Source organism: Blastococcus sp. SYSU D00669, from assembly GCF_054050715.1.
The window spans coordinates 1-56625 of the sequence record NZ_JBJGZV010000001.1; the positions used below are offsets into that span (position 1 = coordinate 1).

The following is a 56625-nucleotide window of genomic DNA, read 5'->3' on the forward strand; positions in this document are numbered from 1 at the left end:
GCAGAACCTCGACATCCCCGCCTACCCCGCCCCCCCCCACGACCACCCCACCCCCCACCACCCCCCCGCGCCCCCCCCCCCCCCCCCCCCCCCCCCCCCCCCCCCCCCCCCCCCGCCGCGGTGACGTCGGACCCTGGGCCCGGCCGCCGGGCCGGAGGAGCGTGGGGCCGAGCCGTTCGACGACCAGGGGAGGCAGCCATGTCGGACGTCGGGACGCGAGCGGTGATGGAGGGCTATCTGAGGGCGCTGGTCGACCGCGGGGACTTCGCGGCGTTCTTCGCCCCCGACGTCACGTGGACCACGATGGAGACCGGGGAGCAGGTCCACGGCCGCGAGCAGGTGCGCGACCTCGTCGTCGCCTTCCACACCCAGCTCTTCGACGCGCGCCCGGAGCTGGTGGGGCTCGTCACCGGGGACGGCGTGGCGGTGCTGGAGGCCCGGTTCGTGGGGACGCACCGGGGCGAGTTCGCCGGCGTCCCGGCGACCGGCCGGCAGGTGGACGTGCCCTACTGCGTGGGCTACGACGTCCGGGACGGCGCGATCACCGCGCTGCGCGCCTACATGCCCGTGGCCGCGATGGTCGCGCAGCTGACGTCGGCCCAGCCGGCGCCCGCCTGACCGGCGGGGTTCACGGCCCGGTCACCGGGTGCGCGGCCGCGGCGGCCGCGGTGGCGGCGCGCAGCACCTCCTTGACCGGGAGCTGCCGCGCGCCGGCGAGCGCGACGACGTCCTCGTACTCGACGCTCACGTTGACCACCCGGCCGTCGAGGCGGGCCACCTTGACGCCCACGGGGGCGCCGAGCACCTCGACCGCGGTCGCCGTCCGCTCCAGGGCCACCTTGCCGACCGGGACGACGCGCAGCCCGATGGTCGACGTCGTCGCGAACACCGCCGCCTGCACGGCGGCGGTCCGGCCGGGCGGGCAGAGCGCCGAGACGGTGTGCGCGGGGCGGCCCTTCTTCATGACGATCGGCGTGAGCCACGCGTCGGAGGCGCCGGCGGCGAGGAGGGCGTCGAGCACGCCGGGCCACAGCCGCGGGTCGAGGTCGTCGACGTTGGCCTCGAGCACGACGGCCGGGCCCGCTGGCGCGGGAGGCTCGCCGAGCACCAGCCGGACGACGTTGGGCAGCTCGACCGGGTCGCGGCCGCCGGCGCCGTAGCCCGTGCGCGCGACCCGCAGCGGCGGCAGCGTCGTCCACTCGTCGACCAGCTCGGCGAGCAGCGCCGCCCCGGTGGGCGTGCACGCCTCGGCCGGCACCGGGCCGGCGAGCACGGGGACGCCGGCGAGCAGCTCCAGCACCGCCGGCGCCGGCACGGGCACGACGCCGTGGGCGCCGCGGGCCGAGCCGCTGCCCAGCGCGACGGGGGAGGCGGTCAGCCGGTCGAGCGCCAGGTGCGCGAAGCCGGCGACGACGCCGACCACGTCGGCGAGGGCGTCGAGCGCGCCCACCTCGTGGAAGTGCACGTCCTCGGGGTCCGTGCGGTGCACCCGGCCCTCGGCGCGCGCCAGCCGCTCGAACACGGCCAGCGCCCGGTCGCGGACGTCGGCGGTCAGGTCGGCGGCGGTGAGGAGCGCGCGGACGTCGGCCCAGGTGCGGTGGTGCGGTGACGGCGGGGCGGAGACGTGCACGCGGGTGGCGCCCAGGCCGTGCCGGGTGACCTGCTCGGGGGTGAGCCCGACCGGCTCGACGGCCAGCGCGGCCACCGCCCGGGCGGGGACCTCGAGCGGCACGCCGGCGTCGAGGAGCGCGCCCAGCAGCATGTCGCCGCTCGCGCCCGCCGCCAGGTCGAGCCACCCGATCGTCACGGGGTGCTCTTGCCGACGGATCAGCGGCGGGCCAGGCGGGCGGCGAAGACGCCGGCGGCCCAGCCGTTGTCGACGGCGCTCACCACGACGCCCGGCGTGCCGGCGCCGAGCACGGTGAGCACCGCGCCGAGCGCCCCGAACCCGCCCGGCTGACCGGTCGAGGTGGGGACGGCGACCACCGGCACGTCGGTCAGCGCGGCCACGGTGCCCGCCAGCCCGGCGTCCTGCCCGGTGACGACGACGAGGCAGTCGGCGCCGGCCAACGGCGAGGGGTCGGCGAGGAACGGGCGCAGGCGGCTGCTGCCGACGTCCTCGATGCGGACGACCTCGGTGCCGGCCACCCGCGCGACGAAGGCGGTCTCGGCCGCGACCGGCGCGTCGGTGCCGGCGCCGCTGAGCACCGCGACCCGGCCGACCGGCTCGGGCAGCGGGCCGACGGCGGCGGCCATCGCGGCGGCGTCCATCGAGGTGCGGGCCTCGTGCTCCGCGGCCAGCGCGACCAGGGTCTCCGGCGCCGCGCGCAGCACCACGACCGGGCGGTCGGGGGAGACGCGGCGGGCCTCGCGGACCAGCGCCAGCACCTGCTCGGTGCTGCGGCCGGTGCCCCAGACGACCTCGGGCTCGGCGGGCGCGGGCAGCGCGACGGCGGCCACCCCGGCCACCGGCGGGGCGGGGGCCAGCGGCGGGTCGACCACGCCCGCGGCGCCCAGCGGGGCGACCGGCCGGGGCTCGGTGAGCAGCGGGGCGAAGCCGTCGTCGAGCAGCGGGGGCACGTCGGCGACCGTATCCGCCGGGGCGTCGGGCCCCGGCACCGGCTCGGGCTCGGCCGCGCTCTCCGGCGGGGTGGCGCCGGCCCGGGTCTGGGTGACGGCGGAGAGCCGGACGACGCGGTCGCGGCCGCTGCGCTTGGCGTCGTAGAGCACGCCGTCGGCGGCGGCGAACAGGGTGCGGCGGTCGTCGCCGCGGGTGGCCGAGGCGATGCCGACGCTGATCGTCACCGGCACCTCGAGGCCGATCTCCGCCCAGTCGTAGGCGCCGATCGCCCGGCGGATCCGCTCCAGCGCCCGCTCGGCCTGCTCGGCGGTGGTGTCGGGCAGCAGGATGACGAACTCGTCGCCGGCCCAGCGGCACACCTCGTCGGTGTCCCGGACGCCGGCGACCAGCAGCTCGGCCACCACCCGCAGCACGGCGTCCCCGCCCGGGTGGCCGACGGCGTCGTTGATCGTCTTGAAGTGGTCGACGTCGACGACGGCGAGCGCCGGGGCGGAGCCGGCCGACAGCAGCCCGTCGAGCCGGGCCTCGGCGTAGCGCCGGTTGGGCAGGTGGGTGAGCGGGTCCTCGTAGGCCTGCCGGCGCAGCTGCCCGGCGGCGCGCTCGGTCTCCAGCAGGCTCTTGCGCCGGCCGAACAGCTCGACCCAGCGGGTGCGCCGCTCGTCGACCCGGTCCAGCTCGTCGCTGATGTAGGCCTGCAGGTAGGGCAGCGCGCGGCCGGCGTCGTCGAGCTCGGAGTGCAGCGTGCACAGCTCGCGCAGCACCGCCCGGCGCACGCGCGGCAGCCCGTGCTCGGTCGACAGCGCCAGGGCCTGGGTCAGGTGCTCGTCGGCGCCGCGGCCGTCGCCCTGCCGGCGCAGCGCGCGGCCGAGCGCGAGCTGGGCGGAGGACAGCAGCGCGCGGTCGGCCCGCGCCGAGGTGATGCGGACGGCGGCGCGCAGCGGCCCGGTCGCGGCCGACTGCTCGCCGAGCCCGACCAGCGCCCACCCGTGCACCACCTGGGCGGCGACGACGCCCGGCTCGTCCGGCGGCAGCAGCTCCAGGGCGCGCTCGGCCATGCCGCGGGCCTCGGCGAAGTGCGGGGCGGCCGACTCGGGGGCGCCGTCGTCGAGCAGGCCCTCGCCCAGCTCGGCGCACAGCTCGCCCAGCCGGGTGGCGTGCGCGGCGACCAGGACGTCGGGGTCGCCGTCCTCGGTGGTCAGCGCCTCGGGGTCGGCGGCCGCGGCGATCGCGGTCTCGTAGGCGCGGCGCTGGTAGTCCAGCGCCAGGGGCATGAGCTCGAGGTCGGCCAGGACGCCGGCCAGCGAGGAGAGCGTGTCGACCAGCAGGCCGCTGGGCGGGAGCGCGGGGTCGAGCAGGCTGGCCGCCTCGACCGCCTCGTCCATGGCGGCGTCGATCCGGCGGGAGAGCAGCTCGATGCGGGCGTGCCGGGCGAGGCCGGCGGCGCGCTGCAGGTCGTCGTCGGTGGCGTCGAAGGCGGCCTTGGCGGAGCGGACCAGCGCGATGGCCAGCGCGGCGCGCGAGGCGGACTCGGCGCGCGGGTCGCCCGCGGCGTCGTCGGCCGGACCCTCGAGGAGCTCGGCGACGCCGGCGTGCAGGTCGAGCGGGGCGGGCGCGGCCTCCGACGGCGGGCCCAGGGGGTCGCCGACCAGCGTGAAACCGGCGACGCGCAGCCGGCGGACGAGCAGCTCGGCGCGCAGCGTGTCGGCCCACGCGCGGCCGAGGTCGGCCGGGGTGTCGGTCTCGGGCGCCTCGAACGGCGAGGGGTCCAGCTCGACGTCGGCGAGCAGTTCCTCGGCGGCGTCGAGCTGCCAGTTCGCGAGGGCAGCGGTCACCCGGTGGTGCAGGGCTCCCGGTGGCACGAGCGCACTGTGCACGTCGTCCCGGCCGGTGTCGAGCACCCGGCGGGGACCACGCCGACGGCCGTCCGTCGCGTCCCACGCGCCCCAGGGGATCATGCGGAGACGTCCGGGAGCATGCCGCCCGGGGCCCGCACGCGGTTGCGGCCGCCGCGCTTGGCGGAGAAGAGCTCGAGGTCGGCGGTGTCGAACAGCGCCCGCCAGCCCACCGGGCCGGTCGCCTCGCCGTCGACCACCGGCGTCGTCGCCACCCCGATGCTCACCGTCACCGGCCCCGACAGCGGCAGGTCGGACCAGTCGGCCCGCTCCACCGCGGCGCGCAGCCGGTCCATGACGGCGAGGGCCTGCGTCTCGGTCGCCGTCGGCAGGACGACGAGGAACTCGTCGCCGGCCCACCGGTACACCTCGTCGCCGGTGCGGCTGTGCTCGCGCAGCAGGTCGGCGACCCGCTTGAGGACGACGTCGCCGGAGGAGTGCGACCCCTCGTCGTTGACCTCCTTGAACCGGTCGACGTCGACCACCGCCAGCGACAGCGGGGCCTCGCCGTGGTGCAGCGAGCCCAGCCGCCGCTCGGCGCTGCGCCGGTTGCCCAGGCCGGTGAGCGGGTCCTCGAGGGCGTGCCGGCGCAGCACCGCGGCCTGCCGCTCGGCCTCCCGCAGCCGGCTGCGCTGGACGAACATCTCGGCCCAGAGCTCGCGGCCGCGGGCCTGCGCCCGGCCGGTGTCGGCGCGGTAGGCCTCCAGCCAGTGCAGCGCCTCGGCCGGCCGGCCGAGCGCGGCGGTGGCCTGGCCCAGCTCCAGCAGGCAGTGCCGGTAGCGGCGCCGGTCGCCGGCGGCCGCGAAGGCGCCGGAGGCGTCGACCAGCAGGTCGATGGCCTGCTCGCCGAGCCCGGTCGCGCCGTCGCGGGCACCGAGCAGGGCGAGCAGCCGGGCGAGCGCGAGGTCGGCGTAGCCGCGCAGCCAGACCCCGCCCTCCTGCTGCACGCGCCGGTGCGCGCTGCGCATGGGGCCGAGGGCCTCGTCGAGGTCGTCGCGGCACATCAGGGCCCACGACTGGACGACGTCGAGCAGGTCCTGCTCGTCGCGGGAGGGCTCCCAGTCCAGCTGGCGGGCGGCGGTGGCGCAGTCGATCGCGGTGTAGGCCAGCTCGCCCGCCCGGTGCAGGTCGCCCCGGCGGCGCAGGGTCTGGGCGAGCTCGGTCTGCTGCTGGGCGACCAGCAGGAGCAGCCGCCACTGGTCGCCGAGGTCGTCGAGCTGGAGGGCCACGCCGTGCCCGCGCAGCGCGTGGGCGACGGCGAGCTCCTCGAGGTCGAGGCCGGTCAGCGTGCGGGAGAGCCAGGCGTGCGCCTGGTGCAGGGCCCGGGAGGGGGTGCGCGCCGCCGGGCCGTCGGTGAGCAGGCTGGCGTCGACGGCCAGCAGCATCGCCGAGTCGAACCGGTCGGCCGTGACCTCCACGTGCGCCAGGTAGGCCATGGCCAGCGCGGTGTCGGGGGTCGGCGGGCACTTCTCCAGCGCCGCGCGGGCGGCGGCGACCGCGACGCTGACCGCCGCGGGGTCGGACTCGACCAGGCCGCGCCGCGCGGCGAGGGCGTGCCGCCAGGCCAGCCAGCGCGGCTCGGAGGCGGCGGTGAGCGCGGCCTCGGCGTCGTCCAGCCCGGCGAGGAAGGCGGACGTCTCGTCGCGGTCGCCGGCGGCCAGCAGACGCCACAGCGCAGCCTCGAAGTCACTCTCGGTGACTCGGGCGGAGCCGGGGGTCACGCCATCCTCCACTCGACGGTCTCCGCCGGCGCGATCGGCCGGCGCTGCCGGTAGTGAGGCTTCCCCCGGGTGAGGCACCCGCCCCGTCCCGTCCGCACTACCCTCGCCGGGTGCCCGGAATCCCCGCCCGTCAGCACCCGACGCGGTACGCCTATCTCGGCCCCGAGGGTACCTTCGCCGAAGCGGCTCTGAGCAGGGCCGTTACGTCGGGCGAGGGACTGCGGTACCCCCAGCCGAGCGTCCCCGCGGCGCTGGCCGCCGTCCGGTCCGGGGACGCCGACGCGGCGCTGGTGCCGATGGAGAACTCGGTCGAGGGCTCGGTGCCGGCCACCATGGACGGGCTGGCCTACGGCGAGCCGCTGGTGATCACCCGCGAGGTGTTCCTGCCGGTGACGATGACGCTGGTGGCCCGGCCGGGCACCGACCTCGCCGCCGTCCGGTCGCTGGCCAGCCACCCGCACGCGCTCGCGCAGTCGGCGCGCTGGCTGGCGGAGAACCTGCCGGCGGTCACCCCGCTGCCGATGACCTCCACCGCGAACGCCGCGCGGGCGGTGGCCGACGGCGAGGTCGACGCCGCGGTCTGCGCCCCGATCGCGGCCGAGCGCTACGGGCTGGCCACGCTGGAGGCCGACGTCGCCGACCACCCGGGAGCGGTCACCCGGTTCGTGCTCGTGCAGCCGCCGGGCGCGCTGCCGGCGCCGACCGGCAACGACAAGACGTCGCTGGTGGCCGTGGTCGGCGACCGCCCGGGGTCGCTGCTCGAGCTGCTCAGCGAGTTCGCCGTCCGCGGGATCAGCCTGACCCGGATCGAGTCGCGGCCGACCCGCGAGCGGCTGGGCGTCTACTCGTTCTCGATCGACTGCGAGGGGCACGTCGCCGACCGCCGGGTGGGGGAGGCGCTGGCCGCGCTGCACCGGGTGTGCGACGACCTGCGCTTCCTCGGCTCGTACGCGCGCGCCGACGAGCGGGAGAACAAGCCGGTCCCGGGCACGGCGCGGGACGCCGCGTTCGCCGACGCGGAGGGCTGGCTGGCGCGGGTGCGCGCCGGGGAGGCCTCCTGACTGCGGCATCGCGGTCAGTGTCCCGGCCCCGTCGTGCCCGGTCACAGCCGACGCGCCGGGTGTGACGAACCGGTCCGCTAGACCGTCTCGAGCTCCCGTTCCGGCTCCGGGTCGGGACGTCGGGCCAGCCGGCTCGGCCACCACGTGCGGTCGCCGATCAGCGCCACGGCGGCCGGCACGACCAGCGAGCGGACGACGAAGGTGTCGAGCAGGACGCCGAAGCCGACCAGGAACGCGAGCTGTGCGAGGAACAGCAGCGGCAGCACCGACAGGGCACCGAAGGTGGCCGCCAGCACCATGCCGGCGCTGGTGATCACCCCGCCGGTCACGGCGAGGGCGCGCAGGACGCCGTCCCTGGTGCCGTGGCGGGCGGACTCCTCCCGTGCCCGGGTCATCAGGAAGATGTTGTAGTCGATGCCCAGGGCGACCAGGAACACGAAGGCGATCAGCAGGATGCCGGGGTCGCTGCCGGGGAAGCCGAAGACGTTCTCGAACAGCAGCGCCGCCACGCCGGCCGTGGCCAGCACGCTGAGCACGACGGTGCCCACCAGCACCAGGGGCGCGACGATCGAGCGCAGCAGGACCGCGAGCACGATCGTGATCACGATCAGCACCGCGGGCACGATGACCCGCAGGTCGTGCGCCGCGCTCTCGCGGGCGTCCAGGTTGCTGGCGGTGTCGCCGCCGACCAGCGCCTCCGGATCGGCGGCGTCCAGCTCGGCGCGGAGGTCCTTGACGACCTCGATCGCCTCGACGCTGTCGGGTGCGACGGCGAGGGTGACGTCGAGCCGCACCAGGCCGTCGACGACGAGGGGCTCGGGCTGCCCGGCGGGGAACGGGGCGACCGAGGCGACGCCGTCGGTGGCCGCGGCCGCCTCCGCGACCTCGGGCCAGGCGTCCTCCGGGGTGATGATCACCGTGGGGCTCGACGTGCCGGCGTCGAAGTGCCGGGCCAGCGCCTCCTGGCCGTCGACGCCGTTCGACTCGCCCCGGATGGCGTCGGAGAACGTGATGCCGTCGGCCTGGTAGGTGGGCGCGAACACCGCCGCGGCCACCAGGCCGAGGACGCTGAGGGCGAGCACCCGGCGCGGCCGGCGCCCGACCAGCGCCGCGACCCGCTGCCAGCCCCTGCCCTCCTCCGGCTCGACCCCGTACCTGGGCCGGAAGGGCCAGAAGGCGGCGCGGCCGAGCAGCACGAGGGCGGCCGGCAGGAACGACAGCGCGGCCAGGACGGCGAGGCAGACGCTGACCGCCGAGATCGGGCCGAGGCCGCGGTTGGACGCGAGGTCGGAGAACAGCAGGCAGAGGACGCCGAGGACGACGGTCGCGCCGGAGGCGACGATCGGCTCCCACGAGCGGCGCAGCGCGGTGCGCATGGCGGCGTACTTGGACCGCTCGCGGCGCAGCTCCTCGCGGAAGCGGGCGACCAGCAGCAGCCCGTAGTCGGTGGCGGCGCCGACGACGAGGATCGCGGCGATGCCCTGGCTCTGGCCGTTGACGGTGATGACGCCGGCGTCGGCCAGGAGGTACGCGACGGCGTTGGCGGCGGTGAGCGCGAGACCCGCGGTGCCGATGACCAGGAACGGCAGGATCGGGCTGCGGTAGACGACCAGCAGGATGAGCAGGACGACGCCGAAGGCGGCGAGCAGCAGGAGGCCGTCGATGCCGGCGAACCCGTTGGCGAAGTCGGCGAAGATCCCGCCCGGGCCGGTGACGAACGAGTCGGTGCCCTCGACCGGCAGCGTGGCGCGCAGGTCCTCGACGACGGTCACGATCTCGTCGCCGAGGTCGGGGGTCAGCGGCAGGAACGCCTGGACCGCCTCGCCGTCCTCCGAGGGGATGGGCGGGGACGCCTCGCCGGCCAGCGCGTCGGCGTCCTCGGCCACCTGCACGGCCTCGCCGACGCGCTCGGCGATGGCGCCCAGCGTCGCCTCGTCGAGCGGACCGCCGGTGCTCTCCCACAGCAGCACCGCCGGGATCGCCTCGGTGGTCGAGAACTCCTGCTGCAGCTCCGTGACCCGGGTCGACTCGGCGCTGTCGGGGAGGAACGCCGCGGTGTCGTTCTCCTGGACGCCGGTCAGCTTGCCGCTGAGGCTGCCCAGCGGCGCGGCGCCGCCGATCCAGAGGAGGAGGACGAGCAGGGGGAGGAGCCAGCGGAGCCGTTGCATGGTGAGAGAATCCCTCGACGTTCGATAATCTCGACGATCGAGATGTTAGGGCGGTTGTGAGACTGCTGGCAATTCCGGGAGGGGAGTCCACGTGGATGCAGCGGCGCGCCAGGAGATCAGCCTGATGCTGCGCCGGCTCACCGTCGAGCTCGACGCCGTCGGGCAGCGGTTCGCCGGCCTGCACGGGCTCAACCGCACCGACGTCCGGGCCCTCGTGGCGATCATGGACGCCGCCCGCGCGGGCCGGCCGATGACGGCCGGGGCGCTCGGCGCGGCGGTGGACCTCTCCTCGGCGTCGGTGACCGCGCTGGTCGACCGGCTCGAACGGGTCGGGCACCTGCGTCGGGTGCGCGACGAGGCCGACCGCCGGCGGGTGGTGCTGGAGATGTCCCCGAGTGCGATGGCCGCCGGGGCGGAGTTCTTCGGCGGGCTGAACCGCGACCTGACGGCCGCCATGGAGGGCTACACCGACGAGGAGCTCGCCGTCGTCCGCCGGTTCCTCGGGGAGATGACCGAGGTGATCGTCCGCCACCAGCAGCCCGGGACGTCCCAGGCATAGGTACCTATACGTGCGTTCCAAGCCGCAGAACGCATGTATAGGTACCTATGCCTCAGAGGTAGAGGCCGGTGGACTCCTCGATGCGCTCGGCGGCGACGGCGTGCACGTCGCGCTCGCGCAGGATGATCAGGTCCTCGCCGTGCACCTCGACCTCGTGCTGGTCCTCGGGGGAGAAGAGCACCTGGTCGCCGACCTTCACCTGGCGGACGTTGCCGCCGACGCCGCGCGCCTCGCCCCACACCAGCCGCTTGGCGACCTGCGCGGTCGCCGGGATGAGGATGCCGCCGGTCGACCGCCGCTCGCCGTCCTCCTTGCGCAGCGCGACCAGGATGCGGTCGTGCAGCATCTTGATCGGGAGCTTCCCCGCGGTCTCTGCCACGCCGATCACGGTACGACCCTCACCCCCAGCCCAGTTCATGCAGGCGGGCGTCGTCGATGCCGAAGTGGTGCGCGATCTCGTGGACGACGGTGATCGTGACCTCCTCGACCACCTCGTCCTCGGTCTCGCAGACGTCGCAGATCGCCTCGCGGTAGATCATGATCCGGTCGGGCAGCGCGCCGCCGTACTGCCAGCCGCGCTCGGTCAGCGCGTAGCCCTCGTAGAGCCCGAGCAGGTCGGGCTCCTCCTCGTTGCGGTCCTCGACCAGGACGACGACGTTGTCCAGCAGCGCCATCAGCTCGGCCGGCACCTCGTCGAGCGCGTCGGCGACCAGGCCCTCGAACTGCTCCAGCGGGAGGGGCTTCACCAGCTGGTCGGCAGCGGCCGCCCCTCCTCGTAGCCGGCCGCGCTCTGCACCCCCAGCACCGCGCGCTCGTGCAGCTGGTCGACCGTGCGGGCGCCGGCGTAGGTGCAGGCCGAGCGCACCCCGGCGACGATGCCGTCGATCAGGTCCTCGACCCCGGGGCGCTCCGGGTCCAGGTACATCCGCGAGGAGCTGATGCCCTCCTCGAACAGGCCCGCGCGGGCCCGGTCGAAGGCGCCCTGCGACGACGTCCGCGCCTTGACCGCCCGCGCCGACGCCATGCCGAACGACTCCTTGTAGAGCCGGCCCGAACCGTCGTTGTTCATGTCGCCGGCGCTCTCGTACGTGCCGGCGAACCAGGAGCCCACCATCACGTTGGCCGCGCCGGCCGCCAGGGCCAGCGCCACGTCGCGCGGGTGCCGCACGCCGCCGTCGGCCCAGACGTGCTTGCCCAGCGCGCGGGCCGCCGCGGCGCACTCCTCCACGGCGGAGAACTGCGGCCGGCCGACGCCGGTCATCATCCGCGTGGTGCACATGGCGCCCGGGCCCACGCCGACCTTGACGACGTCGGCGCCGGCCTCGATCAGGTCCGTCGTCCCCCCGGCGGTGACCACGTTGCCGGCGACGACCGGCACCGACCCGGCCACCGACCGGACCGTGCGCACCGCCTCGACCGCCTTCTCCTGGTGCCCGTGCGCGGTGTCGACCACGAGGACGTCGACGCCGTACGACAGCAGTGCCTCGGCCTTGCCGCGCACGTCGCCGTTGATGCCCACCGCGGCGGAGGTCAGCAGCTGGCCGCGGTCATCCACCGCGGGCAGGTAGAGCGCCGAGCGCAGCGCGCCCTTGCGGGTGATGACGCCGACCAGGCGGTCGCCCTCCACCACCGGCGCGGCGTTGACGCGCGCGTCGGAGAGCACGTCGAAGATCTTCGGCAGGTCGGTGCCGGCCGGGACGGTCAGCGGGTCGGGCGACATGACCTGCGAGAGCTGGGTGAACCGGTCCACGCCCTGGCAGGCGCCGTCGGTGACCACGCCGACCGGGACACCGTCGTCGACCACGACGACGATCCCGTGCGCGCGCTTGGTGAGCAGCGACAGCGCGTCGGCGACGGTGGACGTCGGGCTGAGCGTGATCGCCGTGTCGTAGACCGGGTGGCGCGCCTTGATCCAGGTGAGCACCTCGCCGACGACGTCGACCGGGATGTCCTGCGGGATGACGGCGAGGCCACCGCGGCGGGCCACCGTCTCGGCCATCCGCCGGCCGGAGATCGCCGTCATGTTGGCGACCACGATCGGGACCGTCGTCCCCACCCGGTCGGGCGTGGTCAGGTCCACCTCGAGCCGGGAGCCGACCGTCGAGTGGTTCGGCACCATGAAGACGTCGGCGTACGTGAGGTCGTGCTGCGGCCGGTCGCCGAGGAAGCGCATGGGCCCAGTGTCCCTGACCCGCGCTCCTCCGTGCCGAGATCCCGGTATCTCGGCCCGCTGGCCGTCCTGATGCGCCGAGATCGCGTGATCTCGGCGGGAGGTCGCGGGTCGGCGAGGCGGGCAGGGCGGCCCGCCTACGATCGGATCGTGATCGACCTGCGGCTCGTGCGCGAGCACCCCGACGTCGTCCGTGCCAGCCAGCGGGCGCGCGGCGCCGACGAGTCGCTGGTCGACCGGCTGCTCACGGCCGACGAGGCCCGCCGGCAGGCCGTCGGGCGCGCCGACCACCTGCGCGGGGAGCAGAAGGCCGCGTCGCAGGCGGTGAGGAAGGCCTCCGCCGAGGAACGCCCCGCCGTCCTGGAGCGGGCCAAGGCGCTGGCCGCCGAGGTCAAGGAGGCCGAGGAGGCGCAGCGCGCCGCCGACGTCGCCCTGCGCGAGGCGCACCTGACGATCGCCAACGTCGTCCACCCGGACGTCCCGCCGGGCGGTGAGGACGACGCGGTGACGCTGCGCACCGTTGGCGACGTCCCCACCTACGACTTCCCGGTCCGCGACCACGTGGAGATCGGCGAGGGCCTCGGCGCGATCGACCTCGAGCGCGGCGCGAAGGTCTCCGGCGCCCGCTTCTACTTCCTCACCGGGCCGGGCGCGCTGCTCGAGTTCGCCCTCGCCCAGCTGGCGATCACCCGGGCCGTGGCCGCCGGGTTCACCCCCGTCGTCGCGCCGGCGCTGGTGCGGCCCGAGGCGATGGAGGGCACCGGCTTCCTCGGCGCGCACGCCGAGGAGGTCTACAAGGTCGAGCGCGACGACCTCTACCTCGTCGGGACCTCGGAGGTGCCGCTCGCCGGCATGCACATGAACGAGGTGCTCGACCTCTCCGCCGGCCCGCGGCACTACGCCGGCTGGTCGTCCTGCTTCCGCCGCGAGGCCGGGTCCTACGGCAAGGACACCCGCGGGATCATCCGCGTGCACCAGTTCGACAAGGTCGAGATGTTCAGCTACGTCCGGCCGGAGGACTCCGCCGCCGAGCACCAGCGGCTGCTCGCCTGGGAGGAGGAGTTCCTCCAGGCGCTGGAGCTGCCCTACCGGGTGGTCGACATCGCCGCCGGCGACCTGGGCAGCAGCGCGGCCCGCAAGTTCGACATCGAGGCCTGGTTCCCCAGCCAGGGCACCTACCGCGAGCTGACCAGCACGTCGGACTGCACGACCTTCCAGGCCCGCCGGCTCAACATCCGGTACCGGGGGGACGACGGCAAGCCGCAGACCGCGGCCACCCTCAACGGCACGCTGTGCGCGATCGCCCGCACCATCGCCTGCCTGCTCGAGGTGCACCAGCGCGCCGACGGGTCGGTGCACGTGCCCAAGGCGCTGCGGCCGTGGCTGGGCGGCCTCGAGGCGCTCACCCCGGGCATGGACCTGACGGCGGCCGTCCCCGCATGAGCGCTCCCGGCGTGCTGCCCTCCTCAGGGCACGCCGCACCCGGTTCCGACGTCGTCGTCGAGCCGCCCGACCTCGGCGGCTGGCGCCCGCGGCTGGTCGCCACCGACCTCGACGGCACCCTGCTGGACTCCGCCGGCACGGTCCGCCCGCGCACCCGCGCGGCGCTGGAGGCCTGCTGGGACGCCGGCATCCCGGTCGTCGGCGCGACCGGCCGCGGGCCGCGGCTGCTCGACAGCGTCCGCGGGGCGCTGGCCGGGCGCGGCATCGCCGTGCTCGCGCAGGGCGGCTACGTCGTCGACCTCGAGCGCGACGAGGTCCTGCGCACCGTCGGGCTGCCCCGGGCGCAGGCGATGGCGGTGATCGAGCAGATCGAGGCGGTCGCCGGCGACCTGGTGATCGCCGTCGAGGACGCCGCCGAGCAGGCCGAGGCCCGCCGGCCGCTGCGCGTGCAGCACGGCTTCGACTGGCCCTACCCCGAGCCGGCGCACCTGCTGCCCCGCCACCGCGTGCTGCCCGACGGCGCCGTCCTCAAGGTGTTCCTGCGCTCGGCGCGCCTCGGCCAGGACGAGCTGCTCGCCCGGGCCGACAAGGTGGTCGACCCCGCGGTCGCCGCGGTCACCCACGCCGGGCTCGGCTTCATCGAGGTGCTGCCGCCGGGCATCACCAAGGCGAGCGGCCTGGCCGTGGCCCTCGAGCGCTACGGCGTCGGCTTCGACGAGGTCCTGGCCTTCGGCGACATGCCCAACGACCTGCCGATGATCACCGCGGTCCGCGAGGCGGGCGGCCGGGCGGTCGCCGTCGCCAACGCGCACCCCGCCGTCCGGGCCGCGACGCCGGAGCTGACCAGCGGCAACGACGCCGAGGGCGTCGCGCGCTACCTCGAGGCGGTCCTGGATGTCTGACTGGAGGCCGCGGCTCATCGCCAGCGACATGGACGGCACCCTCCTGCACTGGGACGACACGGTCAGCGAGGCGACCGTGGCCGAGCTCGCCCGGTGGCGGGCCGAGGGCGTGCCGGTGGTGCTCGCCACCGGCCGCCCGCCGCGGTGGATGCGCAGGATCCGCAAGGTGCTGGAGTTCGGCACCGCGGTCTGCTGCAACGGCGCGGTGCTGCTCGACCTGGAGACCTTCACCGTCGTCGACGAGGACCCGCTCGCGGCGGACGTCATGCAGGACGTCGTCGCCGAGCTGCGCCGCCGCCGGCCGGGCACCCGGTTCGGCGTCGAGTACGGCCTGGAGTTCCGGCACGAGCCCGACTACCACCCGCGGTGGGACGTCGACGTGCCGGGCGTGGCCACCGCGCCCCTGCAGGACCTGGTGCGCGAGCCGGTCGCCAAGCTGCTCGCCCGCCACGAGGACCTCGACCGCGACACCTTCCTCGCCGCCGTCGAGGAGATCGTCGGCGACCGGGCCACGGTGACCAACTCGTCGGACGAGGCGCTGGCGGAGATCAGCGCCGCCGGGGTCACCAAGGCCTCCGGCCTGGCCAAGGTGGCCGCCCGGTACGGCGTCGGCCCCGAGGACCTCGTCGTGTTCGGGGACATGCCCAACGACATCGCCGCCTTCGACTGGGTGCGCGAGGCCGGCGGCCGGGCGGTCGCGATGGCCCACGCCCACCCCGACGTGCTCGCCGCCGCGACCGACGTCACGGGCAGCAACGAGGACGACGGCGTCGCGGCGTTCCTCGCCGCTCTCTGAGCCGCCCGGTACGCGTCGGCCGGCTCCGCTTCCGACGCCGTCGCACCGAGAGGTCGGCCGCCCGTGGTCACGGGTGACCGACCTCTCGCCACGCGCGCACCACGTTCCCCTGCTCCGAGACGAGTGCCAGCCGGTGCTGCCGATAGGTGGGGTGACCACCCCTACCGCCGCCACCGGAGGCCGCACATGGACGTCGCGTACGAGCCCGCACCCCGCACCGAGGGGGGTGACCAGGTCGCGCCGGCCGCCACTGCCGGGCGCGGGCTCGGCATGCGAGCCCGGTTGCTCGGCGCGATCCTGGTCGTCGCCCTCACCACCCTGGCCGTCGGCGTCGTCGGCATCGACCGGATGTCGACGCTCAACGACGAGGCCGCCCGCGTCTACGACGAGGGCGCCGAGCCGCTGGACGGGCTGCGCCAGCTCGAGGCCGGCTGGTGGCAGATGTCCGCCTACACCGCCCGCGCCGCCATCCCCGGCCTCCCGCCGGCGTCGGTGCGGAGCGCCCAGCAGGGCGCCGCCGCCACGGGCGAGGAGCTGGCGGCGAACGCCGAGCGGGTCGCCGGGATGCCGCTCCCGCCCGACGCGCGCGCGTCGTTCGAGCAGTTCTCCACCGCGGTGCAGACCTACCTGACGGCGCTGAGCCAGCTGCAGGGCCTGGGCCTCGAGGCCGATCCGCGGCAGATCCAGGGCCTGCTGCAGACCATGGACGAGCAGGAGGCGGCGATCGAGGAGTCCCTCGCGGCCGCGACCGAGGCGGCGGCCGCCAACGCCGTCGCGGTCACCGAGGAGGCGGAGAGCGCCTACGTCGCGGCCCGGACCCTCACCCTCGTGATCATCGCGATCGGCCTGATCGTCTCCGTCGTCCTGGCGCTGTTCGTCGCCCAGGGCGTCATGCGGCCCGTGCAGCGGATCCGCGAGGTCCTCGGCCGGGTCGCCGACGGCGACCTGTCCGTGCGGGCCGGCGAGACCGGCGGCGCCGAGCTGGGCGAGGTCGCCCGCTCGCTCGACCACACGCTCGACTCCCTCGGCGACGTCATGAAGCTGGTCCGCGGCTCCGCCGCGCGGCTGGCCGACGCCTCGCACCAGCTCGACGCCGCCTCGCAGGCGATCGCCGACAACGCGCGGACCGCGGCCTCCCAGGCCGACTCGGTCGTCGCCTCGGCCGGTGACGTGGCCTCCAGCGTCGACACGGTCGCCGCGGGCTCGTCGCAGATGGAGTCGGCGATCCGGGAGATCGCGCACAACGCCACCGAGGCCGCCCGGGTCGCCGGTCAGGCCGTGACGGTCGCCGAGACGACGACCCGGACCGTGGGCAAGCTCGGCGACTCCTCGCAGGAGATCGCCACGGTGGTCAAGCTGATCAACGGCATCGCCGAGCAGACGAACCTGCTGGCGCTCAACGCGACCATCGAGGCCGCGCGGGCGGGGGAGGCGGGCAAGGGCTTCGCCGTCGTGGCCAGCGAGGTCAAGGAGCTGGCGCAGGAGACCGCCCGGGCGACCGAGGACATCTCCAAGCGCGTGGAGGCCATCCAGGCCGACACCGCCGGCGCCGTCGACGCGATCGGTCGGATCAGCACGGTCATCGCCGAGATCAACGACTTCCAGGCGACGATCGCCGCCGCGGTCGAGGAGCAGACCGCGACGACCAACGAGATGAACCGCAACGTCGCCGAGGCGGCCAGCGGCTCGCAGGACATCGCCGCCGCGATCTCCGGGCTGGCCGCGGGCACCTCGGAGACCAACCTGCGGGTGGAGGACGCCCAGCGGGCGGCCGCCGAGCTGGCCCGGATGAGCGGCGAGCTGCAGGACGCGGTCGGCCGCTTCACCCTCTGACCGGCCGGGATCGGCTCACCTGATCCGAAGGGGTCCTCCCCCACGCTGCGGTGTGGGGGAGGACCCTCTTCGATCAGGGAGGCCGATCGTCGCCGCGGTCAGCGCTACAGGTACTGGCCGCCGCCCGGCCGGAAGTCGGGCTGGGGCTGCTGCGGGGCGCCGCCGGGCAGCGCCCGCCGGCGCATCTCCTCCAGCTGGGCGCGGGCGGCCATCTGCTGGGCGAACAGCGCCGTCTGGATGCCGTGGAACACGCCCTCCAGCCAGCCGACCAGCTGCGCCTGCGCGATCCGGAGCTCGGCGTCCGAGGGCGTCGCGTCCTCGCTGAACGGCAGCGTGATCCGCTCCAGCTCCTCGCGCAGGTCGGGCGAGAGCCCCTCCTCCAGCTCCCGGATGGACGCGGCGTGGATGTCGCGCAGCCGGTTGCGGCTGGCCTCGTCGAGGGGCGCCGCCCGCACCTCCTCGAGCAGCTGCTTGATCATCGTGCCGATCCGCATGACCTTGGCCGGCTCCTCGACCATGGCCGCGACGCCCTGCGCGCCCTCGGGGAGCTCGCCGCCGTCCTGGCCCTCGGCGGCCACCGGCATCGGCACCGCGCCGACCGGACGCCCGTCGGGGCCCACCACCACGATCTGCTGCGGACGCTCGCTGCCGTTCCCGGGTGCGGTCATGCCCCCATCCTGCCTCGTGCCGGCGACCGCCACGCCGGTGGCCGGGGAACCGCCGGGCACCGGAACGGGCGGTCACCGGAAGACCGTGGCGCACTAGTCTGCGGGCGTGGGGGAGGCCCGGCTCGACGTCGCGCGGGTGCGCGGTCTCTTCCCCGCACTCGCCGACGGGTTCGTGCACACCGACGGCCCGGCCGGCACGCTGGTGCCCGAGAGCGTGGCCCGCGCGGTGGCCCACGCGATGCGCATGCCGGTCGCCAACCGGGGCGGGGTCTTCCCCGCGTCGGGCCGGGCCGAGGCGATCGTCACCGCGGCCCGGTCCGCGGTCGCCGACCTGGTGGGCGGGGTCGCCGGCGGCGTCGTCCTGGGCGGCAACATGACCACGCTGACCTACCGCTTCGCCCGCACGCTGGCCCGCACGTGGCGCCCCGGCGACGAGATCGTGGTCAGCCGGCTCGACCACGACGCCAACATCCGGCCGTGGATCCAGGTCGCGGAGGAGACCAGCGTCCTGGTGCGCTGGGCCGAGGTGGACATCGAGACCGGCGAGCTGCCCGTCTGGCAGTACGACCGGCTGCTCACCTCCCGCACCCGCCTGGTCGCCGTCACGGCCGCCAGCAACGCGATCGGCACCCGGCCCGACGTCGCCGCGATCGCCGCCCGCGCGCACGCCGCCGGGGCGCTGGTCTACGTCGACGGCGTGCACGCCGCCCCCCACGGCCTGCTCGACCGCCGCGTGCTCGGCGCCGACTTCCTCGCCCTGTCGGCCTACAAGTGGTGCGGCCCGCACGTCGGTGCCGTCGTCGCCGACCCCGGGCTGCTGGAGCAGATGTGGCCCGACAAGGTGCTGCCCGCCTCCGACCGCGTGCCCGACCGCTTCGAGACCGGCACCCCGCCGTTCGAGCTGCTGGCCGGCGTCCCGGCCGCAGTCGACCACCTCGCGACGCTGTGCGGGGAGGCGACGGGCTCGCGGCGGGACCGGCTGCGCACCTCGATGGCCGCGGTCGCCGCCTACGAGGGCCAGCTGTTCGGCTGGCTGGACGACGCGCTGCGGGCGATGCGGCACGTGCACGTCCTCGGCCGCCCGGCCGACCCCACCCCGACGCTGTCGTTCCGCGTCGCCGGCATGACCCCGCGGCAGGTGACCGCCGAGCTGTCCCGCCAGGGCATCTGCGCCTGGGACGGCGACTACTACGCCCGCGAGCTGTTCGACGCGCTCGGGGTCAACGAGGCCGGCGGGGCGGTGCGGCTGGGCCTGCAGCACTACAACACCGCCGACGAGGTCGGCTACGTGATCGACTCCGTCGCGGCGCTGCGCACCGCTACTCGTCGGTGATCAGCAGCACCTTGCCCACGTGCTCGCTGGCCTCGACCACCCGGTGGGCCTCCGCCGCCCGCGACATCGGCAGCCGCCGGTCGACGATCGGCCGGACCACGCCGCGCTCGACGTCGGGCCACACGTCGTGGCGCACCGCGGCGACGATCTCGGCCTTGCCGCCGGGGCCGGCCGGCGGTCGCGAGCGCAGCGTGGTGGCGTGCACCGCGGCCCGCTTGCGCATCAGCGCGCCGAGGTCGAGCTCGGCCTTGGTGCCGCCCTGCATGCCGATGCAGACCAGCCGCCCGCCGACGGCCAGGACGTCGACGTTGCGGGCCAGGTACTTCGCGCCCATGTTGTCCAGGACGACGTCGACGCCGGCGCCGTCGGTCTCCTCGCGGACCCGCTCGACGAAGTCCTCCTCGCGGTAGTTGACCAGCACCTCCGCGCCCAGCTCGCGGCAGACGTCGAGCTTCTCCGGGGTGCCGGCGGTGGTGAACACGCGGGCGCCGGCGCGGGCGGCCAGCTGGATGGCCATGGTGCCGATGCCGCTGGACCCGCCGTGCACGAGGAAGGTGTCGCCGCGCCCCAGCCGGGCCAGCAGGAACACGTTGGACCAGACGGTGCAGGTGACCTCGGGCAGCGCCGCGGCGGTGGCCAGCTCCACCCCCGCGGGGCGGGGCAGCAGCTGCCCGGCCGGGACGGCGACCCGCTCGGCGTAGCCACCACCCGCGAGCAGCGCGCACACCTCGTCGCCGACCTGCCAGCCGGTGACGCCGTCGCCGACCTCGCTGACCACCCCGCTGCACTCGAGGCCGAGGACGTCGCTCGCCCCGGGGGGCGGCGGGTAGAAGCCCTGCCGCTGCAGCAGGTCGGCGCGGTTGACCGCGGTGGCCGCGACGTCGACGACCACCTCTCCCGGCCCGCAGACCGGGTCGGGGACCTCGGTCCACTCGAGCACCTCGGGACCGCCGGGCTCGCGGATCGTGATGGCACGCATGGCCCGACCCTAGAAGGACCACGCTGCCCCCCACCGCTGGCCCGCTCGCGGTGGGACCCTGCAGCCGTGGCCGCCCTCGACTTCCTGGACGTGGACCTGCCGGTCCTCGCCGCGCCGATGGCCGGCGGCGCCGGCACGCCCCCGCTGGTGCTCGCCGCGGCGACGGCGGGCGGCGTCGGGTTCCTCGCCGCGGGCTACAAGGCGCCCGAGGCGGTCGCGGCCGAGATCGCCGAGGTGCGGGCGGCCGGCGTCCCGTTCGGCGTGAACCTCTTCCTGCCCTCCTCCACCCCCATGGCCGAGGCGGACTTCCGGCGGTACGCGCGCGAGATCGCCGGCGAGGGGGCGCCCTACGGCCTCGACCTGGCCGGCGCCGACCCCCGCTGGGAGGACGACGGCTGGCGGGCCAAGGTCGACCTCCTGCTCGCCGACCCGGTGCCCGCCGTCAGCTTCACCTTCGCCGTGCCGCCGGCCGACGTGGTGCGGGCGCTCCGCCGGGCGGGCAGCGCCGTGCTGGTCACCGTGACCGCCGCCGACGAGGCCCGCGCCGCCGAGCAGGCCGGCGCCGACGGGCTCGTCGTGCAGGGCACCGACGCCGGGGGGCACAGCGGCGTCCACGACCCGGCGCGGCCGCTGCCCGCGGTGCCGCTGCCCGAGCTGCTGGCCCGGGTCCGCGCGGTCACCGACCTGCCGCTGCTGGCCGCCGGCGGCCTGGCCACCACCGCGCAGGTCCGCGACGCCGTCGCGGCCGGTGCCGCGGCGGCCGTCGTCGGCACCGCCCTGCTGCGCACCGACGAGAGCGGCGCGCACCCCACCCACCGGGAGGCCCTGGTCGACCCGCGGTTCCCCGGTACCGCGCTCACCCGCGCCTTCACCGGCCGACCGGCCCGCGGGCTGCGCAACGGCTTCCTCGAGCGGTACTCGGCGTCCGCCCCGCTCGGCTACCCCGAGGTCCACCACCTGACGCGGCAGCTGCGGGCCGCCGCCGCGGCCGCCGGGGACGCCGACCGGCTGCACCTGTGGGCCGGCACCGGGCACCGGCTCGCCCGCACCGGGCCGGCCGCCGACGTCCTCACCGAGCTCGCCCGCGGCCTCTGACAGGACGCCTCCAGCGCGCTGCAAGCCGGCCGCAAGCGGCGGGCACCAGGGTCCGGTCCATGACGCTGCAGACCTCTGAGCTGGTCACCTCGGTGCGCGAGGTGGAGCGGGCGCGGGCGATCGCGCGCGCCCGGACGCGGGCGCGGCGGGCCGCGGCCACCCGGTCGTCCACGGCCGCCGCCTACCTGTGGTGCGCCGCCGCCTCGGCGTCGTCCGGCCGCTGAGTCACCGGCAAGTGGCTCGCTAGCGGCCCGGGCGACGGTGGGGCCATGACGACGAAGACCCCGCCGCTGCCCTTCCCCGTGACCCCCCGCCGCGCCGGCGACCCCGAGGCCGACCTCACCGGCTTCTCCCTCATCCACCGGGCGCTGCGCTCGGGCACCCGCGACCTCGCCGTGGCGGTCACCGGCATCGCGACCGGCGCCCCGTGCCCGCCCGAGCGCCACCGGGCGGTCGTCCACTTCGCCACCGAGGTGCTCGCCGAGATCCACGTCCACCACAGCCGCGAGGACGACGTCCTGTGGCCGGTGATCGCCGCCTCCGCCGGCGCCGCGGTCGACCTCGAGCCGCTCACCGACGACCACACCGAGCTGCACGCCGTCCTCACCCGTGCCGAGCAGGCGCTGGCCGCCTTCGCCGCTCCCGGCGCCGACCTCCGGGCGACCGCCGCGCCGCTGGGCACCGTGCTCACCGGCATGGCCGACCTGCTCGACGAGCACATCGCCGAGGAGGAGGCCGAGGTCTTCCCGGTCATCCGCACGCACGTCTCGGCGGAGGACTTCGCCGCCTGCGAGAAGGAGTTCCAGAAGGGCTCCAGCCCGGCGCACCTGCTGTTCGTGCTGCCGTGGGTCATCGGGCAGTGCACCCCCGCCGAGCGGGCCGCCGTGCTGGGGGAGGCCCCGGCGCCGCTGAGGCTGCTGCTCAGGCTCGGCGAGCGCCGCTGGCACCGCCGTCACGCCCTGGTGACCGGCGCCTGACGGTGCTTCATCGCGATGAAGCACCCGTGCTCGATCGCGATGAAGCCCGGTCGAGAGCGTGCTCGGCGGCGGTGACCCAGTCGGGGTTGCCGGTCCGCCGGGCCACCTCGACCGCCGTCCGCTGGTGCCGGGCCGCCGCCGCGGCGTCCCCGCGGTGCGCGGCCAGCCGGGCCAGCAGGGTGGCGGTCGGGCCGAGGGCGACCGTCGCCGTCCAGGCGCCGCACACGGTGTCCTCGTGCGGGAGCAGCCCGGCGTAGGCCTCGGCGACCCGCTCCTCGTCGCGGACGGCGAGGCCGAGGACCCCGCGCAGGTAGAGCCACAGCGGCGTGAAGAAGTCCTGGCCGACCGGGTAGCGGGTGGCGGCGAGCTCCCGGGCCTCGTCCAGCCGGTCCTCCAGGGCGAGCGCGGCGGCGAGCACCTCGTGCGCGTCCTCGGGCGCGGTGTCGTACATGGCGCGGGTCGACTCGGCCAGGCCGTCGTGGCGGCCGGCGGCGACGCGCAGGCAGAACACCGAGATCCACCACAGCGCGTGCGCCTGGTCGGCCCAGAAGCCGGTCTCGCCGACCTGGCCGACGGCGGTGCCGTAGGCCTCCTCGGCCTCGTCGTACCGGCCGGCCAGCGCGGCGCGCAGGCCGCGGTACCAGGTGGCGATGCCGCGCAGCAGCGGCAGACCGAGGGCCAGCGCCAGGCGCTCGGCCTCGGCCGCGTGCTCGTCGGCGGCCGCCAGGTCGAGGACGCCGCAGCTGTGCTGGACCAGCACCAGCCGCGCGGTCGCCTCGAACAGGCCGAGATCCTGGCGCTGCGCCAGCTCCAGCAGCTCCCGGCCCAGCCGGCCGCGCTCGTCGAGCCCGCCGTACCGGTAGGTGTTCAGGTAGCGGGCGTTCAGCGCCGAGGCGAGCAGCAGCGGGTCGCCCGTGGCGCGGGCCAGCTCGACGGCCTCCAGGCTGGCCTCGTAGCCGCGCGGGTCGGGGGCGCCGGAGAGCGCGAAGGCGATGACGCCGAGCAGCCGGCTGCGCAGGTCGGGCCGGTCGGGCAGCGCGGCGAGGGTCCGCTCGGCCACCGCGACGACCCGGTCGTCGACGGCGGTGTGCCGGGGGATCCACATCGTGGGGACGTCGCAGGCGAGCAGCACCTCCGCGGTGACCACGGGATCGCCCAGCCGCTCGGCCTCCGGCAGCGCCGCGTCGCGCAGCCCGCGGCCGGTGGGCAGGTCGCCGGCCAGCGTCGCCGCCCGCGCCCCGCGGGCCACCAGCCGCAGCCGTCCGGCCTCGTCGTCCGGGTGTGCGGTCGCGGCCGCCCGCGCCGCCCGCTGCCACCACTGCGCGGCGTCGCGGTAGGAGAAGCGGCGCTCGGCCAGCTCGGCGGCGGCCGCGGCGTGGTGCGCGGTCGCCGCGGCCCGGGCCGGCCCGGCGGCCTCCGAGTGGTGCGCCAGGGCGGTGACGTCGCCCGGCCGCAGCTCCTCCAGTGCTCGTGCCACCCGGTCGTGCAGCCGCGTCGCCCGCAGCGAGGAGAGGTCCTGGTAGAGCGTGTCGCGCACCAGCGCGTGCACGAACCGCAGCCGCCCCGGCCCCGGTTCCACGAGGAGGCCGCTGACCAGCGCCGACTCCAGGGCGTCGACCACGGCGTCGTCGTCCTCGTCGGCCTGCGCGGCCGCGAGCAGCACGTCGACGTCGACGTCCCGGCCGCAGACCGCGGCCAGCCGCAGCAGGCTGCCGGTCTGCGCGGGCAGGGCCGCCAGCCGCGACCGGACGACGTCGCGCACCCCGCTGGGCACCGCGCCCACGTCGGCGCCGCCCGAGACCAGGCGGGCCAGCTCGCGGACGAGGAACGGGTTGCCGCCGGTGCGCTCGGCGATGGTGGCGCGGACGGCGTCGTCGACCGGGGTGGCCGTGACGTCGTCCACCAGGCGCCCGACCGCCTCGTCGTCGAGCCCGCCCAGCGCGAGCCGCAGCGGCGAGCGGCGGGCCAGGGCGGCGAGCGCGGCGTCCAGCTCGGGCAGCGGCTCGGGCCGGGTGGCGACGACGACCAGCACCCGGGCGCCCTCCAGCGCCGCGACCACGTCGAGCAGCAGGGCGGCGGTCTCCTGGTCGGCGCGGTGCAGGTCGTCGAGGACGACGAGCAGCGGCGCGGCGGCGGCGACCTCGGCCAGCCAGCCGGCGACGGCGCGGTGCAGCCGGAACCGCGAGGCGGCGGCGTCGCCGGCGGCGTGCTCGGGTGCGTCGCCGAGGAGCGGGGCGAGCCGGTCGGGTCCGGCGGGGGGGTGCGTGCGGGCCAGCCGGCCGAGCGCCTCGGTCCAGGGCCACCCGCTGGGGGCGCCGTCGGTCTCGGGGCAGCGGGCGGTGCACGTCGTCCAGCCCTCGGCGGCGAGGTCGGACGCCAGCCGCTCGACCAGCGCCGACTTGCCGCTGCCCGCCTCGCCGGTGACGACGGCGACCTGCAACCGCCCGCCGGCCGCCGCGGACGCCGCCGCGTGCAGGGCGGCCAGCTCGGCGTCCCGGCCGACCAGCGCAGGCCCGGGGATGTCCTCCGGCGTGCTGGGGCTCTGCGTGCGCGGTGCATGCGGAGCACCAGCACGCGCGGACACCCGTGGCGGGTGCAGGAGGTGCGGCGCCTGGGCGAGGACGTCGTCCTCCAGCGCGCGCAGCGCCGGGCCCGGGTCGACGCCGAGCTCGTCGGCCAGCCGGCCGCGCACCTCGCGCAGCGCGGCCAGCGCGTCGGCCTGCCGGCCGGCCCGGTACAGCCCCAGCGCGAGCAGCCGCCAGCCCTCCTCGCGCAGCGGGTGCTCGGCGACGTGCGCGCGCAGCTGGGCCAGCGGGTCGGGGCCGCCGGGGACGTCGAGCGACGCGGCGGCCCAGCGCTCGACCGCGGTGAGCCGCAGCTCGCCGAGCCGGGCGGCCTCGGGCGCGGCCCACGGCTCGTCGGCGTACTCGGCGTAGGCCGGTCCCCGCCACAGCTCCAGGGCGGCGGCGTAGCGGTCGCGGGCGGCGGCCGGGTCGTCGCCGGCCAGCCGGTCGCCCTCGGCCAGCAGCCGCGCGGCGCGCAGCGCGTCGACCGCCTCGTCGTCGGGGCGCAGCGCGTACCCGGGCGGCACGGTGACCAGCAGGCGGGCCGGTGCGCGCGGCGGCCGGTCGGGCTCGAGCGAGCGGCGCAGGTGGCTGATGTGCGCCTGCAGGGCGGCCTGGGCGCGCGGCGGGGTCTCGGCGTGCCAGAGGTCGCCGACGAGCAGGTCGGCGGGGACGACGGCGCCGCGCGCGACCAGCAGCCGGGCGACGACGGACCGCTGCCGGTGCCCGCCGAGGTCGACGGGGTCGCCGTCCAGGGCCGCCCAGACGCCGCCCAGCACCCCGAACTCCACCGTCATAGCGCCGCGCAGCCTACGTGCAAGCCGGGGCGCAAGCGGGACGCAAGCGCCTCACCAGCGGTTCCGTCGAAGGTGACCGCCATGACGACGACCGTTCCGACCAGCGCCGACCGGACCCCGACCAGCCGCACCGAGCCGGCCGCCCCCGACCTGACCGGTTTCACGCTGGTCCACCGCGCCCTGCGCTCCGGCACCCGGTTGCTCGCCGAGGCCGTGGACGGCATCGCCCGCGACGACGCCTGCGACGGGCGGCGGCAGCGCGGCATCACCCAGTTCGCGCAGGCCGTGCTCAGCGAGGTCGGCGCGCACCTGGTGCACGAGGACGCCGCGCTGTGGCCGCTGACCATCGTCTCCGCCGACGACTGGGCCGAGCTGGCGCCGCTGACCGCCCACCACGTCGCGCTGGAGCGGCTGCTGGCGCAGGCCTGGTCGGTGCTGCCGGTGTTCGCCCGCTGCCCGAGCTCGGGCGCGCCGCTGCTCGCACCGGTGCTGTGGAACATCGCCGACCTGGTCGAGGAGCACCTCGCCGTGGAGGAGGCGGTGGTCTTCCCGCTGCTGCACGCGCACGTGACCGGCGAGGAGATGGCCCGCGCGGTCGACCGGCTGCGCGCCGACACCCCGCTGAGCCGGCTGCTCTTCGTCGTCCCGTGGGTCGCCGACCAGTGCCACCCGGCGGAGCTGTCGCAGGTGCTCGCCGACGCCGACCCGCGCACGCGGCTGCTGCTGAGCCTGGGCGCGAAGCGCTACGCCCGCCGCCGCGACGCCGTCCTCGGCTGAGCGGAGTGGATCCGTGCAGGTGACGGGCACGGATCCACTCCGGTCCTCACCTGTTCTTGAGGTCCTTGCGGAGGATCTTGCCCGCCGCCGACTTCGGCACCTGCTCGATGAACTCCACCGCGCGGATCTTCTTGTGCGGCGCGAGCCGTTCCCCGGCGTAGTCCATGACCTGCTGCTCGGAGATCTCCGAGCCCGGCGCCCGCACGATGAACGCCTTGGGCAGCTCCTCGCCGGTCGCCTCGTCCTTGACGCCGATCACCGCGGCGTCGGCGATGTCCGGGCTGGTCAGCAGCACGGCTTCGAGCTCGGCCGGGGCCACCTGGTAGCCCTTGTACTTGATCAGCTCCTTGACCCGGTCGACCACGGTGTAGCAGCCGTTGCCGTCGACCACGGCGACGTCCCCAGTGTGCAGCCAGCCGTCGGCGTCGACCGTGTCGGAGGTGGCCGACGGGTTGTTCAGGTAGCCCTTCATCACCTGCGGGCCGCGGATCCACAGCTCGCCGCGCTCGCCGTCGGCGGCGTCCTCACCGGTGGACGGGTCGACCAGCCGGCACTCGGTGTTCGGGATGGCGTAGCCGACCGAGCCCTTCGGCACCGCCCCGGCGGCGCCCGGCGGTTCGGCGCCCGGGTCGGGCGTCGTGTGCGACACCGGCGACAGCTCGGTCATGCCGTAGCCCTGCGCCACCGTGACTCCGGAGTCGGCGCCCTTGCGCAGCCGTTCCTGGGCGGCGTTGGCCAGCGCCTCGTCCAGCGGTGCGGCGCCGGAGAGGATGGAGGTCAGCGACGAGAGGTCGTACTGGTCGACCAGCGGGTGCTTGGCCAGGGCCAGCAGGATCGGCGGCGCCACGAACGCGCGGGTGATCTTGTGGTCCTGGATGGTGCGCAGGAAGTCCTCGAGGTCGAAGCGCGGCAGCGTGACGACGGCGCCGCCCCAGGCCAGGCCCTGGTTCATCAGCACGGTCAGCCCGTAGATGTGGAAGAACGGGAGGACGGCGATGATCCGCTCCTCCTCGCCGAGCCGGATCAGCGGCCGGCACTGGGCGACGTTGGCCACCAGGTTGCGGTGGGTGAGCATGACGCCCTTGGGCAGGCCGGTGGTGCCGCTGGAGTAGGGCAGGGTGACCAGGTCGGTCGCCGGGTCGATGTCGACCTGCACCGACGGCGCCTGGCTGCCGAGCAGGTCGAGCAGCGAGGCGTGGCCCTCCATGCCGTCCATGACGACGACCTCGTCGACCGGGCTCTTCTCGACCGCGGCGCCGACGCGGTCCATGAACAGCGAGATCGTGATGACGACCTTGGCGCCCGAGTCGCGCAGCTGGAAGGCGATCTCCTCGGGCGTGTACAGCGAGTTGATCGGCGTCATCACGCAGCCGGCGGCGGCGATCCCGTGGAAGACCACCGGGTACCAGGGCGTGTTGGGGCAGAAGACGGCGACGACGTCGCCCTTGCGCAGGCCCCGCTCGTGCAGCGCGGCGGCGACCCGGTCGACGTAGGCGGCGAGCTGGCCGTGGGTGATGGTGTCGCCCTTGAGGCCGTCGATCAGCGCGGGGGAGTCCGGCCGCTCGCGCCCCGCGGCCAGGACGAACTCGGGTACCGACAGATCCGGGATCTCGACGTCGGGGTAGGGGCTGGCCAGGGCCACGGATTCCTCCTCGCGATGCGGTGTGGCGCCAGTCTCACATCCCGGGGGACGGGGGTTACCCGGGGGTCACTTCGGCCAGAGCACCGACTGCGTGCAGCGGAACAGCGCGATGGTCCTCTCGCTGCCCTCGGCGCGGACGACGGCGTCCCACACCTGCGTCGTCCGCCCGGCGTGGGCGTTGGTGGCGACGACGGCGATGCCGCCGTCGCGCGCCGTCCCGAGGTAGTTGCACTTGAGCTCGATGGTGGTGAAGCCGCTGGCCCCCTCGGGCAGCAGCGCGCGGGTGGCCAGGCCGCAGGCGGTGTCGGCGAGGCCGACGACGGTGGCCGCGTGCAGGTAGCCGTTGGGCGCGAGCACCTCGGGGCGGACGTCGAGGCGCGCCTCCAGCCGCCCCGGTTCATGGGCGGTGATCCGCAGGCCGAGCAGCCCGGGCAGCGTGCCGGGGAGCAGGTCGTTGAGCTCGTCGGCGGTGTGGAACCCGGTGGCGGCCATGCGGGGGAACCTACTTCCCGCTTTCGGCGCCGGAAGCGGGACCGCTTCCGGCGCCGAGAGCGGGAGGGGCTCAGCCGGCGGCGGTCTCCCAGAGGCCGACGACGTTGCCCTCCGGATCGGTCACGTAGGCGGCGAAGCCCATGTCGCCGACCGGCGTCTTCCCCACGACGGTCGACCCACCCAGCTCACCGATGCGCTCCAGCGCGACCTCGATGCTCTCCACGTCGACGACGACCACCGGGCCCGTCGTCGCCGCGATCCGCCGGGAGAGCATCCCGCCGTTGATGAACCCCGGCTCGGTCGGTCCCTGCTCACCGCTGGGGCCGGTCGAGACGATCGTGTAGTCCATCTCGGGCATCTCCATCAGCTGCCAGCCGAACGCCTCCTTGTAGAAGCTGCGCGCACGGTCCCCGTCGTCGAAGGGGATCTCGAAGTGCACGACCCGACCGGACATCCCGCCACCTCCTCCACGAGCTCCTGACGGACGGCGGAACGCTATGCCCGCACGGCGCCCCGCGGGAGGAGTGCGTGCACGCCGAACACCTGGTTGGCCACCTGGGTGACCCGCAGGTCGACCACGACGCTGGCCAGCGCCATCGCCTCGGACCGGCCCAGCCCGTGCAGGGCGCCGAGCAGGCCGAGCATCGCGTCCAGCGCGTCGGCCGCGGCCTCGTCGAGGTCGTCGCCGAGGCCCATCGCCACCCAGCCGGCCGGGGTGTCGGCCACCGGGGTGGTCAGCGGCCGGCCGAACAGGTCGGGCAGGACGTCGAGGGTGAGGTCGGCGCGCTCGACCGGGCACTCGATCGCCGTCCCGCTCACCTCGCCGTCGCCCTGCGCCGCGTGCCCGTCGCCGACGCTGAACAGCGCGCCCTCGACCGGTACCGGCAGGTAGAGGGTCGCGCCGGCGACCAGCTCGCGGCAGTCGAGGTTCCCGCCGTGCCAGTACGGCGGGATCGTCGAGTGCCGCCCGGGCTCGGCCGGCGGCATGCCCATCACGCCGAGGAACGGCCGGACGGCGACCGTGCCGACGGAGCTGCGCGCGGTGCCTCCGTCGATCTCCCACGGGACGACGGCCGGTTGATCGATGCCGAGCCGCACGTTCCACGCGGTCGGCCGCAGCCCGGCGTACGTCGTCCCCCAGGCGCCGGGGACGACGTCGTCGATCCGGACGGCGAGCACCGTGCCGGGGGAGGCGCCGCGGACCTCGACCGGTCCGGTGAGCGCGTGGCCGGCACCCTCGGTGTGCTCGGGCGCGCGGCGGCGGGTGGCCACGTCGCCGGTGTGCGGCTCGAGGAACCAGCCCGAGTCGAGGGTGCGGAAGCGGACCGTCGTCCCGGGGTCGACGCCCAGCACGGGCGGCAGGTCGCGGTCGAACCAGCCGTGCAGCGTGCGGGCGTCGGGCTCGAGGGTGGGGATCTCCGCCATGCCGCCCATCCTGCGGGGCGACCGCTCTCAGGCCAGGCCGCGGGTGGTGCGCGCGGGCGGGCGGGTGCCCTGGATCGCGGCGACCATGTCGAGGGTCTGCCGGGTCGGCGCGACGTCGTGCGCCCGGAACACCCGCGCCCCGAGCCAGGCGCTGACCGCGGTCGTGGCCAGCGTGCCGGTGAGCCGCTCCTCCAGCGGGACGTCGAGGGTCTCGCCGACGAAGTCCTTGTTCGACAGCGCGACCAGCACCGGCCAGCCGGTGGCGACCAGCTCGCCCAGGCGCCGGGTGGCCTCCAGCGAGTGCCGGGTGTTCTTGCCGAAGTCGTGGCCGGGGTCGACCATCACGCGCTCGCGGTCCACCCCGGCCGCCACCGCGGCCTCGGCCAGCGCCGTCGTCCGGCCCACGATGTCGGCGACGACGTCGTCGTAGGCGATCCGGTGCGGCCGGGTGCGCGGCGGCAGGCCGCCGGCGTGCGTGCACACCAGCCCGGCGCCGGCCTCGGCGGCGACCCCGGCCAGCTCCGGGTCCACCCCGCCCCAGGCGTCGTTCACGACGTCGGCGCCCGCGGCCAGCGCCTCGCGCGCCACCGACGCCCGCCAGGTGTCGATGGAGAGGGGCAGCGTCGGGTGGGCGTCGCGGATCGCGGCGATCAGGTCGACGGTGCGGCGGATCTCCTCGGCGGCGTCGACCTCCTCACCGGGCGCGGCCTTGACGCCGCCGACGTCCACCATGTCGGCGCCCTCGGCGACCACCCGGTGCACCCGCTCGACGGCGGCCCGCAGCTCGTAGGTGGCCCCGCGGTCGTAGAAGGAGTCGGGCGTGCGGTTCACGATCGCCATGATCACGAACGCGCCGTCGGGCACGTCCAGCGAGCCGATGCGCAGCACGCGGGTTCCTCGGTCAGTCCACGAGGGCCTGGCTGACCAGCTGCCGCAGGTGGTTGCGGATCGGCAGCGTGCTCGAGGGCAGCAGCTGGGTGTAGAAGGTGACGACGACGTCCTCCACCGGGTCGACGTAGAACGCGGTGGACGCGGCCCCGCCCCAGCTGTAGTCGCCGACGCTGGACACGACGCCGTAGCGCACCGGGTCGATCACCATCGAGAAGCCGAGGCCGAACCCGACCCCGCGCAGCGGGGTCTCGGCGAACAGCGGCCGGCCGAAGCTCTCCAGGTCCTGGTTGCCGGGCAGGTGGTTGCGGACCATGTGCGCGATCGTCCGCGGGCCGAGCAGCCGCCCGCCGTCGTGGTCGCCGCCGCGGCGCAGCAGCTCGCAGAAGCGCAGGTAGTCACCGGCGGTGGAGACCAGCCCGCCGCCGCCGGAGAGGAACGCGGGCTTGGCGTGGGCGGCGGCGCCCATGGCGTCCAGCGGGGCGAAGCCGGTCGGCGCCCCGCCGGGCGGACCGGGGACGGCGGCGTAGAGGCGGGCCAGCGACTCGGGCTCGTCGCCGTCCCGCAGGCCGAACGAGGTGTCGCGCATGCCGAGCGGCGCGAAGATCCGCTGCTCGAAGAACTCGTCGAGCGGCTGCCCGGAGAGCACCTCGACCAGCCGGCCGAGGACGTCGGTGGAGACGCCGTAGTTCCACTCGCTGCCGGGCTGGAACACCAGCGGGATGGCCGCCCACTGCCGGCAGACCTCGGCGGAGTCGGCGCCGGGCGGGGTGCCCCACTCGTGGCCGGCGGCCCGGTACATCGCGTCGCACGGGTGCGCGTGGTGGAAGCCGTAGGTGAGCCCGGAGGTGTGGGTGAGCAGGTGCCGCACCCGGATCGGCTCCAGCGCCGGCTGGGTGACCGGCTTCTGGGCGGAGCCGGCGACGTAGACCCGCGGCTCGGCGAACTCGGGCAGCCACTTCGCGATCGGGTCGTTCAGCTCGAACGCGCCCTCCTCGTACAGCATCATCGCTGCGACCGAGGTGACCGGCTTGGTCATCGAGAAGATGCGCCAGCGGGTGCCGGCCTCGACCGGCAGCCCCTCCTCGACGTTCCGCCGTCCGGCGGTGCCGACGTGCACCAGCCGCCCGTGCCGGGAGACGGTGACCAGGAAGCCCGGGATCCGCCCCTCGTCGACCCAGCGGGCGAGCCGGCGGTCCAGCCGGGACAGCCGTCCCGGGTCGAACCCGACCTCACCGGGGTCGGTGGTCACCTCGAGTTCCGTCACGTCTCCTCCGATGGATGGCTCCCTGGACGGCGCCGGCGCCTGCCCCCGCATCCTGACGCAGGGGCAGGCGCCGTGCCGTCCGGATCAGACCGGGACGTTGCCGGCGGCCTTCTTCAGGTTGGAGCCGGCGGTCACCTTGACCGTGTTGGCGGCCGGGATGTCGATCGTCTCGCCGGTCTGCGGGTTGCGGCCGGTCCGGGCCGACCGCTGGGTGCGCTCGACGGTCAGCAGGCCGGAGACCGCGACCTTCTCGCCCCGGGTGATCGCCTCGACGAGCTCCTCCTGGAGGCCGTCGATGACCGAGGTGACGGTCGACGCGGGCACGTCGGCGCGCTTGGCGATGGCGGAGACCAGTTCGCTCTTGTTCACAGGGTTCCTCTCGGTGTCGTGTCTGGCGCCCGGGCGCGGCTGGTGCCGGCCCCCGTCCTCCTCCGACGCGTCAGCCGCGTCGGGGAGTTCCCCCGGGGACCGCACGGCCGCGGACCGCCCGGTTGCATCCGGCCTCGTCAGGAGGCCGGACCAGGGGGCACCGTGCCATGCCGACCAGCCATCACGCCACTGCGGGGGGTGGGAAATCCCTGGAGTCACAGCCGTACCGGTCCGTTCCGGGGGCTGGTGAGGGGGTTCAGTGGCCCCCTGCGGGGGCCCGCTGCGAGCGTGCGAGCGGCGGGGGGCAGGGGGGCCTCTTATAGCGTGGCCGGCGTGCCAGTGATCCCGGGGACCGACCTGACCGTCAGCGACCTGTGCCTGGGCGGCAACGTCTTCGGCTGGACCGCGGACGAGCCCAGCTCCTTCGCCGTCCTCGACCGCTACCTCGACGCGACGCCGTCGACGGTCAGCCCGTTCGTCGACACCGCGGAGATGTACGGCAGCGGCCGCTCCGAGCAGCTGCTGGGCGCGTGGCTGGCCGAGCGCGGGCTCCGCGACCGGTTCGTCGTGGCCACCAAGGCCTCGCCGATGGAGAAGGAGCACCCGCTCTCGGCGGTGGAGATCCGGACGGCGGCCGAGCAGTCGCTGCGCAACCTGCGGACCGACCGGATCGACCTGTACTACGCCCACTACGACGACACGACGACGCCGCTCGAGGAGACGCTGACCGCGTTCGACGAGCTCGTGACCAGCGGGAAGGTGCGGTACGTCGCGGCGTCGAACTACTCGGCGGCGCGGCTGACCGAGGCGCTGGAGACCTCCGAGAAGCTCGGCGTCACCCGCTACGTCGGGCTGCAGACGCACTACAACCTGGTCGACCGGGCGCGGTTCGAGGACGAGCTGCGCGACGTGGTCGCCGAGCACGGCCTGGGCACCTTCCCCTACTTCGGGCTGGCCCGCGGCTTCCTGACCGGCAAGTACCGCGCCGGTGAGCGGGTGGACTCCCCGCGGGCGGCGAAGGCCGCCGAGCACGTGGGGGAGCGGGGCGACCGGATCCTGGCCGCGCTGGCGCAGGTCGCCGACGCCCACGGGGTGACCGGCTCGGCGGTGGCGCTGCGCTGGCTGGCCGACCAGCCGACCGTGGTCGCGCCGCTGGCGAGCGCCCGCAACGTGGAGCAGCTGGCCGACCTGCTGCCGATGCAGGACCTGCGGCTCGCCGACGACGAGCGGCAGCTCCTCACCGACGCGTCGAGCTGATCCGGAGTCCCACGGCGCGGAAAACGCTGCCGCGGGACTCCACGAGGGCTCAGACGGCGATGATGCGGTCCCGGACGGCCTGGACCAGCTCCGGGGTCACGTCGGTGACGCCGTGGTCGTGGGCGGCGTGGCCGGCGACCTGGCTGAGGATGCCGGCGTCGTCGGCGGCGGAGAACCGGGCGCTGCAACCGAGGATGACGTCGCCGCAGGCGAAGGTCGTCACGGTGGACTCCTTGTCGGGGGCGGTGCGCGGCCGAGCCGTCCGGTCGGACGCCCGGGGTCTGGGGTCGGCTACCTCGCGTGCCGGGCCGAGGCGAGGTCCTCGAGCCGGATCAGGCCGAGGACGGCGCCGACCTGGTCGGTCACCAGCACGGGGTCGAAGCGCTCCGCCGGCGCACGGGTGAGCGCGCGCTGCAGCGTCTCGCCGATGCCCGCCGAGGGGTGGACCCGCAGCGACACCGGGGCGACGTAGGTCTGCGCCGTGCGCGGGTCGCGCAGGACCAGGTGCAGCGGCTCGCCGTACGAGCCGACCAGGACGGCGGGGGGCGGGGCGTCGGCGGCGTGCGTGGCCGGCACCTGCCGGACGGGGCGCATCAGGCTCGCGACGCTCTCGGTGAGCCGGACGCGGGCGGCCTGGCCCTTCACCAGCCGGACCACCTCCGGCGCCAGCGGCGCGAACCCGGACGACGGCCGGCCCAGCACCCAGCCCTGGCCCAGCGGGACACCCAGGCGCATGAACGCGGCCAGCTCGCCCGCGGTCTCCAGCCCCTCGGCCAGCAGCCAGGCGTCGATCCGGCCGGCGAACTCGCCGACCATCTCGGCCAGCGCCACGCGCACCGGGTCGGAGTCGGCGTCGCCGACCAGCGCCCGGTCGAGCTTGACCACCTGGGGGCGCAGGGCGGCCAGCTGCTGCAGGCCCGAGTAGCCGGAGCCGGCGTCGTCCAGGGCGATGAGCGCGCCGCGGTCCCGCAGCTCGTCGGCCTGCCGCTTGAGCGCGGCCAGGTCGTCGACCGGGGTGTGCTCGGTGAGCTCGACGACGACGCGGGTCAGGTCGCGGCGGGTCGCCAGGGCCCGCTGCACCGGGTCGCTGCCGAGCAGGTGCGGGCTGACGTTGACGGTCAGGAAGGTGTTGTCGGGCAGGCCGGGGACGGCGGCCAGCGCCTTGTGGACGGCCAGCGCCTCGAGCTCGGCGCCCAGGCCGGCCTCCTCGGCCGCGGCGAACCACACGTCGGGGCCGGCGGTGCCGGGGAAGCGGGCCAGCGACTCGTAGCCGGCGACGGTGGCGCCGGCCAGGTCGACGATCGGCTGGAAGGCCAGCGCGAGGTCGTCCGGGGACGCCAGCAGCGGCCGGCAGTCCGGCAGGGTGAGGGTCCCGGGCACGGTTCACGGATCGGCGCCGCGGCGGCGGGCGTGAACGGCGGGTCGGGGCGGATCACCCGTCCGGGGGAGGGCGGCGCGCCGTCACTTCGAGGGACGATCCGGTTTCGCACGGACCGACGTGACAGCATGGGTCCGACCGCGGGTCCAGCAGTGCGCCCGCCGCTGCCGGGAGCTCGAGGGGAGACGTGCGTGTCGGCACTGCCCATTCCTGCGCCCGTCGACGTGCTCCGCGACCGGCACCGCATCGCCAGCGCCCGCCGGCTGCTCGTGGAGGTCCCCGGCCCGGCGGCGTTCGACCGGCTCTCCGCGCTCGCCGCCCGCCTCGTCGGCGCCGGCCACGCCAAGGTCACCATCTTCACCGACCAGGACACCGTCGTCGGCGGGCACGGCCTGCCGGCCGGCGTCATCGGCGGCCCGGCGCTGCTCACCGGCGCGCTGTCGGAGATCGTCGTCCGCCAGGGTGAGCCGCTGAACATCCCCTCGGCCCGCGACGACGAGCGGGTGGCCCACCTGCCCGCGGTCACCTCCGGGCAGGTGCAGGCCTACCTGGGCGCCCCGCTGGTCGCGGCGTCCGGGCACGTCGTCGGCGTCCTCGCCGTCTACGACACGACACCGCGGTCCTGGACCGACGACGCCGCCCGGCTGCTCGAGCAGCTGTCGGCGTCGGTCGTCGCCGAGCTCGAGCTCTCGGCCGCGCAGTCGGCGGTGGGCGCGTCGTCGGCGCGGCTGGACGTGGCCCTGGAGGCCGGCTCGGTCGGCATCTGGGAGCGCGACCTGCGCACCGGCTCCGTGTTCTGGGACGAGCGCGCCGCGGCGATCTTCGGCCTCGAGGGCGCGGTCCAGCTCGACGACCTCGACCAGCTGATGCAGCACATCCACCCCGACGACCACGCCGGCGTGCGCGAGGCGATGGCCACCGCGCTGGCCGAGCGCGGCGAGTTCGTCGCGGAGTGCCGGGTGCTGCGGACGGACGGCGCGGTCCGGTGGACCGTCTCGCGCGCCCGCGTCGTCGTCGACCCCGGCGGGGAGGCGGTGCGCGTCCTCGGCACCGTCGTCGACGTCACCGACGCGCGCGAGGAGTCCGAGCGCCGGCTGTCCGCCGTGCAGCGGGCGGCGGCCATCGCCGAGGTGGCCGCCGAGATGGCCAACGCGACGCGGATCGAGCAGCTGGCCGGCATCGCCCAGCGCGGCGCCCAGGTGCTCGGCGCCCGCTCCAGCGCGCTGGCCGTCTTCGACCCCGGCGGCGCGCCGCTGCGGCTGCACCTGACCCACTGGCTCGTCGACGCCGTCCGCACCGGTGCCGACGTCGAGCTGCCGCCCGGGGGCGTCGAGATCGAGCTCGACGACTCGCTGCCCACCCAGTACGTGGCGCGGCACGGCCGGCGCGTGTTCCTGTCCTCCGCCGAGGAGGCGCGGGCCCGGTTCCCGAAGATGGCCGAGATCACCGACGTGATCGGCGTGCACGCGCTCGCCGCGCTGCCGCTGCGGGTCGAGGGGCGGGTGCTCGGCAGCTTCGTCGTCGTCTGGTCCGAGGAGCACCCCTTCGCCGGGGACGACCTCGAGGTGCTCGACGCGCTCACGGCGCAGATCGCCCTCTCGGTGTCCCGCCTGCAGGCCGACGCCGAGCGCGACGCCGCCGTCACGGCCATGGCCGAGGCCAACCGGCACCTGCAGCTGCTCGCCGACGTCGGCCGGGTGCTGTCGGACACCGTCGACATCAGCGCGCAGATCGAGGAGCTGACCTCGCTCGTCGTCCCCGCCCTCGGTGACTGGTGCTGGCTGGTCGTCACCGACGAGCAGGGCCGGCTGCACGAGATGGCCACCGGTCACCGCGACCCCGCCCGCAGGGCCGAGGTGGACGAGTACGTGCGGTCGATGCTCGCCGGCGCCACCGAGGAGGCCAGCCCGCACCGGGTGTCGCGCACCGGCCGGCCGGTCGTGATGCCGGTGATCGAGCAGGAGTACCTGGAGCGGATCCTGCCCGACCCCGCGCTGCGCGAGCTGTTCGCCCGCCTGGGCGCGGTCTCCAGCGCGATCGTGCCGCTGGCCGGCCGCGGTCAGACGCTCGGCGCCCTCGGGCTGCTGAACGGGCCCGACCGCGGGCCGCACTCCGCCGCCGAGGTGGACACCGCGATCGAGGTGGGCCGCCGGGCCGGGCTGGCGCTGCAGCACGCGCGGCTGTTCGTCCAGCAGCGGGCCCTCGCCGAGACGCTGCAGCGCAGCATGCTGACGGCTCCGCCGGAGCCCGACCACAGCGAGATCGTCGTCCGCTACGTGCCGGCCGCCGCGGCCACCGGGGCCGAGATCGGCGGCGACTGGTACGACGCGTTCCTGCAGACCGACGGCGCCACGGTGCTCGCGATCGGCGACGTCGTCGGCCACGACAGCCGCGCGGCGGCCTCCATGGGCCAGGTCCGGGGCCTGCTGCGCGGCATCAGCTACTCCAGCGGCGCCTCCCCGGCGCGGGTGCTCACCGAGCTCGACCGCGCCGTCCACGGCCTGGCGCTGGACACCATGGCGACCTGCCTGGTGGCCCGGCTCGAGCGCACCCCCGACGACCTCGCCGGGGGGCGGGCGCTGCTGCGCTGGTCCAACGCCGGGCACCTGCCGCCGATCGTGCTCGGCGCCGACGGCGCGGTCACCGTGCTCGACGGCGGGTCGTTCGACCTCCTGCTGGGGGTGGCGCACGACACCGAGCGCTGCGACCACGTCGCCGAGATCGAGCGGGGCTCGACGGTGCTGCTCTACACCGACGGGCTGGTCGAGCGCCGCGACCGCGACATCGACGCGGGGACGGCGGAGCTGGTCGAGGTGCTGCGCGGCTGCGTGGGGCTGCCGCTGGCCGAGCTGTGCGACCGGGTGCTCACCCGGCTGTTCCTGCCCGACACCGAGGACGACGTCGCCCTGCTCGCCGTCCGCCTGCACCCCGAGGACCGCCCGCGGCCGCCCGGGGCCGGCCCGCAGCTCGTCCCGCCGGGCACCGCGCCCTCCCCGCGCGTCCTGCGCTGAGGCTCAGCCCCGGCGGCGACGGCGGACGGCGGTCCGGGTGCGGGCCGGCAGGTCGACCGCCACCGGCGCCGACCAGCCGCGCCAGACCGACAGCACCCGCAGCAGCGCGACGAAGACGATCACCGCGATCGCGACCGGCAGCGGGCCGAGGTCCAGCGGCCCGGAGAGCACGCTCAGCAGCGCGGCTCCGAGCAGCGCGGCCACCGCGTTGTACGGCCCCGGCTGCACGATGTCGGCGCGCTGGGCCAGCAGCACGTCGCGGATGAGCGCGCCGCCGACCGCGGTGAGCGTGCCGATGAACAGCACCGAGGCGACCGGCAGCCCGGCCAGCTCCGCCCGCTGCGCGCCGACCACGGTGAAGAAGCCCAGCGTGACCGCGTCGAGGACGACGAGCAGCCCGGTGAGCCGCGACAGCCAGCCGGAGAAGTAGAACGTCACCATCGCGGTGATCGCCACGGTGGGCAGGTATGCCTCGTTGGTCAGCGCGACCGGCGGGCCCTCGGCCAGCAGCACGTCGCGGATCAGCCCGCCGCCCAGCCCGCCGCTGATGGCGAGCAGCAGCACGCCGGAGACGGCGAACCCCTCGCGGGCGGCGAGCAGCCCGCCGGTGAGCGCGCCGATGACGATCGCGGCGAGGTCGACCGACAGCGGCACGCGGAGCGCTTCGGCCACGGCGAGGAGTTCCACGGGAGGACATCATCCGGGGCGTCCCCGAGGCCGTGACAGGGGCGCCGGTGCCGCCCTAGCGTGATGGCACCGCCGTCCCTCCCCGGAGGTCGCCATGACCGTCCACCGTCCCGGCAAGGACGACGTCGCCGCGCTCGCCCGCTCCTACGGGATGCAGCCCAGCGACGCCGAACTCGACACCTACGCCCTGCTCGTCGCGGGCGCCTTCGACTCCTACGAGGCGGTCGAGGAGCTCTACGCGGCGATCGCGCCGCCGGAGCGCACCGACCGCCCGAGCTCCCGGCCGGACGAGGCGGAGAACCCGCTCGGCGCCTGGTACGTGCGCACCGAGATCCGCGGGGCCGACGCCGGGCCGCTGGCCGGGCGGACCGTCGCGGTCAAGGACAACATCGCGGTCGCGGGCGTCCCGATGATGAACGGCTCGCACACCCTGGAGGGATTCGTCCCCCGGCGAGACGCCACCGTGGTCAGCCGGCTGCTGGGCGCCGGCGCGACGATCGCCGGCAAGGCCGTGTGCGAGGACCTGTGCTTCTCCGGCGGCAGCCACACCTCGTGCAGCGGTCCCGTGCGCAACCCGTGGGACCCGTCCCGCACCACCGGCGGCAGCTCCAGCGGCAGCGCCGCGCTGGTGGCCGCAGGCGAGGTCGACCTCGCGCTCGGCGGCGACCAGGGCGGCTCGATCCGCATGCCGGCGGCGTTCAGCGGCATCGTGGGGCACAAGCCGACCCACGGCCTGGTGCCCTACACGGGCGCGTTCCCGATCGAGCTGACCCTCGACCACCTGGGCCCGATGACGCGCACCGCGGCCGACGCCGCCGTCGTCCTCGACGTCGTCGCCGGGCGCGACGGGCTGGACCCGCGGCAGCCGGCCGGCCTGGTGCCCGAGGAGTACGCCGCGGCGCTCGGCGGCGGCGTCGCCGGCCTCCGGGTGGGCGTCCTCGCCCAGGGGTTCGGGTTCGCCGAGCTGTCCGAGCCCGGTGTGGACGACACGGTGCGCGCGGCGGCCGGGCGGCTCGGTGAGCTCGGCATCGAGGTGGTCGACGTCGACCTGCCGTGGCACCGGCACGCGATGCACGTCTGGAACGTGATCGCCACCGACGGCGCCGCGGCCCAGATGATCAACGGTGAGGGCTACGGCCTGAACTGGGAGGGGCTCTACGACCCCGAGCTGGTCGAGCACTACGGCCGGCAGCGCCGCGAGGTCGCCGACCGCTGGTCGCCCACGGTGAACCTGGTCGCGATGGCCGGTCGCTGGTCGGCCGAGCGGATGCACGGGCGGCACTACGCCATGGCGCGGAACCTGGCCATCGAGGTGCGCGAGCGCTACGACCAGGCCCTGTCGCACGTCGACCTGCTGGTGCTGCCCACCGTGCCGATGGTCGCGCCGCCGATCCCCGCGCCCGACGACCCGCTCGAGATCCAGGTGGCGCGGGCGCTGGAGATGATCGTCAACTGCGCGCCGTTCGACGTCAGCGGCCACCCGGCGACCAGCGTCCCGGCCGGGCTGGCCGACGGGCTGCCGGTCGGGATGATGCTGGTCGGCCGGCGGTTCGAGGACGCCACCTGCCTGAGGGTCGCGCACGCCTTCGAGCAGCTGGTCGGCGGCTTCCCCGCGCCCCCCACCCGCGAGCCGGCCCTCGCGTGACCCCCACTCCCGCTTTCGGCGCCGAAAGCGGCACTGCTTTCGGCGCCGAAAGCGGAGGTCGGCTACTGGCCGGGCGGAACCTCGAGGTCGGTGGCCGTGTCACCGGGCGCCTGCGTGGCCTCGGCCTGGGCGCGCACCTCGGCGTCGCGGGCGGCCATCGCCTCCTGCCGCTCGCCCTCCTCCTCGAGGATCCGCGCGGCCTTCCACGCCGCCGGGATCGCGAACGCGTCGACCAGCGTGGTCATGTGCGGCCTCACGTCCTTGAGCAGCGCGTTCACCGTCGCCGTCAGCACCTTGGCGCGGGTGGGGGTGAGCCGGCCGTGCTCGAGGAACCAGCCCTTGTCCTGCTCGATCGTCCACAGCGCGTAGAGGTCGCACAGCGAGTCCAGCAGCCGCTTGGCGTCGGGGTCGGTGGTGCGGTCGACGCCGGCCACGAAGGCCTCGAGCACGATCCGGTCGATGTGCGTCTGCGCCGTCCGCAGCACGTGGTCCTGGACGTCGTTGAACATGTCGAACGGCTCCATGCCCTCGGTGGCCGCGTTCTTCCGCAGCCGCTTGATCGCGCCCTCGAGGGTGTGCTTCTCGCGGAACTCGAACATCTTCAGCTGCCAGCCGCGGTCGAGCAGGGGGACGTCGTCGTCCCGGCCGGGCACCGCGTCGACCAGCCGCGCGATGAGGTTGCGGGCCGCCGTCCGCTCCAGCACCGTCTCGCGGACCATGTCGGCGACGAAGCCGACCTTGCCCCACCCGTCGAGCGAGCCGAACGCGTCGCGGTAGCCGGTGAGCAGGCCCTTGGCCACCAGCTGCAGCAGGACGGTGTTGTCGCCCTCGAACGTCGTGAAGACGTCGGTGTCGGCCTTGAGGGCGGGCAGCCGGTTCTCGGCGAGGTAGCCCGCGCCGCCGCAGGCCTCGCGGCACATCTGGATGGTGCGGGTGGCGTGCCAGGTGTTGGCCGCCTTGAGCCCGGCCGCCCGCGACTCCAGCTCGCGCTGGCCCTGCTCGTCGATCTCCTCGCCCAGGACGTGCGTCTTGTACTGGACGTCGTGCATCGTGCTGACCAGCTCCTCCTGCGCGAAGTGCAGCGCGTAGGAGGTGGCCAGGGCCGGCAGCAGCTTGCGCTGGTGCACGAGGTAGTCGTTGACGACGATCTCGCGGTCCCTGCCGGGGGCGGCGAACTGGCGGCGCACGTCGCCGTACCGGACGGCGATGTCCAGCGCCAGCTTCGTCGCCGAGCCGGCCGAGCCGCCGACGCTCACCCGGCCGCGCACCAGCGTGCCGAGCATGGTGAAGAAGCGGCGGGTCTCGTTCTCGATGCTCGAGGAGTAGGTGCCGTCCTCGGCGACCTGCCCGTAGCGGTCGAGCAGCATCTCCCGCGGGACCTCGACGTGGTCGAAGGTCAGCCGGCCGTTGTCGACGCCGAGCAGGCCGGCCTTCGGGCCGTCGTCCCCGATGGTCACTCCCGCGCACGGCGTGCCGTCGGCGTCGCGGATCGGCACCAGCCAGGCGTGCACGCCGTGGTTCTCCCCCCGGGTGATCAGCTGCGCGAAGACGACGGCCATCCGGCCGTCCTCCGCGGCGTTGCCGATGTAGTCCTTGCGCGCCGCCTCGTGCGGGGTGTGCAGGTCGAACGTCTGCGTCGCGGGGTCGTAGGTGCACGTCGTGCGCAGCTGCTGGACGTCGGACCCGTGCCCGGTCTCGGTCATCGCGAAGCAGCCGGGCAGGTCGAAGCTCATGATGTCGGCGAGGTACGCGGCGTGGTGGCGCTCGGTGCCCAGCAGCTGGACGGCGCCGCCGAACAGACCCCACTGGACTCCGGCCTTGACCATCAGCGACAGGTCGCCGAACGCCAGCATCTCGATGGAGGCCACCGAGCCGCCGGCGTCGTCCTGCCCCCCGTACTCCTTGGGGAAGCCGAGGCCGACGCGGCCGCTGGCGGCGAGCTTCCTCGTCAGCCGGGTGATCCTCTCGCGCGCCTCCTGCACGGTCTCGCCGTAGACCGGGGCGAACTCGGGGTCGCCCAGGTGCTCGCGGGCGTCGCGGCGCACGTGCCCCCAGCGCCCGTCGAGGACCTCCTGGATCGCCCGGGGGTCCACCGACGCGGGAAGACTGGTGGTCACTTCTCCTCCTGAGGGGTCGAGCCGATGGCCGAGAGCCCCGACCACGCGAGATCCGTGAGATGAGCGGCGAGTTCGCTGCGGGGCATGGGGCGCTCCGCGCGGAGCCACCAGTCGGCCGCCGAGCGGACCAGCCCGACGACGCCGTGGCCCCAGGGCGCGGCGGCCGCCGGATCGCGGCCGGCCTGCTGCAGCGCGACCGAGACCGCGGCGGCGGCCTGGTCGCCGACCAGGTCGGACAGGGTGTCGATGGGATCGCTGGTCGCCGACCGGTCGAGGTTGGGCGGGTGGACGACGAAGCGGTACAGCTCCGGGTCGGCCTCCAGGAAGCCGAGGTAGGTGTCGATCGCGGCGGCCAGCATCCGCCGCGGCTCGCCGCTGCTCTCGAACGCCTCGCGGAGCTTGGGCAGCAGCTGGGAGGCCACCCTGTTGCAGACGGCGACGTGCAGCTCGGCGCGGTCGGCGAAGTGCCGGTAGACGACGGTCTTGCTGGTGCCGGCCTCGGCCGCGATCTCCTCCATGCCCACGCCGGCGCCGTGCTTGCCGACGGCGGCGAGGGTGGCGTCGACCAGCTGGCGCCGGCGTTCGGCCCGGTGCTCGTCCCACCTCGAGTCGCGGCGGTCGCGGGCCGTCGCCGGCTCCGACTCGCGGCGCTCCCCGCCGTGGGCGATCTTGTCCTGCGACGCAGGTCTCACCGCCTCAAGTTTCATGTGAAGAACGGTACCTGATACCGTTGGTACCGAGCAATTCCACCGACCCCGGAGGTCCCGATGACCCGCAAGGCCGCGATCGTCGGCGGTAACCGCATCCCGTTCGCCCGTTCGAACTCGACGTACGCGCAGGCGTCCAACCAGGACATGCTCACCACGACGCTCGACGGTCTCGTCGCGCGCTTCGGCCTGCAGGGTGCGCAGGTGGGCGAGGTCGTCGCCGGCGCCGTCCTCAAGCACTCCCGCGACTTCAACCTGACGCGCGAGAGCGTGCTGGGCTCCCGGCTCGCGGCCTCCACCCCCGCCTACGACGTCCAGCAGGCGTGCGGCACCGGCCTCGAGGCCGCGGTGCTCGTCGCCAACAAGATCGCACTCGGGCAGATCGAGTCCGGCATCGCCGGCGGCGTCGACACCACCTCCGACGCCCCGCTCGCGGTCAACGACGACCTGCGGCGGGTGCTCATCTCGCTGAACAACGCCAAGACCGTGCAGCAGCGGCTCAAGGCGCTGGCCGGCATCCGGCCCGGCATGCTCGCCCCGGAGGTCCCGCGCAACGCCGAGCCGCGCACCGGCCTGGCCATGGGCGACCACGCCCAGGTCACCGCGCACGAGTGGGAGATCGGCCGCGAGGAGCAGGACGAGCTCACCGTCCGCTCGCACCAGAACCTGGCCGCCGCCTACGACCGCGGCTTCTTCGACGACCTGGTCACCCCGTTCCTGGGCCTGACCCGCGACCAGAACCTGCGGCCGGACTCCTCGCTGGAGAAGCTGGCGAAGCTGAAGCCGGTGTTCGGCAGGGCGCTGCCCGAGGGCGCCGAGGCCACCATGACGGCCGGCAACTCCACCCCGCTGTCCGACGGCGCCTCCGCGGTGCTGCTGGCCTCCGACGAGTGGGCCGCCGAGCGGGGGTTGCCCGTCCTGGCCCACCTGGTCGACGCGCAGACCGCCGCGGTCGACTACGTGCACGGCGGCGAGGGCCTGCTCATGGCGCCGGTCTACGCGCTGCCCGTGCTGCTCGCCCGCAACGGCCTGACCCTGCAGGACTTCGAGTTCTACGAGATCCACGAGGCGTTCGCGTCCACCGTCCTGGCCACGCTCAAGGCCTGGGAGGACCCGGACTACTGCAAGGGCAAGCTCGGCCTCGACGCCCCGCTCGGGGCGATCGACCGGTCGAAGCTGAACGTCAACGGCTCGTCGCTGGCCGCCGGGCACCCCTTCGCCGCGACCGGCGGCCGCATCGTCGCCTCCCTGGCCAAGCAGCTGCACGAGGCGGGCCCGGGCAAGCGCGGCCTGATCTCCATCTGCGCCGCCGGCGGCCAGGGCGTCGTCGCGATCCTCGAGTCCTGATCCCGCGCTGCATCCCGATCGAGCACCTCGGAGGCATCCACCGTGAGCGACTGGTACACGAACTTCGCCAACTCCGGCGTCGGGACGACGATCACCAAGCAGCTGGGCCTGCCGCGGCCGGCCGTGCTGCGCCGCTACGAGCCGGGCCAGCCGCTGCTGCCCGGCCCGGCGGTCGTCGGCTCCGCGGGGGAGGGGTGGCTGCGCGAGACGGTGACCGCCGTCCTCAAGGACGCCGGGGTGACCGTGCTGTCCCCGGTGGCCGCCGACGGGTCGACCGACGGCGAGGAGCTCGCCGCCGTCGTCCTCGACGCCACCGGGCTCACCGGCCCGGCCGACCTGGCCGCCGCGCACGACTTCCTCGCGCCGGCCGTCAAGCGGCTGCGGCCGAGCGGCCGGGTCGTGATCCTCGGCGAGCCGGCGTCGGACGCCGGCTCCCCGGCGCAGGCCGCCGCCCGCCAGGCCCTGGACGGGCTGGTGCGGAGCATCGGCAAGGAGCTGCTGAACGGCTCGACGGCCAACCTGGTCCTCGTGCCGGCCGGCGCCGAGGCCTCGGTGGCCGGCCCGCTGACCTTCTTCCTGTCGGGCCGGTCGGCCTACGTCGACGGGCAGCCGGTCACCGTGTCGGTGGCCGACGTCCCCGACCAGGACGACGAGCGGCCGCTCGCGGGCAAGGTCGCGGTCGTCACCGGCGCGGCGCGGGGCATCGGCGCCGCGATCGCGAGGGTGCTGGCCCGCGACGGCGCCCACGTGGTCGCCGTCGACGTCCCGGCGGCGGGGCAGTCGCTGGCCGACGTCGCCAACGAGATCGGCGGGACGGCGTTCCAGCTCGACATCACCACCCCCGACGCGGCGGCGCGGCTGATCGCGCACCTGCGGGAGCGGCACGGCGGGGTCGACGTCGTGGTCCACAACGCCGGCATCACGCGGGACAAGCTGCTGGTCAACATGGACGCCGCCCGCTGGAACCCGGTGCTGGCGGTCAACCTGCAGGCGCAGCTCGACATCACCCAGGCGCTGCTCGACGAGGACGTGCTGGAGCCCGGCGGCCGGGTGGTGGCCGTCAGCTCGCAGTCGGGCATCGCCGGCAACCGCGGCCAGACCAACTACGCCGCCAGCAAGGCCGGCGTGATCGGCATGGTCCGCGCCTGGGCGCCGGCCTTCGCCGAGCGCGGGGCGACGATCAACGCCGTCGCGCCGGGCTTCATCGTCACCGAGATGACGGCGAAGATGCCGTTCGGGACCCGCGAGGTCGGGTCGCGGATCAACTCGCTGCAGCAGGGCGGCCTGCCCGTCGACGTCGCCGAGACGATCGCCTGGCTGGCCCAGCCGGCCAGCGCCGGGGTCAACGGCCAGGTCGTGCGGGTGTGCGGCCAGTCGATGCTGGGGGCCTGATGGACGCCCGCACGGTCCTGAGCTCGCCACCGGCGATGCCGAAGCTGTTCGCGCGCGCCGTGCTCACCGCGCGCGGGCGGGGCGGTGCCCTGCCCGACGCGCGGGTGGCCCGCACCGGCGTCCGGGTCGACCCCGGGGAGCTGGCCGCCTACGACCGGGTGTGCGGGTTCCCGCTGTCCGACGTCCTGCCGGCCACCTACCCGCACGTGCTGGCCTTCCCGCTGCAGGTCGCGCTGATGAGCGACCGGTCGTTCCCGCTGGCCCTCCCCGGGCTGGTGCACGTGCGCAACCGGATCGACCTGCTGCGCGCGATCGGCGCCGACGAGGCGCTCGACCTCGAGGTGTGGGCCGAGCGCTTCGCGCGGCACGCCAAGGGGGCGACGGTCGACCTGTGCGCGTCGGCGACGGTGGACGGCGAAGAGGTCTGGCGCGGCCGGTCGACCTACCTGGCCCGCGGCGCCGCGGCGCCGGAGGGCGCGGCGGGGTCGGAGACGACGGTGGCGATCGGCGAGGTCCGTCCCGTCGCCACCTGGCGGGTGCCCGACGACGCCGGCCGCCGCTACGCCAGGGTCTCCGGCGACGTGAACCCGATCCACCTCTCCGGCCTCAGCGCGAAGGCGTTCGGCTTCAAGCGGGCGATCGCGCACGGCATGTGGGTCAAGGCCCGCGTGCTCGGCGCCCTGGCCGGCCGCCTGCCCGACGCGTTCACCGTGGACGTCGGCTTCCAGAAGCCGCTGTTCCTGCCCTCGACGGTCACGCTGGCCACGGCCGAGGCCGGCGGCGGCTGGGACGCCGCCGTCCGCAACGCCGCCAGCGGCACCGGTCACCTCGTGGCGGCGGTCCGGCCGCTCTGAGGTGTCAGGGCACGGGGTCCGGGACGGCCCGGGCCGCCGGTGGTTCGGCCGCGCCCGGGTGGGCCACCGGGCCCCGCTGCCGCCACGGCAGGGCCAGCAGGAACAGGACGACGAGGAGCAGGCTGGTGATCTGCCAGGTGTTGGCGACCCGGGTGTAGTCCTCGGCCGGCACGAGGGCGAGGCCGATGTAGGCGCACCACGCCCAGAGGCCGATGCCCAACTGCAGCAACGGCACGAGCCGGGTCGGGCGGAGCACCTGGAACGGGGCCGGCCACGCGAGGTACTGGGCGCCGTGGCCCGCGGTGGTCACCTGGAAGACCGCCGCCGTCACCCCGGCCACCACGAGCCGGTCGGCGCGCCGCCACCACCACAGCGCGGCCGCGACGGCGATCAGCGTCAGCACCGACCCGGTCCGCCCCACCACCGCCCACAGGGTCGAGTCCTCGTAGTTCTCGTTCGTGTAGGGGGCGTAGGCCCAGATGATCGAGGCCCAGCCCCACGAGCCCCCGGGCGAGTGGTACGACAGGATGCGGGCGACCGTGGCCGGCAGGCGCTCGACCGGGGTGCCCACCGTGAGGGGCTGGGTGAGCAGCAGCGCCAGGCACACCCCGACGGCCCCGAGCAGCAGCCGCACGCGCGCCGCCCAGCCGGGCAGGGCGAGCAGCAGCGCGGGCAGGAAGAGCACCGGCCACGTCTTGACCGAGATCGCCAGGCCGAGGAGCACCCCGGCGAGCACGGCCCGCGGACGGTTCTTCAGGGCGAGGAACGCACCCAGGGCGAGGAGCAGGCACAACGGCTCCATCTGGCCGTGGACGGCGCAGACCAGGATCACGATCGGCGTGCAGGCGTACTGGAACGCGCGCCGGCCCGCGTTCTCCCGGTCGGCCAGCAGGTGCACGAGCACGACGACGCCGATGTCGGACGCGATCGCCGGGATCCGGGCGGCCACCAGCCACGGCAGCCCGGTCAGGTCCATCAGCGTGACGGCGCCGGCCAGCACGAAGCCGTAGGTCGGGAGGTAGTTCCACCCCCGCTCCCGGGCGTTGAGCATGAGGTCGCGGTGCTCGAGGACGTTCTGCCCCGCGACGAGGAAGTCGTGGTCCAGGTCGTACGGGGCGAGCCGTTCGCCGGCGATGGCGAACACCGCCAGCCGGAGCAGGAGGGCGACGAGCAGCGCGGTGGCCAGCGACGGCCGCCACTTCCGCCACTCGCTCACCGCGAACAGCGCGCCGCCGAGCACGACGATGCCGAGCGACAGCAGGGCGAGAGGGACGGTCACCGAGCGCGTGCCACGGGGCGCTGACCAGGGCAGACCATGGTCGGCAAAGCTAGCAGCGGTTCCGGGACGCGGCGACCGGATGCGGAACCGCGGCGATCAGAAGCTGGCGCCGTCGACGACCTCGTAGGCGGGACCCAGGGCCGCGCGCAGGCGCTCGACGACGAACCGGTAGCTGTCGGTGAAGGCGTCCCGCGGGTCGCGCACGGCCGTGACGCCGGGCGGCAGCTCGAAGCCCGCGTCGAACTGCACGAGCAGGTCGCTCACGCGGTGCGCCAGCCGCAGCGCGACGGGCAGGTCGAACGGGTCGACGACCGAGCCGAAGCGGGCCTGCGCCGCCGGGTTGCCGGCCACCAGGAACCGGCCGGAACCCCGGTCGAGCACGGTGGTCAGCCGGTAGCGGCGGGCCCGCCAGACCACCGGGGCCCGGGCCTCGTCGTCCCACGCCGCCTCGGGCGAGTCCAGGCCCTGCAGCACCCGGTCGAGGACGCCGGCCAGCCGGGTGGACCCGTCCGTCCCGTGCGCCGCGGCCCAGGCGATCGTCTGCGCCGTCCACCACAGCCGCTCGGCCGGCTCGCCGGGGACCGGGACGGGCGTGCCGGTGACCAGGTGGGCGCGCTCGGCCCAGGCGGTGATCCGGCCGCGGACCCGCCCCTCGACGTCGGGCTCCTCCTGCCACGGCCAGGGCCGGCCGGCGCGCGGCGTCACCACCCCGACGAGGCCGGACTGGACGCTGCGGACGTCGTCGTCGAACGGCTCGGGCGCCGGGCGGAGCTGCGCGGCGGCGACGTCGACGGCGGTGACCAGCACCCGGTCGACCGCGGTGAGCAGCGGATCGCGGGCGGACACCACCGGCGGGGGCGGCGGCTGGGGGGCCGGCGGCGGCTGCGGCACCGGGAACGGCTCCGGCACGGGCGGCGGCTCGGGCACCGGGGGAGGCTGGGGGACCGGCGGCGGCTCGGGCAGCGGCGGGGGCTCCGGGAGCGGCGGCGGTTCCGGCACCGGCGGGGGTTCCGGCACCGGCGGCGGCTCGACGGCCTCCGGCTCGCCCAGCTCCAGCCCGCGCAGCACCTCGTCGAACACCGCCGCGAACCGGTCGGCCTGGGTGCTGGGCGAGGTCGCCGTCGCGGTGAAGCCCGTCCCCGAGCGGGCGAGGTAGAGCTGCCGCTGGGTGACGGCGACGCCGTCGGGCGGGGTCCACGAGAACGACCGGAGCAACGCGTGGCCGGCCGACAGCTCGACCGGCTCGAACGAGTGCTCCCTGAACCCGGGGAACTCCCGGCTCAGCAGGCCGCCCTGCACCTCCGCGTACCGCTCGGTGGTCAGCGTCGGGTCCAGGGGCTCGCGCGACACGATGACGTTCGCCTGGCCGTCGGGCGCCAGCAGGGTGAGCGACTCCTTGACGAACCAGCCGGCCGGGACCGGCGCCCGCAGCAGGCTCTCGGTCCACCGCGTGGGCGGGGACGACGGACCGGGGGCCTCCGCCGGGCCGTCCGGGAGCTGGGCGGAGACCGTCGTCCGGTCCGCCCCCGCCGGGCCGGACCAGGCCCGGTCGTCGATCTCGTACGCCGGGCCCAGGGTGCGGCTGAGCTCGGCGACCACCGCGGCGTGCTCCGCGCGGAACGCGTCCTGCTCGGCCGGTGTCAGCGGGCGGTGCTCGCTGCCGACGTCGGGGTGGTCCAGGTCGTACCGGTCGACCAGCGCCTGCACCCGCCGGGCGAGGGCGAGCGGCACGGGGAGGTCGAAGTGGTCGACCGGGTAGTCCCAGCGGTCCCGCGCCGCGTCGTCGACCGCCCACAGGAGGTGCCCCGAACCGCCGTCGTAGAGGGCCTTGAGCCGGTAGCGGAGCTCCCGCCGCACGGGCACGAGCGCCCGGTCGGGCTCCCACGCGCCACCGGGCAGGGAGCTCGCGGCGCGGTCGAGCACCCACGCCAGCCCGCTCTCCTCGTCCCCCGTGGCGCGGGACGCCGCGGCCGCCCGCGCGACCACCGCCGCGGCGCCCCACAGGTGGTCGTGCGCGGTCGGGGGGAGCTGCGGCAGCGGGTCACCGGTCAGGGCCTGCGCCCCGGTCAGCCAGCCGGTCAGCCGCACCTGGAGGCCGGTCCGGGCGTCGTCGGCCGAGCCGCTCCAGGGCAGCTCCGGCGCCGGCTGCAGGATCGCGTCCAGCGCGGCGTCGACCGCGGCCACGTCCGGGTCCCCGCCGTCCGGGCGGTGGTCGGGGCCGATCGAGGCAGCGCCGTCGAGCACGTCGACGGCCGCGACCAGCACGCGGTCCACCGACGCGGCCAGCTCGGGCGGGAGGTGCAGCGGCCGCGGGTCGGAGGGCGGGGGCGGCGGGCTCTCCTCCACCCAGGTCGGCAGGTGCGACGGCGGCGAGGGCAGCGACGCCGGCCAGCCGGGCGGGGCGGGCACCGGGGACCGCGGCCCGGGCGGCGGTGCACCGGGGGTCGGAGCGGGGCCTGGCCCGGTCATGCGCGGCAAGCTAGCAGCGGAGGCGGTACGACGGGTGGGTGCAGGACACCGAGCTGAGAGAGCGCTTCGCCGCGTCCCCGGTCGCGCGGCTGGCGACCGTGCGACCGGACGGCGCACCGCACGTCGTCCCCTGCGTGTTCGCGCTGGTCGGCGACACCGTCTACACCGCCGTCGACGCCAAGCCGAAGCGCACCCGGCGCCTGCAGCGGCTGGCCAACGTCCGGGTCGAGCCGCGCTGCTCGCTGCTCGTCGACGCCTACGACGAGGACTGGTCGCGGCTGTGGTGGGTGCGGGCGGACGGCGTCGCGCGGGTGGTCGACACGCCGGGGCCCGACCACCCCGGAATCAGCGCGCTGGTCGAGCGGTTCCCGCAGTACCGCGAGGCGCCGCCGTCCGGGCCGCTCCTCGTGGTGACCGTCCAGCAGTGGACGGGGTGGTCGTCGACGTCCTGACCAGGAGGAGAACGCGGTGGAGATCGGCATCGGCATCCCGAACAGCGTCCGTGGCACCACGGGCCAGCAACTGCTCGAGTGGGCCCGGCGGGCGGACGCCGCCGGCTTCTCGACCCTCGCCTCGATCGGCGCGGTGTCGTACCCGAGCTACGAGGAGCTCACCGTCTTCGCCGCTGCGGGCGCCGTCACCGAGCGGATCCGCTTCCTGCCCAACGTCCTGCTCGCGCCGACCCGGAGCACCGCCGAGCTCGCCAAGCAGGCGGCCACGGTGCAGGCGATCACCGGCGGCCGGCTCACCCTCGGCCTGGGCGTCGGGTGGCGGCAGTCCGACTACGCGCTGACCGGCCGGGACTTCGCCGGCCGCGGCCGCGTCTTCGACCAGCAGCTGGCCGACCTGCGCCGCGCCTTCGCGCGCGAGCCCCTGCTGGAGGGCACCGCCCCGGTGGTGCCCGACGAGGCCCCGGCGGTGCCGCTGCTGGTGGGCGGGCACACCGACGCCGCGGTGCGCCGCGCCGTGGAGCACGGCATCGGCTGGACGGCGGGTGGGCTGCCGCCCCACCTGGTCGCCCCCTGGGTGGAGAAGGTCCGCGCCGCCTGGCAGGACGCCGGCCGGGAGGGCTCGCCGCGCATCGTGGCGCTCAACTACTTCGGCCTGGGCGACACCGAGGAGCAGTCGCGGGCCTACCTGCTCGACTACTACGCGCCGATGGGCCGCGAGGCCGCCGAGGGGATCGCCGGCGGCGCGCACCGCTCGCCCGAGGCGATCCGCGACGTCATCGCCGGCTTCGCCGAGGCGGGAGTCGACGAGCTCGTGCTCGACCCGACCGTGCCCGACGTCCGCCAGGTCGACCTGCTGGCCGAGGTCGCGCTCGGCTGAGCCGGGGCGGTCAGGGGAGGACCGCCCGCACCACCTGGCGCACGACCGGGCGGGGGTCTGACTCGTCGAGCCGCGAGATGCGGCGGAGCAGCAGCCCCTGCACGCAGGGCACCACGACGGCGGTCGCCGCCCGCGGGTCGGGGGCGCCGAGGCCGGCCAGGGCGACGACGAGGGGCGCCTCCACGGTGGCGCGCCCCCGCGCGAGCTGCTCGCGCAGGTCGGCGTCGTGCCCGGCCTCGACGAACAGCGCGTACCGCGCGGTGGTGAGCGCCCGGTCCGGCCCCGTCGCGCGCTCCACCAGGGCGCAGAGCCCCTCGACCAGGTCGTCGGCCGTCGCCACCTCGAAGGCGTCGCTCGCCTGCTGCAGCTGCACGGCCGCGAGGTGCTCGACGACCCCCGACAGCAGCGCGCGCCGGGTCCGGAAGTGGTTGGAGGTGGACCCCTTCGGCAGCCCGGCCCGCGCGTCGACGCGGGCGTGCGTCAGCGCGCGCAGGCCCTCCGCGCCCAGCACGTCGACCGCCGCGTCCAGCACGCGGCTCCGGGTGGTCGCCACTCGATCACTATAGACGTAGTGACTTCGCACTACGTCCGTAGTAGCGTCCACGGTCGTGAGCGACACCCTGCGCTCTCCCGAGCGCGTCCACACCCCCGCCGACGGCGCGTACGCCCGGCTGCTCCGGCGGCTGGGACGCAGCACCGCCTGGGACGGCGCCATCGCTGCGGTGGCACCGGTCGCCGACCGCCTGGTCGCCCGGCCGCCGGTGCGCCGCCTCTTCCACGGCGACGCGACCGGGGTGCCGCTGCACGGCATCCTCACCGACGCGCCGCTCGGCGCCTGGTTCCTCGCCATGTACTTCGACCTGCTCCGCGACGAGGCGTCGCGGAGCGCGGCGACCCGGCTGGTGGGCCTCGGCGTCGCCGCCGCGGTGCCGACGGCGGTCGCGGGCTGGGCGGAGTGGGCCGGGGCCGACCGCGCGACCCGGCGGGCCGGCATGACCCACGCGTCGCTGCAGGGGCTCGCCACGCTGGTGTTCGCGGCGTCCTGGGCCGCCCGCCGCCAGGGCCACCACCGGCTCGGCGTCGCGCTCGCCCGCCTGGGCAGCGTGCCCAACCTCGCCGGGAACTTCCTGGGCGGGTCCATGGGCAGCGGGCGCGTCGGCTGACGGGTCCTCAGCCCTCCGCGGGAGCCGGGGCCGGGCGCGGCGCGGACCGGTCCGGCCGGTCGATCGCCACGGCCAGCGCGGGCAGCACCAGCACGGTGAGGGCGCCGGCGCCGACCAGGGCGGCGGCGTTCTCGCGCAGCATCGTCCCGTTGCGCAGGCCGATCTCGGTGAGCGCCACGAGCACCGGCAGCGCCGTGGTCGTGATCAGCGCCGTCTGCACCCGTTCGCGCAGCGGCAGGACGCCGCGGTAGACGGCCAGCGCCGGACCGCCGCGGACGGCGAGCATGAGCCCGAAGAAGAGGAGCAGCCGCAGCGGCGCGTCGGCGATCGCCGGCAGGTCGAGGGACATCCCGGAGTAGACGAAGAACAGCGGGATGAAGAACCCGTAGCCGACGGCGTCGAGCTTCGACTCCAGCACCGGCGCGGTCGAGCCGGCCCACGAGCGCAGCACCACGCCGGCGAGGAACGCGCCGAGCACGGCGTCGAGGTGGAACTCGTCGGTGAGCGCGATCAGGGCGATGAGCAGCAGGATGGTGCCGCGCAGCGTGATCTGCGCCGTCTCGTGCTGGCCCAGCGCGATGACCGTGGCCAGCCGGGAGCCGTCGCGCACCGCGCGCCGGGCGACGGCTAGGACGACGCCCAGGACGGCGACCGCGCCTAGGGACAGCAGGGCGACGAACCGGCTCTGCGTCCCGAGGAAGATCGCGATGGCCAGCACCGGGAACAGCTCGCCGACGCCGCCGGCGGGCAGCAGGTAGCGGCCGAGCGTGCCGCGCAGCAGACCGCGCTCGCGCAGGATCGGCAGCAGCGTGCCCAGCGCGGTGGTGGTGAGCCCCAGCGCCACCGGCACGAAGGCGCGCACCAGCCCGGCCGCCGCCAGCAGCGCGACCACGCCGAGGGCGAGGGCCAGGGAGACGAACCAGGCCGCGACCGCCCGGCGGCCCGGGTCGCGGGCGAACGACCGCAGGTCGACCTCGTAGCCGGCGAGCAGGAAGACGAAGCCGAGCCCGACATCGGCCAGGACCCGGATCTCGGCCGGTGCGGCCAGGCCGAGCGCGTGCGGGCCGATCAGCACGCCGCCGGCGAGCAGCAGCACGACCTGCGGGACCGGGAGCCGGGGGACCAGTCCGAGCAGGACCGGGGCGAGCAGCGCCACGGCAGCGACCGGCACCAGGGCGTCGATCGCCAGGGCGTCGTCCATGGCCGCCTTTCCGGTACTGCCCCCGCCCGCAGACCTTCCCGCTGACGTCGCCGCAGGACAAGGTGTGCCGGGTGGGTATCGAACCGGAGCTGTTCCCGGTGCTCGCGGGGCGCCGCGCGGTGGTCGCCTGGATGCTCGGCGCGTTCCTGGTGACGTTCCTGGTCACCCGGCTGGTCACCCGGGCGATCCGCACCGGTCGCGGGCCGTTCCGCGACGCCAGCGTCGGCGGCGTGCACGTCCACCACGAGGTCTACGGCATCTTCCTGCTGCTGGGCACGGGCACCGTGGAGCTGACCTACCGGCCCGGTCCGCCGTGGCTGTACGTGCTCGCCGTCCTCTTCGGCACCGGGGCGGCGCTGACCCTCGACGAGTTCGCGCTGTGGCTGCACCTCGAGGACGTGTACTGGAGCCGCGAGGGCCGCAGCTCGGTCGACGCCGTGCTGGTGGCGCTCGTCGTCGGGGGGCTGCTGCTGATCGGGGCCAACCCCTTCGACGCCGACCAGGCGCGCGGGGAGGTGCCGGTCGTCGCGACGGTGCTCGCCAACCTCGCGTTCGCCCTGGTCGCGATCCTCAAGGGCCGGGTCGTGCTCGGCGTCGTCGGCGTCTTCGTCCCCCTGGTCGCGGTCGTGGGGGCGGTGCGGCTGGCCCGCCCGCGCTCGCCCTGGGCGCGCCGCCGCTACCCGGAGGGCTCGCGCCGCCGGGAGCGTGCGGAGGCGCGGTTCCCGGCCGGACGGCGGACCCGCTGGGACGCCCTCGTCGACCTGTTCACCGACGTGCCGCACCGAGCGCACCCGGGCGTGGTGGTGGGTTCTCCGCACGGCGGCAGCTGACGATTGCCGGTCACCGGCAAGGTGGACGCTCCCGGGTTCACCGGTGACCGCCCTGTCCGGGACGTGGTGGCTCCGGGGATGGTCGGGTCACGGCTTCAGAAGCCGCACGGCGGAGGAGGTGAGCGGGATGGGTGCGCGGATCGCGATCCCGGTGACGAGCCCGCGGCTCCCCGGCCCGGTCGACCTCGGCGTGCTCCGACGCGGGCACGACCGGGCGCCGCCGGGAGAGCGCCGACCCCCCGGTCGTCCCGGCTCCCCCCAGGCGCGTCCCCCGAACGGTGGGCGCGTCTCCTGCTTTCCGGAAGAGAGAGACCTCATGACCGTTCCCGTCGCCTCGCCGGTCCGGACCGCCCGGCCCACCACGCCGGATCCGTTCCGCGTCCTCCTCGAGGAGCAGCGCGCCGACTGCGTCCGGCAGCGCGACGCCGCCCTGGCCGAGACCGTCAGCCCGGTGCCCGACCCGGTGGCGGTGCGCCGAGCGGCCGGCCTGCAGCGCACCGTCGAGGAGATCGACGCGGCGCTGGCGCGCATCGCCGCGGGCACCTACGGCGTGTGCACCGGGTGCGGCGGCACGATCCCCGCCGAACGGCTGGAGTTCCGGCCGCACGCCGCGACCTGCGTCGCCTGCGCGCAGCCCGAGCGCTGACGGCTTCCCGTCACGCCCTCCCCATCCCCCGTTCCGTCGCACCGTGACGGGAGAGGAGCAGTCGTGTCCCCCGAGCAGCCGTCTCCGCACGCCCCGGCGTTCGTCGCCGGCCCGCCCCAGCGGGTCGCCGTGGTCGGCGCCGGCATGGTGGGCCTGTCGTGCGCCTGGTTCCTGCAGGAGGCCGGGGTCGAGGTCACCGTGTACGACCGCGACCAGGTGGCAGCCGGTGCCTCCTGGGGCAACGCCGGCTGGCTCACCCCGGCGCTGACCGCGCCGCTGCCCGAGCCGACGGTGCTGCGCTACGGGCTGCGCGCGGTGCTCAGCCCGCACTCGCCGGTGTACCTCCCGCCGGCCGCCGACACCACGCTGGTGCGGTTCCTGGCCGGGTTCGTCCGGCACAGCACCGCGCGGGCGTGGCGACGGGGGATGGCCGCGTACGCGCCGCTGAACGAGCGCGCGCTCGAGGCGTTCGACGTCCTGGCCGCCGGCGGTGTGCCGGCGCCCACCCACCGGGCGGAGACGTTCCTCGCCTGCTTCCGCACCGAGCGCGAGGCGCACCGGCTGTGCGCGGAGCTCGAGCGGATCCGCGACGCCGGCCAGAAGGCGAGCTTCCACCCCGTCACCGGCTGGCGGGTGCGCGCCGCGGAGCCGACGCTGACCGACCGGGTGGGCGCCGCGGTGCAGATCCACGGCCAGCGGTACCTGCACCCGCCGGAGTTCGTCACGGGCCTCGCCTTCGCGGTGCAGGCCCGCGGCGGCGAGGTCGTCCAGGGGGCGGACGTCGTCGACCTGCCGACCGGCCCCACCGGGGTCGACGTGGTCACCGCCGACGGCGGGCGGCGGCACCACGACGCCGTCGTCCTCGCCACCGGCGCCGAGCTGGGACGCCTGGCCGCGCGCTTCGGCGTCCGCCG

General features: G+C 75.7%; 50 protein-coding genes (1 of these 50 only partly in view). 24 read left to right on the forward strand and 26 right to left on the reverse strand.

Features of this window, described 5'->3' with window-relative positions; all coding sequences use genetic code 11:
- Positions 1 to 198: 198 nt before the first annotated feature.
- Positions 199 to 618, forward strand: a complete 420-nt coding sequence (locus tag ACI8AF_RS00005) for an ester cyclase (protein ID WP_456537595.1) — start codon at positions 199 to 201, stop codon at positions 616 to 618.
- A gap of 10 nt (positions 619 to 628) precedes the next feature.
- On the opposite strand, the gene larC is transcribed toward ACI8AF_RS00005, so the two are convergent.
- From larC to ACI8AF_RS00020, 3 genes are all read right to left on the reverse strand, one after another.
- On the reverse strand, positions 629 to 1807 hold the full coding sequence (larC, locus tag ACI8AF_RS00010; protein ID WP_456537596.1) for a nickel pincer cofactor biosynthesis protein LarC: 1179 nt from the start codon (positions 1805 to 1807) through the stop codon (positions 629 to 631).
- Positions 1808 to 1827: 20 nt separating this feature from the next.
- Positions 1828 to 4440, reverse strand: coding sequence for a diguanylate cyclase domain-containing protein (locus ACI8AF_RS00015; protein WP_456537597.1), 2613 nt, complete (start codon positions 4438 to 4440; stop codon positions 1828 to 1830).
- 92 nt (positions 4441 to 4532) lie between these two features.
- On the reverse strand, positions 4533 to 6194 hold the full coding sequence (locus ACI8AF_RS00020) for a diguanylate cyclase (protein ID WP_456537598.1): 1662 nt from the start codon (positions 6192 to 6194) through the stop codon (positions 4533 to 4535).
- A gap of 110 nt (positions 6195 to 6304) precedes the next feature.
- Between ACI8AF_RS00020 and pheA the strand changes: the two genes are divergently transcribed.
- On the forward strand, positions 6305 to 7255 hold the full coding sequence (gene pheA / locus ACI8AF_RS00025) for a prephenate dehydratase (RefSeq protein ID WP_456537599.1): 951 nt from the start codon (positions 6305 to 6307) through the stop codon (positions 7253 to 7255).
- A 77-nt stretch (positions 7256 to 7332) separates the two neighbouring features.
- On the opposite strand, the gene ACI8AF_RS00030 is transcribed toward pheA, so the two are convergent.
- A complete protein-coding gene (locus ACI8AF_RS00030) occupies positions 7333 to 9423 on the reverse strand; it encodes an MMPL family transporter (protein ID WP_456537600.1) in 2091 nt (696 codons plus the stop codon).
- Positions 9424 to 9514: 91 nt separating this feature from the next.
- Between ACI8AF_RS00030 and ACI8AF_RS00035 the strand changes: the two genes are divergently transcribed.
- Entirely contained in the window at positions 9515 to 9982 is a 468-nt protein-coding gene (locus tag ACI8AF_RS00035) for a MarR family winged helix-turn-helix transcriptional regulator (RefSeq protein WP_456537601.1), read from the forward strand.
- A 52-nt stretch (positions 9983 to 10034) separates the two neighbouring features.
- On the opposite strand, the gene ACI8AF_RS00040 is transcribed toward ACI8AF_RS00035, so the two are convergent.
- The 3 genes from ACI8AF_RS00040 to ACI8AF_RS00050 are packed head-to-tail and all read right to left on the reverse strand — an operon-like array spanning position 10035 to position 12155.
- Positions 10035 to 10361 carry a GroES family chaperonin gene (locus ACI8AF_RS00040; protein ID WP_456537602.1) on the reverse strand — a complete coding sequence of 109 codons (327 nt, stop codon included), beginning with the start codon at positions 10359 to 10361 and terminating at the stop codon, positions 10035 to 10037.
- Between the two features lie 19 nt (positions 10362 to 10380).
- Positions 10381 to 10728 (reverse strand): metallopeptidase family protein, encoded by a 348-nt coding sequence (locus ACI8AF_RS00045; protein WP_456537603.1) that lies wholly within the window; start codon positions 10726 to 10728, stop codon positions 10381 to 10383.
- Positions 10725 to 12155, reverse strand: coding sequence for a GuaB1 family IMP dehydrogenase-related protein (locus ACI8AF_RS00050; protein ID WP_456537604.1), 1431 nt, complete (start codon positions 12153 to 12155; stop codon positions 10725 to 10727). The genes ACI8AF_RS00045 and ACI8AF_RS00050 overlap by 4 nt, the downstream gene beginning before the upstream one ends.
- 147 nt (positions 12156 to 12302) lie before the next feature.
- Here ACI8AF_RS00050 and serS point away from each other — a divergent pair, with 147 nt between their 5' ends.
- The 4 genes from serS to ACI8AF_RS00070 all read left to right on the forward strand — a co-directional run bounded on the left by serS (position 12303) and on the right by ACI8AF_RS00070 (position 17126).
- Entirely contained in the window at positions 12303 to 13595 is a 1293-nt protein-coding gene (gene serS, locus ACI8AF_RS00055) for a serine--tRNA ligase (RefSeq protein WP_456537605.1), read from the forward strand.
- The gene (locus ACI8AF_RS00060; protein WP_456537606.1) at positions 13592 to 14497 is read left to right on the forward strand and encodes an HAD family hydrolase; all 906 of its coding nucleotides are present in this window, start codon (positions 13592 to 13594) and stop codon (positions 14495 to 14497) included. The genes serS and ACI8AF_RS00060 overlap by 4 nt, the downstream gene beginning before the upstream one ends.
- Positions 14490 to 15293 carry an HAD family hydrolase gene (locus tag ACI8AF_RS00065; RefSeq protein ID WP_456537607.1) on the forward strand — a complete coding sequence of 268 codons (804 nt, stop codon included), beginning with the start codon at positions 14490 to 14492 and terminating at the stop codon, positions 15291 to 15293. The genes ACI8AF_RS00060 and ACI8AF_RS00065 overlap by 8 nt, the downstream gene beginning before the upstream one ends.
- Positions 15294 to 15479: 186 nt before the next feature.
- On the forward strand, positions 15480 to 17126 hold the full coding sequence (locus ACI8AF_RS00070) for a methyl-accepting chemotaxis protein (protein WP_456537608.1): 1647 nt from the start codon (positions 15480 to 15482) through the stop codon (positions 17124 to 17126).
- 104 nt (positions 17127 to 17230) lie between these two features.
- Here ACI8AF_RS00070 and ACI8AF_RS00075 read toward each other — a convergent pair whose 3' ends face one another.
- Entirely contained in the window at positions 17231 to 17794 is a 564-nt protein-coding gene (locus ACI8AF_RS00075; RefSeq protein WP_456537609.1) for a bacterial proteasome activator family protein, read from the reverse strand.
- A 106-nt stretch (positions 17795 to 17900) separates the two neighbouring features.
- Here ACI8AF_RS00075 and ACI8AF_RS00080 point away from each other — a divergent pair, with 106 nt between their 5' ends.
- A complete protein-coding gene (locus ACI8AF_RS00080; RefSeq protein ID WP_456537610.1) occupies positions 17901 to 19127 on the forward strand; it encodes a cysteine desulfurase-like protein in 1227 nt (408 codons plus the stop codon).
- On the opposite strand, the gene ACI8AF_RS00085 is transcribed toward ACI8AF_RS00080, so the two are convergent.
- The gene (locus ACI8AF_RS00085) at positions 19114 to 20106 is read right to left on the reverse strand and encodes an NAD(P)H-quinone oxidoreductase (RefSeq protein WP_456537611.1); all 993 of its coding nucleotides are present in this window, start codon (positions 20104 to 20106) and stop codon (positions 19114 to 19116) included. The genes ACI8AF_RS00080 and ACI8AF_RS00085 overlap by 14 nt on opposite strands.
- 66 nt (positions 20107 to 20172) lie before the next feature.
- On the opposite strand from ACI8AF_RS00085, the gene ACI8AF_RS00090 reads away from it, so the two are divergent.
- Genes ACI8AF_RS00090 through ACI8AF_RS00100 form a run of 3 tightly spaced genes read left to right on the forward strand, consistent with a single transcriptional unit; the run spans position 20173 to position 22178 of the window.
- Positions 20173 to 21201 carry a nitronate monooxygenase gene (locus tag ACI8AF_RS00090; protein WP_456537612.1) on the forward strand — a complete coding sequence of 343 codons (1029 nt, stop codon included), beginning with the start codon at positions 20173 to 20175 and terminating at the stop codon, positions 21199 to 21201.
- Between the two features lie 59 nt (positions 21202 to 21260).
- Entirely contained in the window at positions 21261 to 21425 is a 165-nt protein-coding gene (locus ACI8AF_RS00095; protein WP_456537613.1) for a hypothetical protein, read from the forward strand.
- Between the two features lie 45 nt (positions 21426 to 21470).
- Positions 21471 to 22178, forward strand: coding sequence for a hemerythrin domain-containing protein (locus ACI8AF_RS00100; protein ID WP_456537614.1), 708 nt, complete (start codon positions 21471 to 21473; stop codon positions 22176 to 22178).
- Positions 22179 to 22185: 7 nt separating this feature from the next.
- Here ACI8AF_RS00100 and ACI8AF_RS00105 read toward each other — a convergent pair whose 3' ends face one another.
- Positions 22186 to 25539, reverse strand: a complete 3354-nt coding sequence (locus tag ACI8AF_RS00105) for a BTAD domain-containing putative transcriptional regulator (RefSeq protein WP_456537615.1) — start codon at positions 25537 to 25539, stop codon at positions 22186 to 22188.
- A gap of 81 nt (positions 25540 to 25620) precedes the next feature.
- Here ACI8AF_RS00105 and ACI8AF_RS00110 point away from each other — a divergent pair, with 81 nt between their 5' ends.
- Positions 25621 to 26316, forward strand: a complete 696-nt coding sequence (locus tag ACI8AF_RS00110) for a hemerythrin domain-containing protein (protein WP_456537616.1) — start codon at positions 25621 to 25623, stop codon at positions 26314 to 26316.
- A 46-nt stretch (positions 26317 to 26362) separates the two neighbouring features.
- Here ACI8AF_RS00110 and ACI8AF_RS00115 read toward each other — a convergent pair whose 3' ends face one another.
- The 7 genes from ACI8AF_RS00115 to ACI8AF_RS00145 all read right to left on the reverse strand — a co-directional run bounded on the left by ACI8AF_RS00115 (position 26363) and on the right by ACI8AF_RS00145 (position 32399).
- Positions 26363 to 27958 carry a 4-coumarate--CoA ligase family protein gene (locus ACI8AF_RS00115; protein ID WP_456537617.1) on the reverse strand — a complete coding sequence of 532 codons (1596 nt, stop codon included), beginning with the start codon at positions 27956 to 27958 and terminating at the stop codon, positions 26363 to 26365.
- Between the two features lie 66 nt (positions 27959 to 28024).
- On the reverse strand, positions 28025 to 28450 hold the full coding sequence (locus ACI8AF_RS00120) for a PaaI family thioesterase (protein WP_456537618.1): 426 nt from the start codon (positions 28448 to 28450) through the stop codon (positions 28025 to 28027).
- 70 nt (positions 28451 to 28520) lie between these two features.
- Positions 28521 to 28904: a VOC family protein gene (locus ACI8AF_RS00125; RefSeq protein ID WP_456537619.1), complete on the reverse strand. Its 384-nt coding sequence runs from the start codon at positions 28902 to 28904 to the stop codon at positions 28521 to 28523.
- Positions 28905 to 28945: 41 nt separating this feature from the next.
- Positions 28946 to 29875 carry an acetamidase/formamidase family protein gene (locus tag ACI8AF_RS00130; RefSeq protein WP_456537620.1) on the reverse strand — a complete coding sequence of 310 codons (930 nt, stop codon included), beginning with the start codon at positions 29873 to 29875 and terminating at the stop codon, positions 28946 to 28948.
- 27 nt (positions 29876 to 29902) lie between these two features.
- Entirely contained in the window at positions 29903 to 30763 is an 861-nt protein-coding gene (gene folP / locus ACI8AF_RS00135) for a dihydropteroate synthase (RefSeq protein ID WP_456537621.1), read from the reverse strand.
- A 13-nt stretch (positions 30764 to 30776) separates the two neighbouring features.
- Positions 30777 to 32030: a serine hydrolase domain-containing protein gene (locus tag ACI8AF_RS00140; protein WP_456537622.1), complete on the reverse strand. Its 1254-nt coding sequence runs from the start codon at positions 32028 to 32030 to the stop codon at positions 30777 to 30779.
- 84 nt (positions 32031 to 32114) lie between these two features.
- Positions 32115 to 32399, reverse strand: a complete 285-nt coding sequence (locus tag ACI8AF_RS00145; protein WP_456537623.1) for an HU family DNA-binding protein — start codon at positions 32397 to 32399, stop codon at positions 32115 to 32117.
- 333 nt (positions 32400 to 32732) lie between these two features.
- On the opposite strand from ACI8AF_RS00145, the gene ACI8AF_RS00150 reads away from it, so the two are divergent.
- Positions 32733 to 33656, forward strand: coding sequence for an aldo/keto reductase (locus ACI8AF_RS00150; protein WP_456537624.1), 924 nt, complete (start codon positions 32733 to 32735; stop codon positions 33654 to 33656).
- Positions 33657 to 33705: 49 nt separating this feature from the next.
- Here the strand turns inward: ACI8AF_RS00150 and ACI8AF_RS00155 are convergent, their stop codons facing one another.
- Positions 33706 to 33879 carry a DUF1059 domain-containing protein gene (locus ACI8AF_RS00155; RefSeq protein ID WP_456537625.1) on the reverse strand — a complete coding sequence of 58 codons (174 nt, stop codon included), beginning with the start codon at positions 33877 to 33879 and terminating at the stop codon, positions 33706 to 33708.
- A gap of 68 nt (positions 33880 to 33947) precedes the next feature.
- Entirely contained in the window at positions 33948 to 35036 is a 1089-nt protein-coding gene (locus tag ACI8AF_RS00160; RefSeq protein ID WP_456537626.1) for an EAL domain-containing protein, read from the reverse strand.
- A gap of 189 nt (positions 35037 to 35225) precedes the next feature.
- On the opposite strand from ACI8AF_RS00160, the gene ACI8AF_RS00165 reads away from it, so the two are divergent.
- Positions 35226 to 38045, forward strand: a complete 2820-nt coding sequence (locus ACI8AF_RS00165; RefSeq protein WP_456537627.1) for a SpoIIE family protein phosphatase — start codon at positions 35226 to 35228, stop codon at positions 38043 to 38045.
- Positions 38046 to 38048: 3 nt separating this feature from the next.
- Here the strand turns inward: ACI8AF_RS00165 and ACI8AF_RS00170 are convergent, their stop codons facing one another.
- Positions 38049 to 38732, reverse strand: a complete 684-nt coding sequence (locus ACI8AF_RS00170; RefSeq protein WP_456537628.1) for a trimeric intracellular cation channel family protein — start codon at positions 38730 to 38732, stop codon at positions 38049 to 38051.
- Positions 38733 to 38826: 94 nt separating this feature from the next.
- Here ACI8AF_RS00170 and ACI8AF_RS00175 point away from each other — a divergent pair, with 94 nt between their 5' ends.
- On the forward strand, positions 38827 to 40377 hold the full coding sequence (locus tag ACI8AF_RS00175; protein ID WP_456537629.1) for an amidase: 1551 nt from the start codon (positions 38827 to 38829) through the stop codon (positions 40375 to 40377).
- Between the two features lie 62 nt (positions 40378 to 40439).
- Here the strand turns inward: ACI8AF_RS00175 and ACI8AF_RS00180 are convergent, their stop codons facing one another.
- Positions 40440 to 42494: an acyl-CoA dehydrogenase family protein gene (locus ACI8AF_RS00180; RefSeq protein ID WP_456537630.1), complete on the reverse strand. Its 2055-nt coding sequence runs from the start codon at positions 42492 to 42494 to the stop codon at positions 40440 to 40442.
- A complete protein-coding gene (locus tag ACI8AF_RS00185; RefSeq protein ID WP_456537631.1) occupies positions 42491 to 43201 on the reverse strand; it encodes a TetR family transcriptional regulator in 711 nt (236 codons plus the stop codon). Before ACI8AF_RS00185 ends, ACI8AF_RS00180 begins: the two co-directional genes overlap by 4 nt.
- A gap of 60 nt (positions 43202 to 43261) precedes the next feature.
- On the opposite strand from ACI8AF_RS00185, the gene ACI8AF_RS00190 reads away from it, so the two are divergent.
- The 3 genes from ACI8AF_RS00190 to ACI8AF_RS00200 are packed head-to-tail and all read left to right on the forward strand — an operon-like array spanning position 43262 to position 46794.
- The gene (locus ACI8AF_RS00190) at positions 43262 to 44548 is read left to right on the forward strand and encodes an acetyl-CoA C-acetyltransferase (protein ID WP_456537632.1); all 1287 of its coding nucleotides are present in this window, start codon (positions 43262 to 43264) and stop codon (positions 44546 to 44548) included.
- A 42-nt stretch (positions 44549 to 44590) separates the two neighbouring features.
- Positions 44591 to 45940, forward strand: coding sequence for a 3-oxoacyl-ACP reductase (locus ACI8AF_RS00195; RefSeq protein ID WP_456537633.1), 1350 nt, complete (start codon positions 44591 to 44593; stop codon positions 45938 to 45940).
- Positions 45940 to 46794, forward strand: coding sequence for a MaoC family dehydratase (locus tag ACI8AF_RS00200; protein ID WP_456537634.1), 855 nt, complete (start codon positions 45940 to 45942; stop codon positions 46792 to 46794). Before ACI8AF_RS00195 ends, ACI8AF_RS00200 begins: the two co-directional genes overlap by 1 nt.
- Before the next feature lie 4 nt (positions 46795 to 46798).
- Here ACI8AF_RS00200 and ACI8AF_RS00205 read toward each other — a convergent pair whose 3' ends face one another.
- Positions 46799 to 48073 (reverse strand): glycosyltransferase 87 family protein, encoded by a 1275-nt coding sequence (locus tag ACI8AF_RS00205; RefSeq protein WP_456537635.1) that lies wholly within the window; start codon positions 48071 to 48073, stop codon positions 46799 to 46801.
- Between the two features lie 96 nt (positions 48074 to 48169).
- The gene (locus ACI8AF_RS00210; protein ID WP_456537636.1) at positions 48170 to 50482 is read right to left on the reverse strand and encodes a DcrB-related protein; all 2313 of its coding nucleotides are present in this window, start codon (positions 50480 to 50482) and stop codon (positions 48170 to 48172) included.
- Between the two features lie 98 nt (positions 50483 to 50580).
- On the opposite strand from ACI8AF_RS00210, the gene ACI8AF_RS00215 reads away from it, so the two are divergent.
- Together ACI8AF_RS00215 and ACI8AF_RS00220 are read left to right on the forward strand one after the other, a co-directional pair.
- A complete protein-coding gene (locus ACI8AF_RS00215; protein ID WP_456537637.1) occupies positions 50581 to 50994 on the forward strand; it encodes a TIGR03668 family PPOX class F420-dependent oxidoreductase in 414 nt (137 codons plus the stop codon).
- Between the two features lie 16 nt (positions 50995 to 51010).
- Complete coding sequence (locus ACI8AF_RS00220) at positions 51011 to 51871, forward strand: LLM class flavin-dependent oxidoreductase (protein WP_456537638.1); 861 nt, start codon at positions 51011 to 51013, stop codon at positions 51869 to 51871.
- A 10-nt stretch (positions 51872 to 51881) separates the two neighbouring features.
- Here the strand turns inward: ACI8AF_RS00220 and ACI8AF_RS00225 are convergent, their stop codons facing one another.
- Positions 51882 to 52424, reverse strand: coding sequence for a TetR/AcrR family transcriptional regulator (locus ACI8AF_RS00225; protein WP_456537639.1), 543 nt, complete (start codon positions 52422 to 52424; stop codon positions 51882 to 51884).
- 55 nt (positions 52425 to 52479) lie between these two features.
- Here ACI8AF_RS00225 and ACI8AF_RS00230 point away from each other — a divergent pair, with 55 nt between their 5' ends.
- Positions 52480 to 53034 (forward strand): DUF2231 domain-containing protein, encoded by a 555-nt coding sequence (locus ACI8AF_RS00230; RefSeq protein WP_456537640.1) that lies wholly within the window; start codon positions 52480 to 52482, stop codon positions 53032 to 53034.
- A 7-nt stretch (positions 53035 to 53041) separates the two neighbouring features.
- Here the strand turns inward: ACI8AF_RS00230 and ACI8AF_RS00235 are convergent, their stop codons facing one another.
- Positions 53042 to 54235: a cation:proton antiporter gene (locus ACI8AF_RS00235; protein WP_456537641.1), complete on the reverse strand. Its 1194-nt coding sequence runs from the start codon at positions 54233 to 54235 to the stop codon at positions 53042 to 53044.
- A gap of 71 nt (positions 54236 to 54306) precedes the next feature.
- On the opposite strand from ACI8AF_RS00235, the gene ACI8AF_RS00240 reads away from it, so the two are divergent.
- The 3 genes from ACI8AF_RS00240 to ACI8AF_RS00250 all read left to right on the forward strand — a co-directional run.
- Positions 54307 to 55065 carry a hypothetical protein gene (locus ACI8AF_RS00240; protein ID WP_456537642.1) on the forward strand — a complete coding sequence of 253 codons (759 nt, stop codon included), beginning with the start codon at positions 54307 to 54309 and terminating at the stop codon, positions 55063 to 55065.
- A gap of 316 nt (positions 55066 to 55381) precedes the next feature.
- Positions 55382 to 55711, forward strand: coding sequence for a TraR/DksA family transcriptional regulator (locus tag ACI8AF_RS00245; RefSeq protein WP_456537643.1), 330 nt, complete (start codon positions 55382 to 55384; stop codon positions 55709 to 55711).
- A 63-nt stretch (positions 55712 to 55774) separates the two neighbouring features.
- Positions 55775 to 56625 carry the 5' portion of an NAD(P)/FAD-dependent oxidoreductase gene (locus ACI8AF_RS00250; protein ID WP_456537644.1) on the forward strand. The gene runs 436 nt beyond the window's last position, so the window shows 851 of its 1287 coding nt (coding positions 1-851); it begins with the start codon at positions 55775 to 55777; its stop codon lies beyond the right edge, outside the window.

Excerpts from the sequence above, each read along its gene's own strand:
- ACI8AF_RS00130 (WP_456537620.1), bottom strand. The coding sequence starts at position 29,875 with ATGGCGGAGATCCCCACCCTCGAGCCCGACGCCCGCACGCTGCACGGC.
- ACI8AF_RS00245 (WP_456537643.1), top strand. The coding sequence starts at position 55,382 with ATGACCGTTCCCGTCGCCTCGCCGGTCCGGACCGCCCGGCCCACCACG.
- ACI8AF_RS00065 (WP_456537607.1), top strand. The coding sequence starts at position 14,490 with ATGTCTGACTGGAGGCCGCGGCTCATCGCCAGCGACATGGACGGCACC.
- ACI8AF_RS00110 (WP_456537616.1), top strand. The coding sequence starts at position 25,621 with ATGACGACGACCGTTCCGACCAGCGCCGACCGGACCCCGACCAGCCGC.
- ACI8AF_RS00100 (WP_456537614.1), top strand. The coding sequence starts at position 21,471 with ATGACGACGAAGACCCCGCCGCTGCCCTTCCCCGTGACCCCCCGCCGC.
- ACI8AF_RS00075 (WP_456537609.1), bottom strand. The coding sequence starts at position 17,794 with ATGACCGCACCCGGGAACGGCAGCGAGCGTCCGCAGCAGATCGTGGTG.
- ACI8AF_RS00060 (WP_456537606.1), top strand. The coding sequence starts at position 13,592 with ATGAGCGCTCCCGGCGTGCTGCCCTCCTCAGGGCACGCCGCACCCGGT.
- ACI8AF_RS00105 (WP_456537615.1), bottom strand. The coding sequence starts at position 25,539 with ATGACGGTGGAGTTCGGGGTGCTGGGCGGCGTCTGGGCGGCCCTGGAC.
- ACI8AF_RS00190 (WP_456537632.1), top strand. The coding sequence starts at position 43,262 with ATGACCCGCAAGGCCGCGATCGTCGGCGGTAACCGCATCCCGTTCGCC.
- ACI8AF_RS00085 (WP_456537611.1), bottom strand. The coding sequence starts at position 20,106 with ATGCGTGCCATCACGATCCGCGAGCCCGGCGGTCCCGAGGTGCTCGAG.
- ACI8AF_RS00125 (WP_456537619.1), bottom strand. The coding sequence starts at position 28,904 with ATGTCCGGTCGGGTCGTGCACTTCGAGATCCCCTTCGACGACGGGGAC.
- ACI8AF_RS00175 (WP_456537629.1), top strand. The coding sequence starts at position 38,827 with ATGACCGTCCACCGTCCCGGCAAGGACGACGTCGCCGCGCTCGCCCGC.
- ACI8AF_RS00120 (WP_456537618.1), bottom strand. The coding sequence starts at position 28,450 with ATGGCCGCCACCGGGTTCCACACCGCCGACGAGCTCAACGACCTGCTC.
- ACI8AF_RS00070 (WP_456537608.1), top strand. The coding sequence starts at position 15,480 with ATGGACGTCGCGTACGAGCCCGCACCCCGCACCGAGGGGGGTGACCAG.
- ACI8AF_RS00200 (WP_456537634.1), top strand. The coding sequence starts at position 45,940 with ATGGACGCCCGCACGGTCCTGAGCTCGCCACCGGCGATGCCGAAGCTG.
- ACI8AF_RS00185 (WP_456537631.1), bottom strand. The coding sequence starts at position 43,201 with ATGAAACTTGAGGCGGTGAGACCTGCGTCGCAGGACAAGATCGCCCAC.
- ACI8AF_RS00095 (WP_456537613.1), top strand. The coding sequence starts at position 21,261 with ATGACGCTGCAGACCTCTGAGCTGGTCACCTCGGTGCGCGAGGTGGAG.
- ACI8AF_RS00050 (WP_456537604.1), bottom strand. The coding sequence starts at position 12,155 with ATGCGCTTCCTCGGCGACCGGCCGCAGCACGACCTCACGTACGCCGAC.
- ACI8AF_RS00005 (WP_456537595.1), top strand. The coding sequence starts at position 199 with ATGTCGGACGTCGGGACGCGAGCGGTGATGGAGGGCTATCTGAGGGCG.
- ACI8AF_RS00030 (WP_456537600.1), bottom strand. The coding sequence starts at position 9,423 with ATGCAACGGCTCCGCTGGCTCCTCCCCCTGCTCGTCCTCCTCCTCTGG.
- ACI8AF_RS00235 (WP_456537641.1), bottom strand. The coding sequence starts at position 54,235 with ATGGACGACGCCCTGGCGATCGACGCCCTGGTGCCGGTCGCTGCCGTG.